Annotated in this window: 53 protein-coding genes (2 of these 53 cut by a window edge); 52 read left to right on the top strand and 1 reads right to left on the bottom strand. The window is 56.8% G+C overall.

The window, feature by feature from the left end:
* Positions 1–614, top strand: the end of a protein-coding gene (locus JWR17_RS13795) for a flagellar hook-basal body complex protein (protein ID WP_299832338.1). 1207 nt of this gene lie to the left of the window's left edge; 614 of the gene's 1821 nt are visible here — the last part of the coding sequence; the start codon falls outside the window, past its left edge; the stop codon is at positions 612–614.
* Positions 615–675: 61 nt separating this feature from the next.
* Here the strand turns inward: JWR17_RS13795 and JWR17_RS13790 are convergent, their stop codons facing one another.
* On the bottom strand, positions 676–864 hold the full coding sequence (locus JWR17_RS13790) for a hypothetical protein (RefSeq protein ID WP_299832336.1): 189 nt from the start codon (positions 862–864) through the stop codon (positions 676–678).
* A gap of 345 nt (positions 865–1209) precedes the next feature.
* On the opposite strand from JWR17_RS13790, the gene JWR17_RS13785 reads away from it, so the two are divergent.
* The 51 genes from JWR17_RS13785 to JWR17_RS13530 form a co-directional block, all read left to right on the top strand.
* Positions 1210–1947, top strand: coding sequence for a flagellar basal body rod protein FlgF (locus tag JWR17_RS13785; RefSeq protein WP_299832334.1), 738 nt, complete (start codon positions 1210–1212; stop codon positions 1945–1947).
* A gap of 46 nt (positions 1948–1993) precedes the next feature.
* The gene (gene flgG, locus JWR17_RS13780; RefSeq protein WP_299832332.1) at positions 1994–2782 is read left to right on the top strand and encodes a flagellar basal-body rod protein FlgG; all 789 of its coding nucleotides are present in this window, start codon (positions 1994–1996) and stop codon (positions 2780–2782) included.
* 94 nt (positions 2783–2876) lie between these two features.
* Entirely contained in the window at positions 2877–3602 is a 726-nt protein-coding gene (flgH, locus tag JWR17_RS13775; RefSeq protein ID WP_299832331.1) for a flagellar basal body L-ring protein FlgH, read from the top strand.
* A 13-nt stretch (positions 3603–3615) separates the two neighbouring features.
* Complete coding sequence (locus JWR17_RS13770) at positions 3616–4725, top strand: flagellar basal body P-ring protein FlgI (RefSeq protein ID WP_299832329.1); 1110 nt, start codon at positions 3616–3618, stop codon at positions 4723–4725.
* 10 nt (positions 4726–4735) lie between these two features.
* Positions 4736–6121, top strand: coding sequence for a flagellar assembly peptidoglycan hydrolase FlgJ (gene flgJ, locus JWR17_RS13765; protein ID WP_299832327.1), 1386 nt, complete (start codon positions 4736–4738; stop codon positions 6119–6121).
* Between the two features lie 10 nt (positions 6122–6131).
* The gene (flgK, locus tag JWR17_RS13760) at positions 6132–8186 is read left to right on the top strand and encodes a flagellar hook-associated protein FlgK (protein ID WP_299832325.1); all 2055 of its coding nucleotides are present in this window, start codon (positions 6132–6134) and stop codon (positions 8184–8186) included.
* A 12-nt stretch (positions 8187–8198) separates the two neighbouring features.
* Entirely contained in the window at positions 8199–9812 is a 1614-nt protein-coding gene (locus tag JWR17_RS13755; RefSeq protein ID WP_299832323.1) for a flagellar hook-associated protein 3, read from the top strand.
* A 108-nt stretch (positions 9813–9920) separates the two neighbouring features.
* A complete protein-coding gene (locus tag JWR17_RS13750) occupies positions 9921–13508 on the top strand; it encodes a glycosyltransferase (RefSeq protein ID WP_299832320.1) in 3588 nt (1195 codons plus the stop codon).
* Between the two features lie 202 nt (positions 13509–13710).
* Positions 13711–16641, top strand: a complete 2931-nt coding sequence (locus tag JWR17_RS13745) for a glycosyltransferase family 2 protein (protein WP_299832317.1) — start codon at positions 13711–13713, stop codon at positions 16639–16641.
* 28 nt (positions 16642–16669) lie between these two features.
* A complete protein-coding gene (pseB, locus tag JWR17_RS13740) occupies positions 16670–17695 on the top strand; it encodes a UDP-N-acetylglucosamine 4,6-dehydratase (inverting) (RefSeq protein WP_299832315.1) in 1026 nt (341 codons plus the stop codon).
* On the top strand, positions 17692–18861 hold the full coding sequence (pseC, locus tag JWR17_RS13735) for a UDP-4-amino-4,6-dideoxy-N-acetyl-beta-L-altrosamine transaminase (protein ID WP_299832314.1): 1170 nt from the start codon (positions 17692–17694) through the stop codon (positions 18859–18861). The genes pseB and pseC overlap by 4 nt, the downstream gene beginning before the upstream one ends.
* Before the next feature lie 35 nt (positions 18862–18896).
* Positions 18897–19517, top strand: a complete 621-nt coding sequence (locus tag JWR17_RS13730) for a pseudaminic acid biosynthesis-associated methylase (protein WP_299832312.1) — start codon at positions 18897–18899, stop codon at positions 19515–19517.
* The gene (pseF, locus tag JWR17_RS13725) at positions 19514–20224 is read left to right on the top strand and encodes a pseudaminic acid cytidylyltransferase (RefSeq protein WP_299832310.1); all 711 of its coding nucleotides are present in this window, start codon (positions 19514–19516) and stop codon (positions 20222–20224) included. Before JWR17_RS13730 ends, pseF begins: the two co-directional genes overlap by 4 nt.
* The gene (pseG, locus tag JWR17_RS13720; protein ID WP_299832308.1) at positions 20221–21753 is read left to right on the top strand and encodes a UDP-2,4-diacetamido-2,4,6-trideoxy-beta-L-altropyranose hydrolase; all 1533 of its coding nucleotides are present in this window, start codon (positions 20221–20223) and stop codon (positions 21751–21753) included. Before pseF ends, pseG begins: the two co-directional genes overlap by 4 nt.
* On the top strand, positions 21746–22798 hold the full coding sequence (pseI, locus tag JWR17_RS13715) for a pseudaminic acid synthase (protein WP_299832306.1): 1053 nt from the start codon (positions 21746–21748) through the stop codon (positions 22796–22798). The genes pseG and pseI overlap by 8 nt, the downstream gene beginning before the upstream one ends.
* 229 nt (positions 22799–23027) lie before the next feature.
* On the top strand, positions 23028–23954 hold the full coding sequence (locus JWR17_RS13710) for a ketoacyl-ACP synthase III (protein WP_299832304.1): 927 nt from the start codon (positions 23028–23030) through the stop codon (positions 23952–23954).
* Positions 23955–24047: 93 nt separating this feature from the next.
* On the top strand, positions 24048–25337 hold the full coding sequence (locus tag JWR17_RS13705; protein ID WP_299832302.1) for a 6-hydroxymethylpterin diphosphokinase MptE-like protein: 1290 nt from the start codon (positions 24048–24050) through the stop codon (positions 25335–25337).
* Positions 25334–25597 carry a hypothetical protein gene (locus JWR17_RS13700; RefSeq protein ID WP_299832300.1) on the top strand — a complete coding sequence of 88 codons (264 nt, stop codon included), beginning with the start codon at positions 25334–25336 and terminating at the stop codon, positions 25595–25597. The genes JWR17_RS13705 and JWR17_RS13700 overlap by 4 nt, the downstream gene beginning before the upstream one ends.
* A gap of 392 nt (positions 25598–25989) precedes the next feature.
* Positions 25990–27177, top strand: coding sequence for a flagellin (locus JWR17_RS13695; protein ID WP_299832298.1), 1188 nt, complete (start codon positions 25990–25992; stop codon positions 27175–27177).
* 262 nt (positions 27178–27439) lie between these two features.
* Positions 27440–28474 carry a flagellin gene (locus JWR17_RS26345; RefSeq protein WP_366944154.1) on the top strand — a complete coding sequence of 345 codons (1035 nt, stop codon included), beginning with the start codon at positions 27440–27442 and terminating at the stop codon, positions 28472–28474.
* A 72-nt stretch (positions 28475–28546) separates the two neighbouring features.
* A complete protein-coding gene (locus JWR17_RS13680) occupies positions 28547–28915 on the top strand; it encodes a flagellar protein FlaG (protein ID WP_299832296.1) in 369 nt (122 codons plus the stop codon).
* Between the two features lie 81 nt (positions 28916–28996).
* Positions 28997–30427, top strand: coding sequence for a flagellar filament capping protein FliD (fliD, locus tag JWR17_RS13675; protein ID WP_299832294.1), 1431 nt, complete (start codon positions 28997–28999; stop codon positions 30425–30427).
* Between the two features lie 127 nt (positions 30428–30554).
* Complete coding sequence (gene fliS, locus JWR17_RS13670) at positions 30555–30956, top strand: flagellar export chaperone FliS (protein WP_299832292.1); 402 nt, start codon at positions 30555–30557, stop codon at positions 30954–30956.
* Between the two features lie 23 nt (positions 30957–30979).
* On the top strand, positions 30980–31279 hold the full coding sequence (locus JWR17_RS13665) for a flagellar protein FliT (protein ID WP_299832290.1): 300 nt from the start codon (positions 30980–30982) through the stop codon (positions 31277–31279).
* Positions 31280–31442: 163 nt separating this feature from the next.
* Positions 31443–32918: a sigma-54 dependent transcriptional regulator gene (locus JWR17_RS13660; protein ID WP_299832289.1), complete on the top strand. Its 1476-nt coding sequence runs from the start codon at positions 31443–31445 to the stop codon at positions 32916–32918.
* Between the two features lie 121 nt (positions 32919–33039).
* A complete protein-coding gene (locus JWR17_RS13655) occupies positions 33040–34254 on the top strand; it encodes an ATP-binding protein (RefSeq protein ID WP_299832376.1) in 1215 nt (404 codons plus the stop codon).
* Positions 34254–35681, top strand: coding sequence for a sigma-54 dependent transcriptional regulator (locus JWR17_RS13650; RefSeq protein ID WP_299832287.1), 1428 nt, complete (start codon positions 34254–34256; stop codon positions 35679–35681). The genes JWR17_RS13655 and JWR17_RS13650 overlap by 1 nt, the downstream gene beginning before the upstream one ends.
* A gap of 258 nt (positions 35682–35939) precedes the next feature.
* Positions 35940–36269: a flagellar hook-basal body complex protein FliE gene (gene fliE / locus JWR17_RS13645; RefSeq protein ID WP_299832285.1), complete on the top strand. Its 330-nt coding sequence runs from the start codon at positions 35940–35942 to the stop codon at positions 36267–36269.
* A gap of 14 nt (positions 36270–36283) precedes the next feature.
* Positions 36284–38071, top strand: a complete 1788-nt coding sequence (fliF, locus tag JWR17_RS13640) for a flagellar basal-body MS-ring/collar protein FliF (protein WP_299832283.1) — start codon at positions 36284–36286, stop codon at positions 38069–38071.
* Positions 38064–39083: a flagellar motor switch protein FliG gene (gene fliG / locus JWR17_RS13635; protein WP_299832280.1), complete on the top strand. Its 1020-nt coding sequence runs from the start codon at positions 38064–38066 to the stop codon at positions 39081–39083. Before fliF ends, fliG begins: the two co-directional genes overlap by 8 nt.
* Before the next feature lie 10 nt (positions 39084–39093).
* Positions 39094–39912, top strand: coding sequence for a flagellar assembly protein FliH (fliH, locus tag JWR17_RS13630; protein ID WP_299832278.1), 819 nt, complete (start codon positions 39094–39096; stop codon positions 39910–39912).
* Positions 39902–41263 (top strand): flagellar protein export ATPase FliI, encoded by a 1362-nt coding sequence (gene fliI / locus JWR17_RS13625; protein WP_299832276.1) that lies wholly within the window; start codon positions 39902–39904, stop codon positions 41261–41263. The genes fliH and fliI overlap by 11 nt, the downstream gene beginning before the upstream one ends.
* 2 nt (positions 41264–41265) lie before the next feature.
* Positions 41266–41715 carry a flagellar export protein FliJ gene (fliJ, locus tag JWR17_RS13620; protein ID WP_299832273.1) on the top strand — a complete coding sequence of 150 codons (450 nt, stop codon included), beginning with the start codon at positions 41266–41268 and terminating at the stop codon, positions 41713–41715.
* 122 nt (positions 41716–41837) lie between these two features.
* Complete coding sequence (locus tag JWR17_RS13615; RefSeq protein ID WP_299832271.1) at positions 41838–42143, top strand: STAS domain-containing protein; 306 nt, start codon at positions 41838–41840, stop codon at positions 42141–42143.
* 3 nt (positions 42144–42146) lie between these two features.
* A complete protein-coding gene (locus tag JWR17_RS13610) occupies positions 42147–43853 on the top strand; it encodes a fused response regulator/phosphatase (RefSeq protein WP_299832268.1) in 1707 nt (568 codons plus the stop codon).
* An 81-nt stretch (positions 43854–43934) separates the two neighbouring features.
* Positions 43935–44243, top strand: a complete 309-nt coding sequence (locus tag JWR17_RS13605; protein WP_299832374.1) for an Hpt domain-containing protein — start codon at positions 43935–43937, stop codon at positions 44241–44243.
* 89 nt (positions 44244–44332) lie between these two features.
* Positions 44333–45730 (top strand): flagellar hook-length control protein FliK, encoded by a 1398-nt coding sequence (locus JWR17_RS13600; protein WP_299832267.1) that lies wholly within the window; start codon positions 44333–44335, stop codon positions 45728–45730.
* Between the two features lie 285 nt (positions 45731–46015).
* A complete protein-coding gene (fliL, locus tag JWR17_RS13595; protein ID WP_299832265.1) occupies positions 46016–46510 on the top strand; it encodes a flagellar basal body-associated protein FliL in 495 nt (164 codons plus the stop codon).
* A 9-nt stretch (positions 46511–46519) separates the two neighbouring features.
* On the top strand, positions 46520–47488 hold the full coding sequence (gene fliM, locus JWR17_RS13590; protein ID WP_299832263.1) for a flagellar motor switch protein FliM: 969 nt from the start codon (positions 46520–46522) through the stop codon (positions 47486–47488).
* Positions 47489–47547: 59 nt separating this feature from the next.
* The gene (fliN, locus tag JWR17_RS13585; protein WP_299832261.1) at positions 47548–48003 is read left to right on the top strand and encodes a flagellar motor switch protein FliN; all 456 of its coding nucleotides are present in this window, start codon (positions 47548–47550) and stop codon (positions 48001–48003) included.
* Positions 48004–48462, top strand: coding sequence for a flagellar biosynthetic protein FliO (gene fliO / locus JWR17_RS13580; protein ID WP_299832259.1), 459 nt, complete (start codon positions 48004–48006; stop codon positions 48460–48462).
* Positions 48462–49220, top strand: coding sequence for a flagellar type III secretion system pore protein FliP (gene fliP / locus JWR17_RS13575; protein ID WP_299832257.1), 759 nt, complete (start codon positions 48462–48464; stop codon positions 49218–49220). The genes fliO and fliP overlap by 1 nt, the downstream gene beginning before the upstream one ends.
* Positions 49221–49236: 16 nt before the next feature.
* Positions 49237–49506, top strand: a complete 270-nt coding sequence (gene fliQ / locus JWR17_RS13570; protein WP_299832255.1) for a flagellar biosynthesis protein FliQ — start codon at positions 49237–49239, stop codon at positions 49504–49506.
* Between the two features lie 4 nt (positions 49507–49510).
* Positions 49511–50296 carry a flagellar biosynthetic protein FliR gene (fliR, locus tag JWR17_RS13565; protein ID WP_299832253.1) on the top strand — a complete coding sequence of 262 codons (786 nt, stop codon included), beginning with the start codon at positions 49511–49513 and terminating at the stop codon, positions 50294–50296.
* Between the two features lies 1 nt (position 50297).
* Positions 50298–51434 (top strand): flagellar biosynthesis protein FlhB, encoded by a 1137-nt coding sequence (flhB, locus tag JWR17_RS13560; RefSeq protein ID WP_299832251.1) that lies wholly within the window; start codon positions 50298–50300, stop codon positions 51432–51434.
* Positions 51435–51585: 151 nt separating this feature from the next.
* Positions 51586–53715 carry a flagellar biosynthesis protein FlhA gene (gene flhA / locus JWR17_RS13555; protein ID WP_299832249.1) on the top strand — a complete coding sequence of 710 codons (2130 nt, stop codon included), beginning with the start codon at positions 51586–51588 and terminating at the stop codon, positions 53713–53715.
* A gap of 11 nt (positions 53716–53726) precedes the next feature.
* On the top strand, positions 53727–55055 hold the full coding sequence (flhF, locus tag JWR17_RS13550; RefSeq protein ID WP_299832247.1) for a flagellar biosynthesis protein FlhF: 1329 nt from the start codon (positions 53727–53729) through the stop codon (positions 55053–55055).
* Positions 55056–55167: 112 nt separating this feature from the next.
* Positions 55168–56001, top strand: coding sequence for a flagellar synthesis regulator FleN (gene fleN, locus JWR17_RS13545; RefSeq protein ID WP_297845779.1), 834 nt, complete (start codon positions 55168–55170; stop codon positions 55999–56001).
* On the top strand, positions 55998–56738 hold the full coding sequence (gene fliA / locus JWR17_RS13540) for an RNA polymerase sigma factor FliA (RefSeq protein ID WP_297845777.1): 741 nt from the start codon (positions 55998–56000) through the stop codon (positions 56736–56738). The genes fleN and fliA overlap by 4 nt, the downstream gene beginning before the upstream one ends.
* Before the next feature lie 259 nt (positions 56739–56997).
* Positions 56998–57372 carry a chemotaxis response regulator CheY gene (locus JWR17_RS13535; protein ID WP_299832243.1) on the top strand — a complete coding sequence of 125 codons (375 nt, stop codon included), beginning with the start codon at positions 56998–57000 and terminating at the stop codon, positions 57370–57372.
* Positions 57373–57391: 19 nt separating this feature from the next.
* A protein-coding gene (locus tag JWR17_RS13530) for a protein phosphatase CheZ (RefSeq protein ID WP_299832241.1) crosses the window boundary here: on the top strand, positions 57392–57671 show its 5' end (the start). 509 nt of this gene lie beyond the right edge of the window; 280 of the gene's 789 nt are visible here — the first part of the coding sequence; its start codon is at positions 57392–57394; its stop codon lies beyond the right edge, outside the window.

Here is a 57671-nt window from a genome sequence, read left to right as displayed (position 1 = left end):
CGTCGGCCAGCCTTACATTCAATTCCGATGGCAGTATTCGATCCATCACCGGGGGCGAGGGCTTGAGCGTGGAAAACAACAGCGTTACGGTGACCGGCTGGGTCCCGGCCAGGGCCGTCGATGCGAGCAAAAATAGCAAGAAATGGTTGTCCAACGGAGCTCGGGGCAGCACTGCGGGCATCGCTATCGACATGAATAAATTGACGCAATACAACGCCGCCACCCATCGTACCTCGGCACAGCAGGACGGCCATGCCGCAGGGCAACTCACCGCTGTCAGCATCGGCGTCGATGGCATCATACGAGCGGGTTTCAGCAATGGAAAAAACAAAAATATCGGGCAACTGATGCTCGCCACATTTGCCAATGAGCAAGGGTTGGCCGTCGATAACAATACCCGCTGGAGGGAGACCGGCGCTTCCGGGATCGCCAACATGGATGCGCCGAAAGTGGGAAGCCTCGGTGGGGTTGTTTCGGGGTCACTGGAAGGCTCGAACGTCAAGCTGACCGATGAGTTGGTGGCGCTGATACAAGCGCAAACCGCCTATCAAGCCAACTCCAAAGCGCTTTCGACAGAGGCAACGTTGATGCAGACGTTAATACAAGCCATTTAAGCGCGACACGCTGTGCTTGAGCCTCGATCCGTCGGGGCTTTTAATTGGGTGCAGGTTCAGGTCATAGGCTGCAGTCGGATTTTTTGTACGGTCCTCTCAGGCGTATCCATCCGGGACCAGGGCTGTTTTGCGCGCACACGGTTCGGGTAGCACCTTGCCAGGTGTACCACGGCGCGCTGGCCGCCAAGGCGCTGGAACTCACTAACACGCTGGCGACAAGCGCAATGATCATTCGGATGGGGTAGGGCATAAGGGCCTCGAGACAATGCGCCGATGGTAACGCGCTACGCCGCGGAACTGAATGAGTCAAAGGTGAATCAGTGCAGCGATCCAGTGGGAGCGAACGTGTTCGCGAACAAACTGACTCGGTGCCCAGCCGTAAACGAGGTTTTTTTGGCGCTGTATTTTCAGGCGTTGATCAAATGTGGCAGTCCGCCGCCGCCTTCGCTAAATCCGCGATCCCTCATCATAAGCCTTCGCCTGTTAACGCTGACGAATCAACGCTTTGTATCAGTTTCGATAAGTTGGATCGAATATTGCTTCAGCGAGATCAGAACAGCTACAGACGGCAAGCGTCTGGCAGAGGAGGATGACTGTGGACAAGTTGCTATTCGTCGCCATGAGCGGTGCATCGGAAAACGCGATAGCGCAGAAGGCGCACGCCAACAACCTGGCGAACATCAGCACCACGGGCTTTCAGCGGGACCTTGAACAGGCGCGCTCGATGCCAGTGTATGGCGAGGTCATGCCTTCACGAGCGTATGCCATGAGTGAGCGTCCGGGAACTGATCTTTCCGAAGGTCCGATGATGGAAACCGGCCGTGACCTGGACGTTGCTGTAAAAGGCGGCGGCTGGATCGCCGTGCAAACTGCCGACGGTGGCGAAGCGTACACCAGCACCGCCAGCATGAATATTGACGCCCTTGGCGTGTTGCGCACTGGCAATGGTTTGCCGGTCTTGGGCAACGGCGGGCCGATTGCCGTTCCGCCGCAACAACAGATCGAGATTGGCGCTGACGGCACCATCAGCATTCGCTCGCTGGGCGAAGGCCCACAAGTGATGGCGCAAGTCGACCGCATCAAGCTGGTCAAGCCGGACTTGAGCAACATGGAAAAAGGCCCCGACGGCCTGCTTCACACCAAGGACGGCAAGCCAGCGGCCGCTGATGCTGACGTTCAGGTCGAATCCGGATTCCTCCACGCGAGCAACGTGAATTCGGTCGAAGAAATGACCCAAGTGTTGGCGCTGTCTCGCCAATTCGAATTGCACATCAAGATGATGAAAACCGCCGAAACCAACGATGAGTCGGTGGCGCGAGTCTTGCAGAGCTAACCATTGATAGCTTGCGCCGAATACCAGGCGCTCGAGGAGAGAAATAATGCTTCCGGCACTTTACGTCAGCAAAACCGGTCTTTCCGCTCAGGACACCAACCTGACGACCATTTCCAACAACCTGGCAAACGTATCCACCACCGGTTTCAAACGTGACCGTGCTGAGTTTCAAGACTTGCTCTATCAGATCAAGCGTCAGCCAGGCGCCCAGTCGACCCAGGACAGCGAACTGCCGTCCGGTCTGCAACTGGGTACCGGTGTGCGCATTGTCGGTACGCAAAAGAACTTCACGGCCGGTAGCTTGCAAACCACCGACCAGCCCCTCGACATGGCTATCAACGGTCGCGGCTTTTTTCAGATCCGCCAGCCTGACGGCACCGTTGCGTATTCCCGTGACGGTACGTTCCATCTGGACACCAACGGCCAGATCGTGACGGCCAACGGTTACGCTCTGGAGCCTGCGATTGTCGTGCCCCAGCAGGCCCAGACGTTTACCGTCGGCCAGGACGGCACGGTGTCGATCACGCTGGCGGGCGCCACTGCAACCTCTCAGATCATCGGCAACCTGCAAACGGCTGACTTCATAAACCCGGCCGGTCTGCAAGCAGTAGGTAGCAACCTGTTCCTGGAAACCGCATCAAGCGGCGCGCCGCAAGTCGGCACGCCTGGCCTGAACGGTTTCGGCACCACCCAGCAGAACACTCTGGAAGCGTCCAACGTCAGCACGGTTGAGGAAATGGTCAACATGATCACCACTCAGCGCGCTTACGAAATGAACTCCAAAGTGATCTCTACGGCTGACCAAATGCTGCAATACGTCACGCAGAATCTGTAAAAACCCTGATGGGCCGATTGGGCCTGTCACGTCACCTGATCAACTTGATGGGGTACCTGATAAGTACCTGCTACACCGCGAGGTTTTAAGTGTCATGAAACGGCTTCCTGTTGTGCGGCTTGTCCGACTGATTGCTCTGTTGGTAGCCCCGTTTTGCGGACTCGCATTACTGGCTGGCTGTGTCGCGCCTGTAGCGAAGCCCAATGACCCTTTTTACGCGCCGGTGTTGCCGCGAACGCCACTGCCATCCGCTGCCAATAACGGCTCGATTTATCAGGCCGGTTTTGAGCAAAACCTTTACGACGACCGCAAGGCTTACCGGGTAGGCGACATCATCACCATCACCCTGTCCGAGAGGACCGATGCCAGTAAAGCGGCGAGTAACGGCATCACTAAAAACAGCAGCAACAGCATTGGTTTGACCTCGTTGTTCGGTGCCGGTGTGAGCACTAACAACCCGGTGGGCAGCGGCGACCTGAGCTTGAACGTCGGTTACAACGGCGCGCGTACCACCAAAGGCGACGGCAAGGCGGCACAGAGCAATAGCCTCACGGGTTCGGTCACGGTGACCGTTGCCGACGTGTTGCCCAACGGCATTCTCGCGGTGCGCGGTGAAAAGTGGATGACCCTCAACACCGGCGATGAGCTGGTGCGGATCGCCGGTCTGATCCGTTCCGATGACATCGCCACCGACAACACCGTGTCGTCAACACGGGTTGCAGATGCACGTATCACGTATTCGGGGACCGGTTCGTTTGCCGATTCCAGCCAACCGGGGTGGTTCGATCGTTTCTTCCTCAGCCCGTTGTTCCCTTTCTGATAGCGGGATAGACATGATCAAGTTCAAACAACTGATGGTGGCGGTACTGCTCTCATCCACCGCCTTCGGTGTCCAGGCCGAGCGGTTGAAGGATATCGCCAGTATTTCCGGGGTTCGTACCAACCAATTGATCGGCTATGGGCTGGTGGTGGGTCTCAACGGTACCGGCGACCAGACCACGCAGACACCCTTCACCCTGCAGACCTTTAACAACATGCTGGCCCAGTTCGGCATCAAGGTCCCGACCGGTTCGGGCACGGTGCAATTGAAGAACGTTGCGGCAGTGGCGGTGTATGCCGATTTGCCCGCTTTCTCCAAGCCCGGTCAAATGATCGACATTACCGTGTCGTCTATTGGTAACTCCAAAAGCCTGCGCGGCGGTAGCTTGCTGCTGACTCCAATGAAAGGTGTCGACGGCAACGTCTACGCCATCGCCCAAGGTAACCTGGTGGTGGGCGGTTTCGATGCTGAAGGCCGTGACGGTTCAAAGATTACCGTCAACGTTCCGTCTTCAGGTCGCATTCCGGGCGGTGCTTCGGTGGAGCGCTCAGTTCCGAGCGGCTTCAACCAAGGCAACAGCCTGACGTTCAACCTCAACCGCTCTGACTTCACCACGGCTAAACGTGTAGTGGACAAGATCAACGACATGCTTGGCCCTGGGGTTGCACAAGCCCTTGATGGCGGTTCGGTACGGGTGACAGCACCCATGGACCCAAGCCAGCGGGTCGACTATTTGTCAATGCTGGAAAACCTGGAAATCGATCCGGGTCAGGCGTCGGCCAAAGTGATTATCAACTCACGTACCGGCACCATTGTGATCGGCCAGAACGTTCGGGTTTCCCCGGCAGCCGTCACTCATGGCAGCTTGACCGTCACCATCACCGAAGACCCGATCGTCAGCCAGCCCGGCGCATTGTCCGGCGGCCAGACGGCGGTGGTTCCACGCTCCCGCCTGAACGCGGCGCAAGAGTTGCACCCGATGTTCAAATTCGGCCCAGGCACCACGCTGGACGAGATCGTGCGAGCGGTTAACCAGGTCGGTGCTGCACCGGGAGACTTGATGGCCATCCTCGAAGCATTGAAACAGGCCGGCGCGCTGCAAGCCGACCTGATCGTGATCTAAGGAGCTGCCCATGGACATGCCTATCAGCGGCGGCGGAGTACCAACCGCCAGCGACTCGGGTGCATATTCTGACCTGAATCGACTGAATGCCCTGAAAACTGGCGATCGCGACAGCACCGGCAACTTGAAAAAGGTGGCTCAGGAATTCGAGTCGCTGTTCGTCAGCCAGATGCTCAAGTCCATGCGCTCTGCCAACGAAGTGCTGGCCAAAGATAATCCGATGAACACCTCGGAAATGCGCCAATACCAGGAAATGTACGACCAGCAACTGTCCGTGACCATGTCTCGGCAGGGCGGTGGTATTGGTCTGCAGGACGTGTTGATGCGGCAACTGTCAAAAATCAAAGGCTCAGAAACGGCGCCTGGCAGCACCAGCGGCAACCTGACCGCGTTGGCCGGTAAGAATACCGACTTGAAACGTTCGAACCCGGTCAATCCGGCGCCAAACGAGGTGGCTGATTCCAGCAGTCCAGATACGGACGGCGCGGTGATCAAGCAAACCGGTCTGGCCCTGCAAATCGCCCAACGCCCGTTGTGGGCGACGCGCTCTGTGGCGGTCGATCATCGACTTGCCGCTGTGTCAGCCTCCATCAACGGCAGCGTGCATAACGATGTCGCCAAGCTAAACGCGCGGCGCTTGTCATTGCCCACCAGCCTCACCGACCGCTTGCTGGCCGGCATCGTCCCACCGACCGCCACGACACTTAGCCAGGCAGCCGGAGAGGCGGGCGCTCGCAGCAGTATTACCGGTACGGCCCAGGCGGCTGTTCGCAGCGGCGCCACCTATGCCGGAAATGGCGACTGGACGCAAAACCCATCGCTGAAAGCGTCCACAGGTTCGATGCAGATTCTGGGTCGGGCCATGGCCCAGATACCCTTGGCGCCGAGCGGCAAAACCTTCGCCAGCCAGGATGCGTTTGTCGCAACCATGCTGCCTCTGGCCAAGGACGCGGCGGCCCGTATCGGCGTCGACCCAACGGTACTGGTGGCACAGGCTGCGCTGGAAACCGGGTGGGGCAAATCGATCATGCGTCAGCAAGACGGCAGCAACAGCCACAACCTGTTCGGCATCAAGGCTCAGGGCGGCTGGAAAGGTCCTGAGGCCCGGGCGATCACCAGCGAGTTCCGCGATGGGCAGATGGTCAAGGAGACGGCGGACTTCCGTTCCTACGACTCCTACGCCGACAGTTTCCATGACCTGGTTACTGTGTTGCAGAGCAATAATCGCTATCAAGGTGTGCTGAAATCAGCCGATAACCCGGAACAGTTTGTGAAAGAGCTGCAGAAGGCCGGCTACGCCACGGACCCGGATTACGCCAGCAAGATTTCGCAAATCGCCAAGCAGATGAAGAGTTACCAAAACTACGCCACAGCGGGCTCTTCCACGACTTTATAAGGCTTGAACCATGTCTCTGATTTCAATTGGGCTTTCGGGGCTGACTGCAAGTTCTGCAGCGCTTAACACCATCAGTAACAACATGGCCAACGTCGATACCGCAGGGTATTCGCGTCAGCAGGTTATTACCGGTGCGTCGGCACAGCAGAACATCGGGGTCGGCTACGTCGGCACCGGTACGACGTTGATGGATGTGCGTCGGATCTACAACAGCTACCTCGACAGTCAATTGCAAACCAGTACCGCCCTCGACTCCGACACTGCGGCCTATCTGGGGCAAGTGGGTGCAACCGATACGTTGCTATCGGATGCCAGCACCGGCATCGCGAGTGTATTGAAGACCTTTTTCACCCAGTTGCAGGCAGTGTCGACCACTGCAACGGATCCGGGCAGCCGCGCGCAGCTGTTGACCACTGCCAACGCATTGAGCAGCCGCTTCAACTCGATCTCTGCGCAGCTGACCAGCCAGAACACCGACATCAACGGCCAACTGACCACCCTCGCCGGGCAAGTCAACACGCTGGCGGCGTCGATTGCCCAATTGAACAAGCAGATTAACCAGGCCTCGGCCGGTGGCACGACCCCCAACACCCTGCTTGATTCGCGTAACGAGGCAGTGCGTCAACTGAATATGCTGGTGAGCGCCAAGGTTGTCGACAATAACGGCAGCTACGACATCACCATTGGTACTGGCCAAACCCTGGTCAGTGGCACCACGGTCAATACGTTGTCTGCCGTGCCAAGCTCGACTGACCCCACCCAATACAACTTGTCGTTGAGCTATGGGTCAAGCAAATCGGACGTGACTTCTGTCGTTACCGGGGGCAGCATTGGTGGCTTGTTGCGTTATCGCAGCGACGTATTGGCGCCCGCTGTCAATGAATTGGGGCGTGTCGCGCTGACTGTCTCCGACCAGATCAACAGCCAGTTAAACCAAGGCGTGGACCTTAACGGTGCCTTCGGCTCCAACCTGTTCAGCAGCATCAACAGCGCCGCTCAGATCAGCCAACGCAGTATCGCCAAGCTCGGTAACAGCACCGGTTCGGGCAACCTCGATGTCACCATTGCCGACACTAGCAAGCTCACCACCAACGATTACCAGGTCACCTTCACCAGCGCCACGGCGTATAGCGTCCAGCGCCTGCCTGACGGCACGAGCATGGGCAGCTTCGATCTGACCACTCAGCCGCCACCGGTCATCGACGGGTTTTCCATGGCGCAAAACGGCGGGAATTTCAGCGCAGGCGACAGCTTCAAGGTCACGCCGACGCGCAACGCTGCGTCGACCATCAGCACCACCATGACCGACCCCAACGCCCTCGCAGCCGCGGCGCCGTTGTCTGCATCAGCCGGGTCGAGCAACAAGGGCACCACCTCGATTTCCCAGCAACCGACACTGGTCACGCAGCTGGACATCTATGATGCGGCTGGCAGTGCAGACTTGCGCACCGGCATTGCCAATTCGACACCGGTCAAGCTGGTGTTCGGCGCCGTCACGACTGGCGCGCAGAGTTACACCATGTTCGACGCCAAGGGCAACTCGATCGGTACCGGTTCGATCGTTCCCGGGCAATCCAACACCTTGAACCTGACGGTGCCAATGGTCGATGGCAGCGGCAATCCGATCATGGACACCGCCACGCCGCCCGCGCAAAAGTCATTCACCTTCCAGATGACTATTTCCGGCACGCCGGCAGCGAACGACAGCTATAGCGTCTCGATGACCGCCGCAGGGTCGTCGGATAACCGTAACTCCGCCGCCACCGTCGGGTTACAGACCAAGCAAACCGTAGGTGTCAACAGTACCGGCACCGGCATGAGCTTGTCTGATGCCTACGGCAAGCTGGTGGAAACGGTAGGCGCCCAGGCGGCCCAGGCCAAGAGCGACAGCGCGGCGACCACTGCCATCGTCACCCAGGCCACCAGCGCCAGGGATTCGGTTTCCGGTGTCAACCTCGACGAAGAAACCGCCAACCTGGTCAAGTATCAGCAGTACTACACCGCCTCGTCGCAGATCATAAAGACTGCACAAGACATGTTTACCACTTTGATCAACGCTCTCTAAGGGGTCGCAATCATGCGTATTTCTACCAGTCAGTTTTTCGACGCGAGTGCGGCTAACTACCAACGCATTTATACCAACACGCTGACCACCGGCCAGGAAGTCAGCAGTGGCACCAAGGTCAATACTGCCGCTGATGATCCTGCAGGTGCAGCGCGCTTGCTCCAGCTTGGGCAGCAGAGCTCGATGCTTGGTCAGTACGCCGCCAATATCAACTCGGCCAACTCGACGATGACCCAGGCACAATCGGCGATGGACGGTATTACAACCGCGCTACAGCGGGCGAAAGAGTTGATAATCAGTGGCGCCAACGGCACCAACACCGATGCCAACCGTCAGGCTAACGCTGCTGAGTTGACCCAGATACAGGGCCAGGTGCTGTCGCTGATGAACAGTCAGGACGCCAACGGTCAATATATTTTTGCAGGCTCCAAGTCTTCAGTACCGCCGTACTCGCAAAATGCGGACGGCACTTATAGCTATAACGGTGACCAGAGTTCCAACAGCGTCCCGGTAGGCAACAACTTGTCCATCGCAACCAACACCACGGGTTGGGATGCGTTCGAGCAAGCGACCAATACCACGCGTACGTCCACCAGCATGACCTCTCCGGCGGTGGATGATGGTCGGGTAACCTTGTCTGGCGGCCAAGTCTCGAACAGCGCGACCTTTAATGCCTCGTTCGCCAGCGGCCAACCGTACACGGTTAAGTTTCTCAGTAGCACTCAGTACCAGATCACCGATGCCTCGGGCAACGATGTCACCTCTGAAGCCGGTCAGAACGGCACCTTCAGTTCTGCCAATGCGGCGACTCAGACCATTGGTTTTCGCGGTCTCTCGCTTAACCTGAACACCAACCTGAGTGCGGCGGATAAGGCCACCACGGCTACGGCAGACGCCGCAATGGCGGGACACAGTTTCCAACTGACCGCCACGCCCGATACGTTTGCGACTTCGCGCAGCCCAGGCAATCCGTCTACCACGGTCATCACCAGCTCCAGCGAGACCAATGCCGCGGCCTACAACAGCAGCTTCCCGCCAGGCGGCGCGGTACTCAAATTTACCAGCGCCACTGCGTTTGATCTTTATGCAGCACCCATTACCGCTAACAGTAAGCCTGTTTCCAGCGGCAACGTGAGCGTCACCACCGATACCTCGGTACCGCCAGTGACCACCACCACGGCCACGGCTGCCGGGATTACTTTCACATTGAGCGGCGCGCCGCAGGATAAGGACACCTTCACGGTTCAAGCAAACACGCACCAGTCCCAGAACATTCTGAACACCTTGGGAGCGGCAGTGAACGCGTTGAACTCGCCAGTTGATGGTGATCCAATTGCCCTGCAAAAATTCAACTCTGCCATGGACTCTGCGCTTGGCAACATATCCCAGGGCGAATTGCAGGTTGCCTCTGCTATCAGTAACTCGGGTACTCGACAAGCAGTCCTGATCAACCAGAGCGCCACCAACGACACCCTGACCAATGGCAACACCGTCAACCAAGGCGCGATTCGCGATGCGGACCCGGTTGCGTCCTACACCGCATTGACGTTGCAGACCACCATGTTGTCGGCAGCGCAGTTGGCGTTCAGCAAAATCTCCCAGTTGGGGTTGTTTAACAAGATCTAACGTCCGGCTTCGGCCCCCGCGACCTGCCGCCCGTGCAGGTCGCATTATTTATTAGTTCAGGGCGCTCGTTGGTCGAGCGCAGCGCCCGCCGCTTGTGAGCTTATCGCCGTGAAACCATTACCTCTCGTCAGCATCGTCATCCCAGCCTACAACCCACGGTTTTTTCAGCGAACGCTGCACAGTGCGCTGAATCAGACCTACACGAACTACGAGATTGTAATTTGCGACGATTGCCGCACTGAAGAGATCAAGGAGGTTGTCGACTCTTTTGCCGGTCTTAGCATCCTGCCAATTCGATACATCAAGAATCCGCAGCGCTTGGGCTTCGTTGCTAACCTCCTTAAATGCCTGGGAGAAGCCAGAGGCGAATTCATTAAGTTTTTATGTGACGATGACCAGTTGTTGCCGGTGTGTATTGAGACGCAAGTGGATGGATTCACCACGTACGACAATATCGCGCTGGTTCTCGGTCAACGTTACTTTTGGGATGCCGATGATGTTCAGCTCCCAGATCGCATTGAAAACATACCGCTCTCTTACAGCAGTAGCGTTTTCAAAGGCGAGGACATGCTCGGAATCATCCAAGACTTCCCCTACAATTTTTTGGGTGGTTTAAGCAGTGCCCTGATGCGTCGCTCTTCGGTTCAGGAATACTTGCCGGCCTTATCAGAAGGCAGTCTGGGTTTTGTCGCATTGCTCGATTTGATGCTGTTCAGTTGCCTGATGCGCCGCGGTAACTTGCTGGCACTCAACAACGTTCTAATCATTGAGCGCCTTCATTCCGACCGTCTGAGCCGACAGCAGGTAATGATCGATGCGATGTGCGACGAAGTTCCCCTGGCGATTGAACTGCTTGAGGCACGAAGCGGTGAGCCCGCGCCAGCCAAAGGATGGGTTCGCTATGTGCCGTTGGTGTCGGCCCGGGATTTTCCACTTCAGTGGAAAGAGCATGGCCTGTCGCGCGCGCTCGTCACTCTTCAGTCGCGTTTGTGGTCAAATGTCGGCCTCGCCAGCCAAAGCTTTTCAGAGTTCTACGCCCAATGGTTGGGATGCAAAACGATATCCGCAGGGCAGCGTCGGCTACTGCCAATCGCTTTGTCGCATTGGTCACGACACCCGAAAATCGTACCCATCATTATTGATGAACTTAATGCCAGTGCAAGCATGTCCATCACCTTGCAGAGTATTGCCGGGCAGCTTTATCCGCCAGAACTGGTCATAGTGCTATCAAAAAGCTGCACCGAGACAACGCTGGAAGACAATGTGTTTACGCTGCCGCTGCAAGGGGACGTGTTCTCACAAATCAACCAATTGTTGTCGCAGCTTGATGGCGCCCAATGGTTCTATCTGCTGCGGGCGGGTGACCGGTTGGTCGAGTCGGCGCTGTTGATGTTGGCCGAGCGCGCAGTGAAGTTCGATGAAGTACGGTGCATCTATGGTGACGAGGGTGCCCTACGCGACGGCGAATCCACTGAGCCGGTATTTAAACCTGATTTCAACCTCGATTTTCTGCGCAGTTACCCCTACGTCGGGCGCAACCTGGCGTTCCATCGTGAAAGTTGTCTGGCTCTGGGTGGATTCGATTCGTGCTACGGCGAACTCGCGCCCCATGACTTACTGTGGCGCCTGTTTGAAAGCCAAGGCGAACGCGCTGTTCTGCATATTGCAGATGTGATGGTGGAGTCGCAGCTAACGTATTCTCAATGGCTTTCGCTGCCAGAAGTCGTCGAGCAGAACCCTCAAGTGGTTGGCGCGCATTTAGACCGTCTGGGTATCACTCACGCTATCCAGCCGGGCATACAGCTCAAGGTCAATCAGATCACGTATGTGCATTCTGAGCGCCCGCTCGTGTCGATTATTATCACCCATAAGGATCAATTGGCCGCGCTGCAACGTTGTACTGAATCACTGCTGGAGAAGACAGCCTACAATCATTTCGAAGTGATAGTTGTCGATAACGGTAGTGTCAGCGCTGAGGCCCGCGAGTGGTTAAGTGGTATGGCTGAGCTGTCCATCGACCGATTGCGCATTCTGCATCACCCCGCGGCAGCCGGTATGGCGACATTGCGCAACGTCGGTGCCGCACACGCACGCGGTACTTACCTGCTGATGCTCAGCCCTTACACGGTTGTTACGCATTCAGATTGGTTGGATAAGTTGCTTAACCATGCACAGCGTCCTGAAGTCGGTGTGGTTGGCGCCAAGGTGTTCAATGCCCAAGGCCTGATATTGCACGCCGGTGTGATTCTGGGCATGGAGGGCACCGCAGGCTTTCCGTTCTACGGCGAGAACATGAACGCAGCCGGCTACATGCATCGATTGCAGGTGGCCCAGGATTTAAGCGCGGTAGCCGGCGATTGCATGCTGGTGCGCAGAGAGTTGTTCGAGGCCATCAGTGGATTTGATGACATCGTCTTCAGCCAGGCATTTGATGAAGTGGATTTCTGTCTTCGGGTGCGCCAGGCAGGCTATCTTGTCGTGTGGGCGCCCGACGCCAAAATAGCTATCGGCGAAAAGCGAGCCACGCATCAGGATGAGTCCCAGAGGCAGCGACAAGCTGTCGAGCAAGATATTCTTTTTGATCGTTGGCTTCCGATGCTTGCGTGTGACCCGGCTTATAACAAAAACCTCGCGCTTAACGGCTGCAGTTATCGCTTGGAACCTGGCCTGCTTACGGGATGGAGTCCCTACTCCAGTGAACATCTACCGAAGATGCTGATATTGCCGATCAATTCTTCAGCAGTTGGCCATTACCGAATGACTCAGCCTTTCCTTGAGTTAGAAGCAGTCGCCAGGGTGGTCGGGCAAATAAACTATGGATGGCCCACGGTCATTGAAGTTGAACGCCAATCTCCGGACATCGTGGTTTTTCAAGGGCGATATTTCGAAGGCGGCGTCAACCAGATCGCGCTTGCAAAAAAACATTCCAATGCGCGGCGCATTTACGAACTGGACGATAACGTTATCGAAGTTCCCGTCAAAAACGGGCATATGCGCAACGCCCCCGCCCACCACCACATGGTCGATTTGCTGAAGCGCGGTATTTCCAACTGCGACCGGGTTGTGGTTTCAACCGAGTCCTTGGGTAATGTCCTGGCGCCGATGCACACTGACATTCGGGTAGTGCCCAATATGCTGGCACCGCATTTGTGGCAGCACTTACGCAGTCAGCGCCGGACGTCAAAAAAACCGCGAATTGGTTGGGGAGGGGGAACCAGTCATACCGGCGATTTGGAAGTTATCGCGGACGTTGTGCGGGAATTGGCCCATGAGGTCGAATGGGTGTTTTTTGGCATGTGCCCGAAAGCTCTGCGCCCCTATTTACATGAGTTCCATCCGGTAATTGACCTGGATGCATACCCTGCAAAGCTGGCAAGTCTGAATCTGGATCTGGCACTCGCGCCATTGGAATTTCATATTTTCAATGACTGTAAGAGCAACCTGCGTTTATTAGAGTACGGCGCTTGCGGCTTTCCAGTCATTTGTACAAATACCGAGGCCTATCAAGGCTACATGCCTTGCACCCGAGTCATGACCAACACCGCTGATGAATGGCTGCAGGCGATTCGCATGCATTTGGCGGATCCCGATGCGAGCTACCGTATGGGGGACGAACTGCGTGAGGTGGTCATGCGTGATTACATGTTGCGCGGCGATAATCTTCAGCACTGGGTTACTGGCTGGCTTGCAGACTGACGCGTCAGGTCGATAAATACCCACCAGCTCGGGCAATCCGAGCTGGCACGCTTCCTGCTCAACCCCCTCTATATCGCCAAAAAAAAATCGTTTATTTCTGGCGCGAGCAACCGACCCTGGTTGTCCACTTCAAGCGAAATATTCGTGTGCGTTAAATCGCAATGTCACTCATCATTTTTGATACGCAGGTTGTGGGGAAATTATGCAAAGCAAGCAAAATCCTGATCGTTCCATGCCGTTAACCGAGCGGCTTACGCTGGTGCTGATAACTCACAATCGCCCGGCTTTCTTACAGCGAGCCTTGCAGTATTACAGTGATTTTCCTTGTACCGTGCTGGTGCTCGACTCGTCATCAGTTGCCGATAAAGCAATTGAAGAACGTTTTCCCCGGGTGAAGTACCACCACCTTCCACAGTTTGCCTATACGGGGCTGAGCGCAAAGCTGGCTCATGGTCTGTCCCTGGTCACCACTGCCTATATGCTGTTCGCGGCCGATGATGATTTCATCTTGCATGGCGCCATCACTGAGTCTGTGGAGTTCCTCGAAAAAACTCCGGATTACGGCGTGTGTTACGGCTACAGTTTGATGTATCAAGTCAGCGACAACAGCGTGCAATATTACCGCCGTGATAAAAAAGGACAGGAGGATTTTTCATCTGACCGTCCCGAGCAGCGTGTGCACGATTTTTTCAGCCACTACATCCCTCCGTTCTATTCGGTTACGCGCACAGAGCTACTTCGCAAATGGTTTGACGTTGCGCCCAAAGACATCAATTTTGAATGGAGCGAGATTGGCCACGCCTACTATCTATTTATCTCAGCCAAGGCGCGGATTCTTCCCATTCCGTATAGCGTGCGCGAAAAAAATTACCAGGTGTCCCAGCGCAACAGTGACGTGCGCTGGGTGCTGAATCCTACTGACGTCAAGAGAAAGGCAGAACGTGAACATTACGCCGAGTTCTTTGCAGGTTTGTCCACGACCATAACCGGTTTGGATTTGGAGCAGATCAAGCAAGGGGTATTGGAAAGTTTCGACGTTATGCTCGACAGTTTATTAAAAGGCAATGCACTGGCGGTAGAGCCTATCTTCAAGTCTGATTGGACCAGTCCGCTCAGTGGGCCGCAACGGCGATTCGGTCCTTCACAGTACGTTGAGATGCCTTTCTATAATCAAGTTTTCTTTGATCAATTGACCGACATCGAGTTTCTTCTGCATGCGATGCCAGCGGGCCGTCTGCAGCTGGAATTGCTCGAAGGCGTGTGGGTCCGACAGGAGCAGGCGTTACTGACCCACGACACGGACAGTACCAAAACAATCACCGGGAGACTGTGGCCTGCGATGGACCGTAGTCCTTTCAACAAGGAAGTCGTTAACCGTCTGGCGCATAACCTGAAGCTTTTGGATGAGCGAGAAGAGTCCAAAGCATTGTTCGATTGGGAGCGCCGTCTGGAGGCGGTGTCGGTTGAAAACAGGGGCGTCCAGCTAGGGCAGATGCCTTCCGGTCGTCTACTTGGCTGGTTGCAAGCACGTTCGCCAAGCGCTGACGAAGCGGGTGTGATTGCGGAGCATCTGGCAGCGCACGCCGACGGGCCCCAGTTTTGCCTCCTGCTGTTGAACCTGGACAACGACAACAACAAACTGCAGATAACCCTCGACAGTCTGATGGAAAGCTCGTTTAGAGCGTTCAAGATAGTGGTATTCACTACCGGTACACCCGCAACGAATACGTCTGCCCAGGACATGTTGCATTTTATCAAAGTGTCCCCGGACAACTACGTTGATAAGCTCAATCAAGTCGCTCGACAAACCCCTTGCGATTGGTTGCTCCTGGCCAACGGCGGTGATGAATTCACTGCGAGCGGTTTATTGCTGGCGAGCCTGGAATTGTTGGCTGCGCCCGAATGTCGGGCGGTGTTTGCCGACGAGATTCAACGCACGCCTAATGGTGCGCTGGTTGATGTGTTTCGCCCCGGTTTCAACCTTGATCTACTGCAAGGTCTGCCCGCATTGATGTCACGGCATTGGTTAATCCGTAAAGACGTGTTTGTCGGAGTAGGTGGGTATTCTCCTGACTTTAGCAAGGCGCTGGAGTTTGATTTGCTGCTACGGATTATTGAACGCGGCGGCATGGCGTGGTTGGCCCATTTGGATGAGCCGTTACTGATCTGCGAAGAGACCGCGATAGAAGAAAATAACCAAGAGCGTATGGCGTTGAGCCGCCATCTGACGAGCCGCGGTTATAAGGGGCATGTTAATGCGATGCTGCCCGGGGCCTATCAAATTGACTACCGTCACGTAGCGCGCCCTTCGGTATCAATTGTCGTACGCAGCCACAATAATCTTGATTCACTAAAGCGTTGTGTGGCCAGCGTCTTGTTGAAGACCCGCTACAGGCACTATGACGTGCTTGTCGTTGATGACCAGAGCACCGATACCGAGACAGTCACGTGGTTGGCGCTTCAGGAATATCAAGGCAGCCGTACGCGTGTGGTACGCAATACACAGGGTCTCAATGCGTCAGCCCTGCTCAATCAGGCTTGCCGCCAGGCCAAGGGCGAATACCTTCTGCTGTTGGCAGATGACAGCGAAATTGTGAGCCCGAACTGGGTCGAACTATTGCTGAACCAGGCCCAACGTCCAGAAGTCGGCGTGGTCGGCGCCAAGCTAATGGCAAGTGATGGAACCATCACCCAGGCCGGATTGATCCTCGGCTTGAACGGCGGCGTCGGCTCGGCGTTTGTTGGTGAGAAGAAAGACGCCAAGGGCTACATGCATCGCCTGGTGCTGGAGCAAAACTATTCCGCCGTGTCGGCGGCCTGCCTGATGGTCCGCAAAGAATTGTTCGACGCGGTCGGTGGCCTGGACGAAATTGATTTCACCGAGGCTTACAGCGACGTTGATCTGTGCCTGAAAATCGGACAGAACGGTTACATGACAGTTTGGACGCCGCAGGTGGAGATCATTCACCCAGGCAGCATGCCGCACTCTGACGCTGCGCTTGAGACGCTGCGCACGAAGTGGAGTGCTCAGTTTGCTCACGACCCAGCCTACAACAGCAACCTGTCCCTGACAGGCAAGGGGTTTACCTTAGGCACCCCGTCCAGTGTGAACTGGTCGGCGCTGGTCGGCTAAGTCAGGCTCAGGCACAAGGACCCACGGCATGTTCAACGGCAAATCGATTTTCATTTCAGGCGGCACCGGCTCGTTCGGGCGTAATTTTATCCGCCGCTTGCTTGAGCAGTATCAGCCCAAGCGCGTCGTGGTGTTTTCACGGGACGAGCTCAAGCAATATGAAATGCAGCAGACGTTTAACGCGCCGTGCATGCGTTATTTTCTCGGCGATGTGCGTGATGCCGAGCGTTTGCGGGTGGCGATGCGTGGAATCGATTACGTGGTGCATGCCGCAGCCCTGAAGCAGGTGCCAGCGGCGGAATACAACCCGACGGAGTTCATTCGGACCAACGTCAATGGCGCGGAGAATATTATTGCCGCCGCCATCGACAACGGTGTGAAGAAGGTGATCGCCTTGTCCACCGACAAGGCCGCCAGCCCGATCAATCTGTACGGCGCAACCAAGCTGCTGTCGGACAAATTGTTCGTCGCGGCCAATAATATTGCCGGCGATCAATCCACGCGTTTCTCGGTGGTTCGCTACGGCAACGTGGCGGGTTCCCGTGGGTCGGTGGTGCCGTTTTTCAGCAAGCTCATCAGCGAAGGTGCCCGGGAATTACCCATCACTGACGTACGCATGACGCGCTTCTGGATCACCCTCGATCATGGTGTGCAGTTTGTGCTCGACAGCTTTGCCCGGATGCACGGCGGCGAAGTGTTCGTGCCCAAAATTCCGTCAATCCGCATTGTTGACTTGGCCAAAGGCATGGCGGCGCATTTACCGCACAAACACGTCGGAATTCGGCCGGGGGAAAAACTCCATGAGTTGATGGTTCCCCTGGACGACGCGCGCATGACCATCGAATTCAAGGACCACTACACCATTCAACCATCGATTCGCTTCACCAGCGTGGACGTCGACTTCGCCGTTGACGGCTTGGGTGAGCGTGGCGAGGCGGTGGACGAGAATTTTGAATACCGCTCTGACAATAACCCCGAATTTTTAACCATGGGCCAGATCTCGGCGTTGCATGACGAGCCGCAGGCCAGACAATCGGTCGAGCTGCTGGTATGACTCCGTTTTCGATTCCTTATGGGCGACAGAACATCGACCAAACGGACATCGACGCGGTAGTGGCGATTCTCAAATCGCCATGGCTGACCCAGGGTCCGACCATCGAGCGCTTTGAAGCGGCGCTGGCTGAGCGTTGCGAAGCCGATTTTGCGGTTGCGGTGTGCAACGCCACGGCGGCGTTGCACATCGCCTGTCTGGCTGCGGGGCTGGGGGCGGGTGATTGGTTATGGACCACGCCAAACACCTTCGTCGCGTCAGCTAATTGCGGACGCTATTGTGGGGCTGAGGTCGATTTCGTCGACATCAATCCGCTGACCTGGAACCTTGATGCCGGTGCGCTGGCTACAAAGCTGGAGGTCGCGCAGGCTGTTGGACGCCTGCCGAAAGTGCTGGTAGCGGTGGCGTTCTCCGGTCAAAGTTGCGACCTGCAAGCGATCGCTGCGTTGTCTGAGCGTTACGGGTTTACGGTGATTGAAGACGCCTCTCACGCGGTGGGCGCGAGTTATCTGGGTCGTCCAGTGGGCTGCGGCAGCCATGCGGCGATGACGGTGTTCAGCTTTCACCCGGTGAAGATTATTACTTCGGGCGAAGGCGGTATGGTATTGACCAATCAGCCGGAGCTTGCCGAGCGTTTACGTCGTTTGCGCAGCCATGGCATCACCAGCGATCCGGCGCAGATGTCGGTGCCCGATGAGGGGCTCTGGTACTACCAGCAACTGGAGCTGGGCTTCAATTATCGAATGACTGATCTGCACGCCGCTTTAGGGCTGTCGCAAATCGCCAGGCTTGACGGCTTTATCGCACGGCGGCGTCAGTTGGCCGCTCGGTATGAGCAGCTGTTGGCGGAGCTTCCGCTGCAGTTGCCCAGCGTCCAGGATGGCGCAACATCGGCGTGGCATTTGTACGTGGTCAGGGTGCATTTCGGTCAGCTCAAGCTAAGTCAGCGCGAGCTGTTCGACGGGCTGCGGGCAGCCGGAATTGGCGTGAATCTGCATTATATTCCGGTGCACCTGCAGCCGTATTATCGCGAGTATGGGTTTACCAAGGGTGATTACCCTGAAGCCGAGCGTTACTTTAGCGAGGCGGTGACCTTGCCGTTGTTTCCGGATCTCACGGATGAGCAGCAAGATTATGTGGTCGAACAACTGCGCAGGTTGATCGGCTAAGCGCTTAGCGGCGACCCATTGATTGAGAGTCATGTATGCGTGAATTAAGCGAGCAGGAGCAGTTCTGGCAGGGTGATTTCGGTAACCAATACGCGGGGCGGAATCAGGGCCAGCCGCTGATCGCTGCCAACCTGGCGTTCTTTGCTAAAGCCTTGGCGCGTACCTCACGGCTCGACAGCGTGCTGGAGCTGGGCACCAACACCGGTAATAACCTGCGGGCGCTACGTCAATTGTTGCCCGGCTGTGCTCTGCACGGTGTCGAAATCAATGCTCAAGCACAGGCTTATGTGCAAGCGCTTGAGATCGCCGAAGTCTGGCACGGCTCGCTGTTCGATTACCCGCAGCAACGGACCTTCGATTTAACATTGAGCAAGGGTGTGCTGATTCATTTGGCCCCTGAGTTACTGCCGGCGGCTTATGCGCAACTCTATGCCCTGAGCCAGCGCTATATCTTGATTTGCGAGTACTACAATCCGACACCGGTAGAGGTGTCTTATCGCGGTAACCTCGGTAAATTATCCAAGCGCGATTTCGCCGGGGAGATGCTGGATCGCTACAGCGATTTACAACTGCTGGACTACGGCTTCAGCTACCACCGCGATCACCTGTTTCCAGTGGACGACATCAATTGGTTTTTGCTGGAAAAACGTCCGTGACAGCGGTCGCGATTATTCCGGCCCGGGGCGGCAGCAAGCGAATTGCACGCAAGAACCTCAAGCTGTTCAACGGCGAGCCGATGATTGCCTGGTCTATCCGCGCGGCGCTGAAGTGCGGACTGTTCGCTCAGGTGGTGGTCAGTACCGATGACGAAGAAATCGCCTCGGTGGCCAAGGCGTATGGAGCTTTGGTCCCCTTCATGCGTCCGGCGCATCTGGCCGATGATTTCACTGGAACAGCAGCAGTGGTCGCTCATGCACTGACGACACTGCAAGAGCAAGGTCAGCGCTTCGACTACGCGTGCTGTATCTATGCCACCGCACCGCTGCTACAAATTCGATACCTGCACGAAGGGCTGAGCCTCCTTGAACAGCATGCCGAGAAGTCTTTCGCCTTTTCAGTGTGCACATTTGCCTTTGCCGTGCAGCGGGCCTTGGTTCTGAGTGAGCAGGGCGCTTTGCAACCGATGTATCCGCAGTACCGTGAAAGCCGCTCCCAGGATCTGCCGGTTGCCTACCAGGATGCCGGACAGTTTTATTGGGGCCACAGCGAGGCATGGTTACGGGGGGATGCGTTGTTCTCCCGGCAGAGTATGCCGGTCATCCTGCCGCGGTATCTGGTTCAGGACATCGACAACCAGGACGACTGGACTCGTGCCGAGTATTTGTATGCCGCACTGCAAGCTGGCGGAGAACTGGAGCCGTGAACGTTCTGATCCGGGCTGACGCGTCCCACGCCATTGGCAGTGGGCATGTAACCCGCTGCCTGACGCTGGCTAATGTATTGCGTGACAGTGCCGTGGAGGTCAGCTTTGCCTGTCGCTTATTGCCGGGGCATTTGCTTGAGCGTCTAAACGCCCAGGGTTGGACGACCTATACCTTACCCGCCGTTTATGCTGAGCAAAGCGATCTCGGGCAGGACATACACGCCGCCTTGCCGTGGCAGGCCGACATCACCGCTCTGCAAGCAGTGTTACCGCAAGATCGGGTTTTCGACTGGATCATCGTTGATCACTACGGCCTTGATCAGCATTGGCAGACCGCCGCAAGACAGTGGGCCTCAAAGATTGCCGCCATCGACGACCTGGCCAACCGTCCCCATGCCGTCGATCTGCTGCTTGATCAGAATTTTAGCGGCACACCCGAGGCCTACGCGCCGTGGGTGAACCCCGACTGCCGCACCTTGTTTGGCCCGCGCTTTGCGATGATTCGTGACGAATTCAAGCGCGATCCACTGGGCGGCTCACTTCGCTGCCAGTTGCCCGGGCAGGCCCAAGTGCGCAGGGTGTTGGTGAACTTTGGCGGCTTTGATGCAGCGGGGGAAACCTGGAAAGCCATGTTGGCGCTGGACGCGTTTGCCGAGCTTGAAGTCGATTTCGTCGCGGGCACCGGCAATCCGTACTGGGCACAGTTGCAAGCCATGGCCAGCGGTCGCCCCAAGTGGCGCGTGCAGGCTCACACTGAACACTTTGCCGAATTGATGGCGCAGGCCGACTTGTTTATCGGGGCGGGCGGCGGCACCAGTTGGGAGCGCGCAGCACTAGGCTTGCCGACGATATGTATCGCAGTGGCCGCCAATCAGCAGGCCAACGCCGAAACCCTGGCCGCGATTGGCGCGCATTTGTATTTGGGGCCACGGGAAAGCGTCTCCATCGCGATGATGCAGCAGGCCATCGCTGTGCTGGTGGCGAACCAGGGGTTGCGGCAAAGCTTTGCCGAGCACTCGCATCGCTTGGTCGATGGACTGGGCGCCAAGCGGGTCGCCGCAGCGTTGCAAGGCGAGTACCTGCGGCTGCGTCTGGCGACTTTGGCCGATGCTCGCTTGCTGTTCGACGGGCGCAACGCACAGGCTGTGCGCCGTGTGTCCGTGCAGTCTCAGCCTATCGGCTGGGCTGATCATTTGACCTGGCTGGCCGTTACGCTTGCTGATGACCAGCGCCTATTGTTGATTGCTGAAGCGGGTGATGGTCCCGTAGGTGTTTTGCGTTATGACCTGTCTGGTAGCCGGGCCGATGTGTCGCTCTATTTGCTCGAAGGACGATTCGGCTTGGGGTGGGGCAGGGCGCTGTTGCGTAAAGGCGAGCAATTCGTCAAAGCGTGCTGGCCACAGTTGTATGCATTGAACGCTATCGTGCTGCCTGATAATCAGGCCTCGATCAATTTGTTTCGAGAGGCGGGCTATGTTCAAGCCGATTGCCGCTTCGAGCGTGCGCTAAAGGATCATCCGGATGACTAGCTTCAAGATTGGCCAGCGCTCGATTGGCACCGGATCGGCGCCCTTTATCATTGCCGAGATGAGCGGCAACCATAACCAGTCGCTGGAGGTTGCGCTGCAGATCGTCGAGGCCGCAGCCAAGGCCGGCGCCCACGCGCTGAAATTGCAGACCTATACCGCCGATACCATGACCCTGGACTTAGATCATGGTGAGTTCTTTATCAAGGATCCTGACAGCCTGTGGACGGGTTCGTCGCTGTATGCGCTGTACGAAAAAGCCCATACGCCCTGGGAATGGCACGCGCCGATTTTTGCCCGGGCTAAAGCGCTGGGGATGCTGGCGTTCTCCACGCCATTTGATGAAAGCGCGGTGGATTTTCTGGAAAGTCTGGACGTGCCGGCCTACAAAATCGCCAGTTTCGAAAACACCGATTTACCTTTGATTCGTCTGGTGGCCGCTACCGGTAAGCCGATGATCATGTCCACCGGTATGGCCAGCGTCGCCGAACTGGACGACAGCGTTCGAGCAGCGCGGGCGGCAGGCTGTAAAAATCTGGTCCTGCTCAAGTGCACCAGCACCTATCCCGCGTCCCCTGTGAACAGCCACTTGCGGACCATTCCCCATCTGCGGGAGTTGTTCGGTTGTGAGGTGGGCCTGTCTGACCATTCCATGGGTGTGGGTGTTTCCGTGGCCGCCGTGGCGCTTGGGGCCACGGTCATTGAAAAGCATTTCACTCTGGACCGCTCTGCAGGGGGTGTAGATTCAAGTTTCTCCCTTGAGCCGGCTGAGCTGGCGAGCCTGGTCATTGAAACCGAGCGTGCCTGGCAGGCCCTGGGCCACGTGCACTACGGCGTGACGGACGCGGAGCGCAAATCGCTGGTTTATCGGCGGTCGCTGTACGTCACCAAAGATATGGCTGCGGGTGAGATTTTCAGTCCGGATAACATTCGGGCCATTCGCCCTGGCCTGGGATTGGCCCCAAAGCATATTGATGCGGTGACCGGCAGACATGCACGCGAGCCGTTGCAGCGTGGCACGCCATTGGGCTGGTCGATGGTCCAATAACCACTTCTGTCAATCATTCGGCAAAATAGCGTGACCTATGAGTCATAACGCGCATCTTCACTGTATTGTATTGACCGGGGATGACGGCGCCTGGCTCCTGTAAGGGTCCGGTGATAGCCTTTTACTCTCTCTCGTTGTCGCTCCGTATGGACGGCATAAAATCCCTGTGTGCAGGCACCCTCGCTTTTTGAGACGGTGTCGTGCAGCAACTCATGATTGGGAAGCCATAATGATTGGCATAAAAAGCATAGCGAGTTACGTGCCCTTGGCTGGCGTCGATAACTACGCACAAGGTGCCAGGTTCGACAAGAACGAAGATTTTATTCTCGGCAAGATCGGCTCTGCGTTTCTGCCGCGCAAAGGCGCTGAGCAGGAAACCTCGGACCTGTGCGTGGAAGCGGTGAATGCACTGTTCGCCAATAACCCGGACCTCAAGCGCGACTCCATTGATGTGCTGATCGTCGTGACACAAAACGGTGATGAAGAAGGCCTGCCACACACGGCGGCCATCGTTCAGGACAAGCTGGGCTTGCCTACCACCGTGGCGGCCTTTGATATTTCTCTGGGCTGCTCCGGGTACGTCTACGGCATTTATGCGATCAAGGGCTTCATGGAGGCCACCGGCCTGAAGAACGGCCTGTTGGTCACTGCTGACCCGTATTCGAAAATCGTCGACCCGGATGACCGCAACACCACCATGCTCTTTGGTGATGCCGCCACCGCCACCTGGATGGGCGAGGACGCGCCGTGGCAGTTGGGCAAAGCCAAATTCGGCACCGATGGCTCAGGTGCGCCGCACTTGAAAGTCACCGACGGCGTGTTCTTCATGAACGGTCGTCAGGTATTCAACTTTGCCTTGGTAAAGGTCCCGGCGCATTTGCACGAACTGCTGGATGACGCTGGTCTTAACGGCAGCGACATCGACGCCTACTGCATTCACCAGGGCAGCGCGGCGATTGTCGACGCCGTGGCGCGGCGCTTTGAGGGCGAGCCGGAAAAATTCATCAAGGACATGCTCGAGACGGGTAACACCGTATCGTCAAGCATTCCGCTGTTGCTGGAAAAACATGTACTGGGTTCGAGCTGGAAGCGCGTGGCAATAAGCGGTTTCGGGGTCGGCTTGTCGTGGGGATCGGCCATTCTTCATCGTCCGTAAGCACGAGACAGTCAATAGCGCTTGGGGTGAGCACACCTTAAGCGCTATTTTTTTGCGCAGCCTTAAGCGGGACACTATGAGCAGCGAGCCAGCATGAGCGAACCTTTTCAGCTAAATGCCGCAACCCTTCAGGGCCGCTGGCCAGTGCTTGTGTCACGATTGCTGGCTGAAGACAGCGACGCGTCACAGGTTGAGTGGGTGCAAGGGCTGAAATCGACCTTGAGCAGCGCGGGTATTCAACTGACCAGCCGTCATGATCGTGTAGCCGAGGCGCGTCTGCAGGCGGCCACTTTGCCGATTGAAAGCCCGGTTTTGCATGTGTACGGCGCAGGGTTGGGCGATTTGCAGCAGGTATTGCTTGAGCGTCCCGGCCTTCAGCATTTGCATGTTCATGTGCTCAATGGCGCGCTGTTCAAGCAAGTGCTGGAGCGGCTGGATCAGTCGGCGTGGCTGAAGGATCCACGTGTCGAGCTGTGCTACGCCGCAGACTGGGCAGACATTCAGTTTCCCTTCTTCGCACTGCCCGCCGAGCTTGAGTTAGCGGATGAGCTGAACGCCAAAATCCGCGATCGGCTAATCAGCGAAGTGCACCTGAGCTTCAATAATCTGCATTTTGATCCGCAGTCGCCGGAGATTCTTCAGCGGTTACAGGGCAATCTTGAGCGTGTCCGAGGCGATGCGGATATAGCTGAGTTGTTTGGTACGCAAGCGGGCCGGAGTGTTTATGTGATCGGCACCGGGCCGACCCTGGAGCAGCACTTCACACAATTATCGGCCATACGCGCGCAGTCACCACGGCCATTGTTTATCAGCGTCGATACGGCGTACCGGCCATTGCTGGAGCACGGCATCAAGCCGGATCTGGTGGTCACCGTTGATAAAAACATCAGCGTTCGGCACTTGCCGCTGACGGATTCCGACCTGCCGCTGGTGTACGTACCCATGAGCGACCCGACTGTGTTGGCTGGCTGGAGGGGTAAACGTTACGCCGCTTATTCGGCCAGCCCGATATACGCAGCGCTGCGTCAGCAAATCAGCAAGGCGCAACTCCATGTTGGCGGCAGTGTGATGCACCCGGCAGTGGATCTGGCGGTGAAAATGGGCGCCGCGCAGATCACGTTGTTCGGTGCCGATTTCGCTTTCCCCATGAATAAAACCCATGCGGGCTGGAACGACGGCGACCTGGGGCCCGGCGCCCAATTGGCCAGGCATTGGGTGCTTGACGGTCATGGGCAGCGGGTCAAGACACAGCTTAATTTCCGTGGCTATTTGACCGTGCTGGAGCGTTACATTGCCCAGCAGCCACAGGTGCGTTTTCTTAACAGCAGTCGAGCCGGCGCGATGATCGCCGGCACCGGCTATGACCCGGAGTTTTGCCAATGAACGCCGCGCCTGAACTCCTCCAGACGGCGCGCCACTGCGCGGGGCTGTTCCGGTTGGGACGAGACGTCGAAGCGGCGCTGCACATGGTGGAGTTGTTCACCGTGCTCATGCCGCTGTTCTTCGAAGAAACCCCTGAAGTGCAACAGCAATGGTTACGCCTGTTGACCTCGATGTTGACCTGTCAGGAGGGCCGCGATGTATTGGGTTTGGCGGATTATCTGGAGTATGAGTTGGTTGAGTTGATGCAAGCTCAAGCGTAAACCAACCACCTACAGAGTGAAATGGCGCCGGGCCCAGGCCCTGATGCTACCTGCCCGATACACCGCCTTCGTCAGCAAGCTGACTTCAATGGTTTATCCGGCTAGAAAAAACTCCTCGTTTACAAAACCGTCGACCAGTACATCTTTCCCGACTTTTTTCGGCATTTTTTTTCACTGATATTTAGCTGAAAAAAAGCCTTTAAATATCGACGCTTATAACTGAAATACCCTACATTTGTCGGATAAGTACTTTTCTTAATATCCAAATAATCTTAAAAACCCCGTTAAAGCCACTTGTTATTTTTCCGATAAACACTTTGTAGGTTTTCAGGGCATGCCGGATGCGACCCGTTTTTGAAAGCCAGCGGTCTTTATCTGTGAGGAATTTCACTATGGCTTTAACCATCAACACCAACACCGCTTCGCTGTCGGTTCAGAACAGCTTGAGCCTAGCCTCGGATGCGGTGAATACCACCATGTCGCGCTTGTCTTCCGGTCTACGTATTAACAGCGCCAAGGACGACGCGGCGGGGATGCAAATTGCCAGTCGGATGACGACTCAAATCAGGGGAATGACCGTCGCCATTAGAAACGCGGGCAATGCCGTCTCCATCGCGCAGACGGTAGAAGGCGCAATGGACAAATCAGCCAGCCAACTGCAAAGGATGCGCGAACTGACCATTCAAGCTCAAAACGGAAACAACGGCCCTAAAGAACGAGTCGCGCTGAATTCCGAATTTGCGCAAAACCTGGCGGAACTCACCCGTGCCTCAAAATCCGTGACCTTTGGCGCTGATTTGAACCTGATGGATGGCAGTGCGGGGACATTGACCTTTCAAGTGGGAGCGAACGCGGGCGAAAACGAAAAAATCAGTCTTTCACTAATGGACGATTTCTCCGCGGAAGCAATGTTCGCAGCGGCTAAAAATGTGGCGGGGGTGCCGGAAGACGCAACCACTACCGGGTCTAAAGCGATTACGGCGGGGGAGTACACTCCCTTCAAAATTGACGGCAGCGGAAGCCGCAAAACCACCGGCGATGAAGTGCTGGAGGCGGCAAAGAAAACCACGCAAGAAGCTTTGGATGTACTGAAGCAAGAGCTGGCCGCGCTGCCAATGCCCGCACCGCCTGTTGCAACGCCCCCGGGCGGCACCGCTCCACCCCCCGATCCAAATGCTGCCGCTTATGACGCAAAAAAGGCGGAAGTAGCGGTTGCTGAAGATGCCTATGACGTAGCGGACAAAGCCCTCAAAGCCGACCTGGCAACCAAGAAGCCGCTGATCGACAAAGCCATCAGTGACAATCTCGATTCAACCCTGCGGGCCATCGACGCTGCCCTGCAGAAAATCAACAGCGCCCGGGCAGATGTAGGTGCGAAGCAAAACCGCTTTATCAGTACCATTTCCAACCTGACTAACATGGTGCAAAACGCCAAAGCTGCTCGGGGTCAGATTCAGGACGTTGATTACGCGGCAGACACCGCCGAGCTCACCAAGCAGCAAATACTGCAGCAGGCCTCCACTGCTATTTTGGCCCAAGCCAACCAACTCCCGGCAGCGATTCTGAAACTGCTGCAATAACCGGCGTGCTTACAACCTGGCGTCCTTATCAGGATGTCAGGCCTCAAAGACTGGGAAAAGATGGCTTCAACCGGCAATGAACGACATGGAAAAACACCCTGGGGCCCCCGTCAACTGTAGGGATGTCAGAGTGGTGGCAATATTTTTTCAAAAAACCCTAAAGCTCCTTGCCATCACGACGATAACCATCATGAAGGTTCTCTAGGCCATTCCCGGCTGTTGCCAGGGCCGGAAGCCGCAATACCCAATCAATGAGGAATTCATCATGTTAGGCGTAAACACAAACGTTGCTTCCCTGGCCGTACAATCCAACCTGAACAAAGCGTCTGACGCACTGACGACTTCGATGACTCGCCTGTCTTCCGGCCTGAAAATCAACAGCGCTAAAGATGACGCTGCCGGCCTGCAGATCGCTACTCGTGAAACCAGCCAGATCCGTGGCCAGACTGTTGCGATCAAAAACGCAAACGACGGTATCTCGATGGCGCAAACCGCTGAAGGCGCGCTGCAAGAATCGACCAACATTCTGCAACGTATGCGTGAACTGTCGGTTCAATCGCGAAACGACAGTAACAGCAGCTCGGACCGTGTGGCTCTGAACGCTGAATTCGGTCAGATGTCTGACGAATTGACGCGTATCTCGCAAAGCACCAACTTGAACGGCAAAAACTTGCTCGACGGTTCGGCTGGCACCATGACCCTGCAGGTAGGCTCGAACACCGGTTCGGCCAACCACATCAGCCTGGTACTGAGCACCAAGTTCGACGCAACCTCATTGGCTGTTGCCAGCGGCACTGTGTCTGTTAGCGGTACTTCGGATACTCAAGCGGTTGCATCGGTTGCAGCTGTTGCTTCTGCTGCTTCGGCTGCTGCCACAACGGGTACTCCAGCGGGCGGCGGTTCAGGCGTAGGCGACCCTGCTTACTCGGCCGCTGTAGCCGCTACACCGAGCACGGCTGCTGTTGCTGCTGTAGCTTCGGTTGCTGCTGTAGCTTCTGCTGCCGGTACCGCTAGCACTAACGTTGACGCTGCGATCACCGCGATCGATGCTGCACTGGCTACCATCAACAGCACTCGTGCCAGCTTGGGTGCTTCGCAGAACCGTCTGACCAGCACCATCAACAACCTGCAAAACGTTAACCAGAACGCTACCGCTGCACTGGGTCGCATTCAGGATACCGACTTCGCAGCTGAAACAGCTAACCTGACCAAACAGCAGACTCTGCAACAGGCTTCCACCGCTGTTCTGGCTCAAGCTAACCAACTGCCTTCCGCTGTACTGAAACTGCTTCAGTAATTTCGGAATGAGTTTTGGCGGGGGAGTGCATCATGTGCTTCCTCGCTTTTTTAGTTTTAAGAGGTGATCGACATGGATATGAGCGCCAAGCTAAACGTGTCTTACCCGGCTCCCGTAGCGGCCAGCACGCCTGCCAGTAAGTCGGTGGCTACCTCAGCTGTCACGCCTGCGGCGAGTAACACGGCAGTGGCCGCGACGCCCGCCAGTAAAGAAGCTGATGCGAATAAACTGAAACTGGCTGTGCAGGAAATGGAAAAGTTTGTTCAGTCGGTCAAGCGCAATCTGGAATTTTCCATCGACGAATCTTCCGGCACTGTGGTGGTGAAAGTCATTGCCAGTGACACCGGCGAAATCGTCAGGCAGCTTCCTTCCGAAGAAGCGCTGAAACTGGCAGACAGTTTGAGCAGCGCAGGTGCGGTGCTTTTCAGCGGTAAAGCGTAAAGCTGGCATGAATCGTGTTGCATAGTTCCGTTGACTACCTAATGGTCAAAAGACAGTCGTAAAGAAAGGAGATGTACTTACATGGCAAGTCCTATTACCGCTAGCACAGGCCTGGGCTCAGGCCTCGATATCGGGTCGATCGTTTCTGCACTGGTCGCGTCTGACACCATTGCCGATACGACGCAAATCAAATCGCAAACCGCTGACGTTACCGCCAAACTCTCTGGCGTTGCTCAGTTAAACAGTGCAATGGCGACCTTCCAGACGGCCCTGGCTAATCTGGGCAACAAGGATACCCCATCGTTTGCCGGTTTTTCTGCAACCTCGTCGACGCCAGCAACCCTGACCACCACCTCTGATAACTCGGCTATTAGTGGTAGCTACAGTATTGCCGTGCAACAACTTGCCACCGGATCAAAAGTTGCCAGTGCTACGTTTTCTGGCGGTGCTTCCAGTGCCATTCCGACTGGGACATTGAACGTCAGTCAAAATGGCACTGTGTATAACGTCAATATTCCGGAAGGGTCAACGCTGCAGTCCACTCGGGATGCGATCAACACCGCCTTGAAAGGCAACGGCATCACCGCCAACATTGTGACTGACGCCAGCGGTTCGCGCCTGGTGTTGGGTTCAACCAATACCGGCGCAGGCACAGATATCAGCACCAGTGGCATTGCAGGCCTGGAAATTGACGGCAGTGCGCTAATGGATGGCACTCCCGGCAGTGCTGGCCACGTTGGGGCGGTTGCCCAGGATGCGAAGTTCACTGTCGATGGCTTGGCAGTGACCAGCGCAAGTAATGTGGTAACCCCTATCAGCGGCATCAGCATGACGCTGCTGGCGGGCGCAGGCGCCACCTCGACTGTGACGGTCGCGACCAACACGTCCGGGCTGCAAACATCACTGCAGACATTTGTAACCGCCTACAACGCGTTGACAAAGGTCCTTAATTCGCTGACTGCGCCAGGTGTCGTCGGGTCGGATGGTACGGTAGGCGATGGCGGGGCGATGGCTGGCGATCCGCTGCCGCGTTCGTTGATCTCGTCGATCCGCAGCGTACTGGTGACTCCGGGGCCGGGCAGTCAGCTGTCGGTGCTTTCCCAGCTGGGCATCCAGACCTCTCAGGTCGACGGAACCCTGACCTTTGACAGCACCAAGTTTACTTCGGCAATGAATGATAAAAACCTGGGTGGCCAAGTTCAGGATTTGTTCACCGGCACGCCCAACGCCGATGGCACGCCTAGCACCAACGGCATGTTGGCGCGTATGACCGCCGTCCTTACGCCCTATACCCAGACCGGGGGCATTCTGTCGACCCGCACCAGCAGCTTGACGTCCCAGCAAAGTGACCTGGCTGATCGACAGACTGCGTTGGACACGCGGACCGCCGATCTGACCACTCAGCTGACAGCAAAATACAACGCAATGGATTTGATTGTCGGCCAGCTGAAGGCGACCGCGACCAGTATTACCGCATTCTTCACATCGTTGAACGCGTCAAAATCAAGCTAGTCGTAGACCCCGAAAAAAGCCCGGCTGCGTTTATCTGCACGCCGGGTTTTTCGTTCCAGGTCTAAAGTTTTTTACCCGTACGTCGATAGCGTGTTATACGAACTTTTGAGATTTGATGAGGTACAACATGAACCCGATGTTAGCGCTACGGCAGTATCAGAAAATCGGCGCGCAAGCCCAGACTTCTGAAGCTAGCCCACACCGTCTGGTGCAAATGCTGATGGAAGGCGGTCTGGATCGTATTGCCCAGGCCAAAGGCGCCATGGAGCGAAAAGACATTCCTGGTAAAGGCACCTTGATCAGCAAGGCCATCGGTATCGTGGGTGGCTTGCGCGAAGGTCTGGACCTGCACAACCGTGCAGAGTTACTGGCTGACCAAGACAACTTGTACGTGTACATGATGGCCCGACTGGCCGAAGCCAACTTAAAGAATGACCCTGCAATCCTCGACGAAGTCAGCGATCTATTGCGTACGGTCAAAGAAGGCTGGGATGCCATCGCGGCTGTTGCGGCGGTCCCGGTCGAGTAGCTTGCTGTTTTGAGGAGAGCACCATGAGTCTTGCGTTGCAGCGTATCGAAGAAACCCGTGCAGCTTTGGTCGGTGCGTTAGCCGAACGTGACTGGGACGCTATCGGTCATTTAGACCTGGCGTGTCGAGCTTGCGTGGAAGACGTGATCAATGAGACCCCACTTCTCGACGAAACGGCGGTGCGCAGCAACCTTGAAGAGCTTCTCACCGTGTATCGCCAGCTATTGGAAGTCGCTACCGGAGAGCGTCAAGCAATAGTTGATGAGATGACGCAGATCCAGCATGCCAAAAATGCGACAAAGGTTTACCATCTGTTCGGCTAAAGCTGGGTGGATCGAAAACAAGTGCGCCATAAATTTGACAGTGTATGGTTTTTTGACTTAACTAGTGATGCCTGACATTTTCTGTCGTCTAATGTGTCGTACGGGCCATAGACGCCAAGCTGCCCCTCATGGGCATTGAGTTGACTAGGGAAGTTGCTATTGCATGTGGCGTGAAATCAAGATTCTTCTGATCGATGACGATAGCCAGCGCCGCCGTGACATGGCGGTTATCTTAAATTTTCTTGGCGAAGAAAATTTATCCTGTTCGAGCCAGGACTGGCAGCAGGTGGTTACTCCTTTGGCGTCAACCCGTGAAGTACTTTGCGTGCTTGTTGGCGCTGTGGCCGCGCCTAGCACCCTTCAAGGACTGCTTAAGACACTCGCTGCATGGGATGAGTTCCTTCCGGTCATGTTAATGGGTGAAAATTCTCCCGTTGACTTGCCCGATGACCTGCGGCGGCGTGTGCTTTCGTCACTGGAGATGCCGCCTAGCTACAGCAAGCTGCTGGATTCCTTGCACCGTGCTCAGGTCTATCGAGAAATGTACGATCAGGCTCGGGAGCGCGGCCGTCATCGTGAACCGAACCTGTTCCGCAGCCTGGTGGGTACCAGTCGCGCGATTCAACATGTTCGGCAAATGATGCAGCAGGTCGCAGACACCGACGCCAGCGTGCTGATTCTCGGCGAGTCCGGTACGGGCAAAGAAGTGGTAGCGCGCAACCTGCACTATCACTCCAAGCGCCGTGACGGACCCTTCGTACCCGTCAACTGTGGGGCAATTCCCGCCGAGCTGCTTGAAAGCGAATTGTTCGGGCATGAGAAGGGCGCGTTCACCGGGGCAATCACCAGCCGTGCCGGGCGCTTTGAGTTAGCCAATGGCGGCACGCTGTTCCTCGACGAAATTGGCGACATGCCGCTGCCCATGCAGGTGAAGCTGCTGCGCGTGTTGCAAGAGCGCACCTTCGAGCGAGTCGGCAGCAACAAGACTCAGAGCGTTGATGTGCGAATCATCGCTGCAACCCATAAGAATCTTGAGCACATGATCGAGATCGGCACGTTCCGTGAGGATCTTTATTACCGTCTCAATGTATTTCCAATCGAAATGGCTCCGCTGCGTGAACGCGTAGAAGACATTCCGTTGCTGATGAACGAATTGATTTCACGCATGGAACACGAAAAGCGTGGCTCGATTCGCTTTAATTCGGCGGCCATCATGTCGCTCTGCCGTCACGGTTGGCCGGGCAACGTTCGCGAATTGGCGAACCTGGTCGAGCGCATGGCGATCATGCATCCGTATGGCGTGATTGGCGTCGTCGAGCTGCCGAAGAAGTTTCGCTACGTCGACGATGAAGATGAGCAATTGGTCGATAGCCTGCGCAGTGATCTGGAAGAGCGTGTCGCTATCAATGGCCATACGCCGAATTTCGCCTCCAGCACGTTGTTGCCCCCTGAAGGCCTGGACCTCAAGGACTATTTGGGTGGGCTCGAGCAGGGCTTGATTCAGCAGGCGCTGGACGATGCCAATGGTATCGTCGCGCGCGCCGCCGAAAGGCTGCGTATTCGCCGCACTACGCTGGTTGAAAAAATGCGGAAGTACGGCATGACCCGTCGTGAGGGCGATGAGCAGGCAGATGATTGACGCCTGATTTTTCAGCCTTTAATTAAACCCCTGAATATTCAGGGGTTTTTTTTAGGCACGGGTATTGCTTTGTCTCTTGCAACATACCGTTTTATGACGGTTCGCCATGCGAGAGATCACTATGCCCCAGGCCGCCCAGTTGTCTTCTGTCGTTCCTGTTGGAGCGCAGCCGTCCTTAGAAGAAGAAAGTCGGGCCAGCCTTGAGCAAGCGTTTTCGCTGTTCAATCAAATGTCGAACCAGCTCAGTGATTCTTACAGTTTGCTTGAGGCCCGGGTCACCGAACTCAAGGGCGAACTGGCCGTGGTCAGCGCCCAGCGCATGCAGGAATTGGCCGAAAAAGAACTGCTGGCCAACCGTTTGCAAAACTTATTGGCGTTGTTGCCAGGCGGCGTGATTGTTATCGACGGTCACGGCCGGGTGCGTGAGGCCAATCCAGCGGCCTGTGATTTGTTGGGCGAGCCGTTGGCTGGCGAATTATGGTGGCATGTGATCGGTCGTTGCTTTGCCCCACGGGAAGACGACGGCCACGAAGTGTCACTTAAAGACGGGCGACGCCTGTCCATAGCCACTCGCTCACTGGACGCCGAGCCGGGGCAGTTAGTGTTGCTGACCGACCTCACCGAAACCCGCCACCTGCAAGATCAATTGGCCCGCCATGAACGTCTGTCGTCCCTTGGCCGAATGGTTGCTTCGTTGGCGCATCAGATTCGCACGCCGTTGTCAGCTGCGTTGATCTACGCCAGCCATTTAGCCGAGCAAGAACTACCTGTGGCCACACAGCAGCGTTTTGCTCACCGGCTGAAAGAACGGTTGCACGAGCTGGAGCATCAAGTGCGCGATATGTTGGTGTTCGCTCGCGGCGAGCTGCCAATGACTGATCGCCTGGCCCCGCAACAAGTGTTCTCGGCCCTGCGAGCATCGGCCGCGACCCAGCTCGGTGAAATGCCAGTGCGTTGGCAGTGTGATCCGGTTGAGGGCGAGTTACTCTGCAACCGCGACACCCTGGTCGGCGCGCTACTCAATCTGATTGAAAACGCGATTCAGGCCAGTGCCGGTAAGGCGCGTTTGAAAATCCACCTCTACAGTCGCGGCAACGTCGTTCGCCTGTGCATCAGTGATAACGGCAGCGGTATCGATGCCACTGCGCTGGCCCGGATCGGCGAACCCTTTTTCACCACCAAGGCTACCGGCACCGGCCTCGGACTGGCCGTGGTCAACGCCGTGACGCGCGCACATCAGGGCCAGCTGCAGTTTCGCTCGCGGCCAGGCCGTGGCACCTGCGCGATCATTTCCTTGCCATTGATTCCAGCTGCCAGCGGCACGGGGCTTAACTAATGGCAATCAAAGTGTTGCTGGTCGAAGATGACCCTTCGTTGCGCGAGGCGCTGGGTGAAACCCTGCTTCTGGCAGGCCACGATTTTCGTGCCGTCGGCTCAGCCGAGGACGCGTTGCAAGCGGCGGCCGAAGAGCTGTTCAGCCTGGTGGTCAGCGACGTGAACATGCCCGGCATGGATGGCCATCAATTATTAAACGCCTTGCGCAGCCGTCATCCGCAGCTGCCAGTGTTGTTGATGACCGCTCATGCGACCGTGGACCGTGCTGTGGATGCCATGCGCCAAGGTGCGGTTGATTATTTGGTCAAGCCGTTCGAGCCCAAAGCGTTGATGGAGTTGGTGGCGCGCCATGCACTGGGTCGTCCTGGGCCGATGGACGGCGATGGTCCGGTGGCTGCCGAACCTGCCAGCGCGCAATTGCTGGACTTGGCTGCGCGTGTGGCACGCAGTGATTCGACGGTGCTGATTTCTGGCGAGTCGGGCACCGGTAAAGAAGTGTTGGCACGTTTTATTCACCAGCAATCGACCCGGGCCAGCAAACCGTTCATTGCAATTAACTGTGCGGCGATTCCTGACAACATGCTCGAGGCGACGTTGTTCGGCCATGAAAAAGGCTCGTTCACCGGTGCCATCGCCGCGCAAGCGGGCAAATTCGAGCAGGCCGAAGGCGGGACTATTCTGCTGGACGAAATTTCTGAAATGCCCCTGGGCCTGCAGGCAAAATTGCTGCGGGTTCTACAGGAGCGGGAAGTTGAACGCGTCGGTGCGCGCAAGCCCATTGCCTTGGACATTCGTGTGCTCGCCACGACCAACCGTGATTTGGCGGGTGAAGTAGCGGCGGGGCGCTTCCGCGAGGATCTTTATTACCGTATTTCGGTGTTTCCTCTGGCATGGCGCCCGCTACGTGAGCGCACCGCCGACATTCTGCCGCTGGCTGAGCGTCTGTTATCGAAACACGTCAATAAAATGAAGCATGCCGCCGTTCGATTGTCGCCTGAGGCTCAGGCGTGCTTGATCAGCTATCCATGGCCGGGAAATGTACGTGAGTTGGATAATGCGATTCAACGCGCATTGATCTTGCAGCAAGGCGGCGTGATTCAGCCCCAAGACTTTTGTCTGGCTGGGCCGGTCTCGGCCACGCCATTGCCTGCATTGGGTATACCGACCCAGCCGAGATTGGTCGCGCCGGTACGAGCCCCGTCAGAAAACCCACCGTCAGAGGCTCAGACCGTTGAATCTGCGGGAGCCTTGGGCGATGACCTGCGCCGTCGTGAATTTCAAATGATTATTGACACCCTGCGCGCCGAACGCGGCCGCCGCAAAGAAGCGGCCGAACGACTGGGCATCAGCCCCCGTACCCTGCGCTATAAATTGGCGCAAATGCGTGACGCCGGGATGGATGTCGAGGCGTATCTGTTCGCAAGCTGAGCTTGAATCATTGATCCATCTGTAGGAAGTCGCCCTTCGTCCAGAAGCCTCGCTGTCGCGCAGCAAACACAAAACCTGTAGGCGCGAACGTGTTCGCGATCGGCTGCGCAGCGATCGTGATTCATGATTCCAGTCGACAATCCGGCACCAAAGTCGATCTTGGCTATATGCCATCATTCAGCTGGCACCCTTGTTGCAAAGTCTTAGCTAACCGCTCAACGAGTGTCAAAAATTTGCGGCCCTTTTGAGAGAGACGTCATGAGCCAAGGTGTTGAATTTAATCGCTTGATGTTGGACATGCGCTCCATGCAAATGGACGCGATGTCTATGCCAAAGGCTGCCGGCACCCCGGAAGTGGGCGGCACCAGTAGCTTTGCAGACATGCTCGGTCAGGCCGTCAATAAAGTGAATGATACCCAACAGGCGTCCAGCCAACTGGCCAGTGCGTTCGAAGTCGGCAAAAGCGGCGTGGACCTCACCGACGTGATGATTTCATCGCAAAAAGCCAGCGTTTCGTTCACCGCGTTGACCCAGGTTCGCAACAAACTGGTTCAGGCGTATCAAGACATCATGCAGATGCCGGTTTAAGGACTATTTAAGCCATGGCTGACGCAATCGGCGACAACCTGCCCGCCAAATCGGGTGCCCTTCCAGGCAAGCCGCCTTTGTTCGGTTTGGCCTTCCTGGAAAATCTTTCCGAGATGACCATGCTGCGCCAGGTCGGCCTCATGGTCGGTCTTGCGGCCAGCGTTGCCATCGGATTCGCCGTAGTGCTGTGGTCTCAACAGCCGGACTACAAGCCGCTCTATCCTAGCCTCGCCGGCATGGACACCAAGCAGGTCATGGACACCCTGGCCTCGGCGGACATCCCGTACACCATCGAGCCGAGCTCGGGCGCCTTGCTGGTCAAGTCGGAAGATTTACAACGCGCACGGATCAAGCTCGCAGGGGCGGGCGTTGCACCGACTGATGGCAACATCGGTTTCGAAATTCTCGACAAAGACCAGGGGCTTGGCACCAGCCAGTTTATGGAAGCCACGCGTTATCGCCGTGGCCTTGAAGGCGAACTGGCAAGGACAATTTCCAGCCTGAACAACGTCAAAGGCGCGCGGGTGCACCTGGCGATTCCGAAAAGCTCGGTGTTCGTCCGTGATGAACGCAAGCCAAGCGCCTCAGTATTGATCGAACTGTATGCCGGTCGCACGCTGGAGCCGGGCCAGGTATTGGCGATCATGAACCTGGTGGCCACCGCCGTTCCCGAATTGAGCAAGTCGCAAATCACTGTCGTCGATCAGAAGGGCACATTGCTGTCTGATCAAAACCAGAACTCCGAATTGAGCATGGCCGGCAAGCAGTTCGATTACAGCCGTCGCATGGAAAGCATGCTGACCCAGCGTGTGCAAAGCATTCTGCAACCGATTCTGGGCAATGACCGCTATAAGGCTGAAGTGTCGGCTGACGTGGATTTCAGTGCTGTCGAGTCCACCGCAGAAAGCTTCAACCCGGATCAGCCGGCCTTGCGCAGCGAGCAGTCGGTTAACGAAACACGTTCTTCCAGCTCTGGACCTTCAGGTGTTCCGGGCGCCCTGAGTAACCAACCACCCGGTCCGGCAACTGCGCCTCAGACAGCCGGTGCTGCGGGTGGCGCGTCGACTGCATCCATCCAGCCAGGTCAACCGTTGCTCGACGCCAATGGCCAGCAAATCATGGACCCGACCACGGGCCAGCCAATGCTCGCGCCGTACCCGGCCGACAAGCGTCAGCAATCGACCAAGAATTTCGAACTGGACCGCTCCATCAGCCATACCAAGCAGCAGCAAGGCCGCGTCAATCGCTTGTCTGTCGCCGTGGTGGTGGATGACAAAACCAAGGTGGATGCGAAAACCGGTGACGTGACCCACACGCCATGGAACGCCGATGAATTGGCGCGGTTCACCCGATTGGTGCAAGACGCAGTTGGTTTCAACGCCAGCCGTGGCGACAGCGTCAGCGTGGTCAACGTGCCATTCGCGCCTGATCGCGGTGAGGTAATCCCGGACATAGCCTTCTACTCACAGCCATGGTTCTGGGACATCGTTAAACAAGTGCTGGGTGTGTTGTTCATTCTGGTATTGGTGTTCGGTGTTCTACGCCCCGTGCTCAACAACATCACCAACGGCAAGAGCCGGCAATCGGGCGGTGGCTTGGGCGATGTTGAACTCGGTGGCATGGGCGGTCTGGATGGCGAACTGGCCAACGATCGTGTCAGCCTGGGCGGACCGCAGAGCATTCTGTTGCCTAGCCCAACCGAGGGTTATGACGCGCAATTGAATGCGATCAAGAGTCTAGTGGCTGAAGACCCGGGTCGCGTGGCTCAGGTCGTGAAAGAATGGATTAATGCTGATGAGTGAAGTTCGAGCGCTTACCGCGAAACTGACCCGAGTCGATAAAGCCGCCATTCTCCTGCTGTCTCTGGGGGAAACCGATGCCGCGCAAGTGCTGAGGCACATGGGGCCCAAAGAGGTTCAGCGGGTCGGCGTTGCCATGGCGCAAATGCGCAATGTGCACCGGGAAGAAGTCGAACAGGTCATGAGCGAGTTCGTCGAGATCGTCGGCGACCAGACCAGCCTTGGGGTTGGGGCCGATGGTTACATTCGCAAAATGCTCACCCAGGCACTGGGTGAAGACAAGGCTAACGGCCTTATCGACCGAATTCTGTTGGGCGGCAATACCAGCGGCCTGGACAGCCTTAAATGGATGGAACCACGTGCTGTTGCTGACGTGATCCGCTTTGAGCATCCGCAGATTCAAGCCATCGTGGTGGCGTATCTAGACCCGGATCAAGCGGGCGAAGTCTTGGGCCATTTCGATCAGAAAGTGCGTTTGGATATCATCCTGCGTGTTTCTTCGCTCAACACCGTGCAACCGGCGGCATTGAAAGAACTGAACCAGATTCTGGAGAAACAGTTCTCCGGTAATACCAGCGCGGCGCGCACCACGCTGGGCGGTATCAAGCGTGCAGCCGATATCATGAACTTCCTCGACAGTTCGGTGGAGGGTCAGTTGATGGACGCTATCCGCGAAGTCGATGGCGAATTGTCGACGCAGATCGAAGACTTGATGTTTGTCTTCAACAACCTGTCCGATGTCGACGACCGTGGTATCCAGGCGTTGTTGCGCGAAGTGTCTTCCGATGTGTTGGTGTTGGCCCTCAAAGGCTCCGACGAAGCCATCAAGGAAAAGATTTTCAAGAACATGTCCAAGCGTGCTGCCGAGTTGTTACGCGACGATCTGGAAGCCAAAGGCCCAGTACGCGTCAGCGATGTAGAAACTGCGCAGAAAGAAATCCTCACCATCGCTCGCCGTATGGCCGAAGCCGGAGAAATAGTTCTCGGTGGCAAGGGCGGCGAAGAAATGATCTGAGGATTCAAACATGTCTAGCCCGAGAAAAGAGACGCCCAGCGAACTGATTCGCGCCAAGGACGTTGGCGGTTTTGACGTATGGTCTCTGCCCAGTTTTGACCCGTACAAAGAGCCGCCGCCAGAACCTGAACCGGTTGTGGAAGCCCCGGCCGAAATGGAAGAAGTGCCGCTGGACGAAGTTCAGCCGCTGACCCTTGAAGAACTGGAAAGCATTCGTCAGGAAGCCTACAACGAAGGCTTTGCTACCGGCGAAAAAGAAGGGTTTCACAGCACTCAGCTCAAGGTCCGGCACGAGGCAGATATCGCCCTGACGGCTCGGCTGGGCAACCTTGAGCGGCTCATGGGGCAGTTGCTTGAGCCTATCGCCGATCAGGATTCACAGATTGAAAAATCCCTGATCGAGTTAGTCGGGCACGTCACCCGTCAAGTGATCCAGCGCGAGCTGACCATCGATTCCAGCGTGATCGGCAGGGTGTTGCGTGACGCGTTGAAGTTGCTGCCAATGGGCGCGCATAACATCCGTATATTCGTCAATCCTCAGGATTTCGAGCAGATCAAAGCACTGCGCGAACGACATGAGGAAAACTGGCGCATCCTTGAAGACGATGCGCTGGCGGCTGGCGGCTGCCGGGTCGAAACCGAGCACAGCCGAATCGACGCCACCATTGAAACCCGTATTTCCCAGGCGATGGCGAAAATGTTCGATCAGTTGCACGACCAGGCGCTGCACCCGGCAGCGGCTGACGTGAGCATCGACCTGGATGCTGTCCCGGCCGAAGCCTTGGCGGTTAAACCCGACGCAAGCCAAGAAGCCGCTGATGCTCCTTGAGCGGACCAGCTTCGGCAAGCGCCTGAGTTCCTATAAAGATGCCATTCAGTTGGCCGCCCAGCCGGTAGTGGAAGGGCGCCTGCTGCGCATGGTCGGCTTGACCCTCGAAGCCGATGGTTTGCGTGCAGCCATGGGCAGCCGCTGTGTAGTGATTAACGATGACAGCCATGATCCGGTGCAGGTCGAAGCCGAAGTCATGGGCTTTTCCGGGTCCAAGGTATTTCTGATGCCGGTGGGTAGCGTCGCGGGCATTGCGCCCGGCGCACGAGTGGTACCGCTGGCCGACACCGGTCGTTTGCCCATGGGCATGGGCATGCTCGGGCGTGTACTCGATGGAGCCGGGCGCGCGCTTGACGGCAAAGGCGGGATGAAAGCCGAAGACTGGGTGCCCATGGACGGCCCGACGATCAACCCACTCAAGCGCGACCCCATCAGCCAACCACTTGACGTGGGCATTCGCAGCATCAATGGATTATTGACGGTTGGCCGTGGCCAGCGTCTGGGCCTGTTCGCCGGTACGGGCGTGGGCAAAAGCGTTCTGCTGGGGATGATGACGCGCTTCACTGAGGCCGACATTATCGTCGTTGGCCTGATCGGCGAACGGGGTCGGGAGGTCAAGGAATTCATCGAACACATCCTCGGCGAAGAGGGCCTCAAGCGCTCGGTGGTGGTGGCTTCCCCCGCTGACGATGCGCCGTTGATGCGGATGCGCGCCGCTATGTATTGCACGCGTATCGCCGAATACTTTCGCGACAAGGGCAAGAATGTCCTGCTGTTGATGGATTCATTGACTCGATTCGCCCAGGCCCAGCGGGAAATCGCCTTGGCCATCGGTGAGCCGCCCGCCACCAAGGGCTATCCACCGTCGGTGTTTGCGAAGCTGCCGAAGCTGGTGGAGCGGGCCGGTAATGCCGAGGCCGGAGGCGGCTCGATTACCGCGTTCTATACCGTATTGTCCGAAGGCGACGATCAGCAAGACCCGATTGCTGATGCCGCACGGGGCGTCCTCGATGGACACATTGTGTTGTCTCGGCGTTTGGCTGAGGAAGGGCACTACCCGGCCATCGACATCGAAGCGTCCATTAGCCGGGTCATGCCCTCCGTGGTGACGCCTGAACACATGCAGCAGGCGCAGCATTTCAAACAACTGTGGTCTCGCTATCAGCAGAGCCGCGATTTGATCAGCGTTGGTGCTTACGTCGCAGGCGGTGATCGTGAGACGGACATGGCCATCTCACTGCAGCCGACACTGGTGCGGTATTTGCGCCAGGGACTCAACGACAACGAAAGTCTGCAAGAAAGCGGTGCGCGGCTGGCGGCGGTGTTTAACCCTATCGCTGGCGGCGGCTAGTCATGGCCCAGAGTCGAGCAGTACGCCTGGCGCCAGTGGTCGATATGGCAGAAAAGGCCGAGCGCGCGGCCGTGCAGCGCCTCGGGCATTTTCAGGGTCAGGTCAAGCTGGCAGAAACCAAGCTCGGCGATCTCGAGCGCTTTCGCACTGACTACCAAAAGCAGTGGCAGGAGAAAGGCGCCCACGGTGTTTCCGGACAGTGGTTGATGAACTATCAAAGCTTCCTCAATCAGCTGGAAACTGCGGTCTCTCAGCAGCGGCAGAGCCTGGCCTGGCATCAAACCAATCTTGATAAGGCCCGAGGTGCCTGGCAGCAATGCTACGCACGGGTCGAAGGCTTGCGAAAACTGGTGCAGCGCTACATCGACGAAGCGCGGCAGTTGGAAGACAAGCGTGAGCAAAAACTGCTGGACGAACTGTCCCAGCGGATTCCCCGGCATGATTATTTATAAATAACCGCGCTGTCCCTGAATAATCAGAATTCGATACGACCCAGGCAGGATTTGCCGCAACGGCTTTTGAATGCTAAAAGCCTTGCTGTACTTCGGCTTTCGCTGACTCAAGGAACTTACCCATGTCCGTTACCTCCGAGCTGTCCCATGACGGGCAAGAACTGACCATTACCATAAAGGGCCGCTTTGATTTTGCGGCCCACCAGGACTTTCGCACCGCTTACGAAGGCGCTGCGGGTGCCCCAAGGCGCTTTGTCGTTGACCTTAAAGGCACCAGCTACCTGGACAGCTCGGCGCTGGGCATGTTGTTGCTGTTGCGTGGTCATGCCGGCGGTGAAAATTCCGATATACGCCTGGTCAACAGCAACCAGGACGTAGAAACCATCCTGATCATTTCAAACTTTTCCAAACTGTTCAAAATAGGCTGATCGGTGCCCTCCGTCGCTGAAAACCTATGCATATTAATCGCTGACGACAACGCCAGCGATCGGCTGCTGCTGACCACTATCGTTCGACGCCAGGGCCACCGAGTGCTCAGCGTGAGCAATGGCCAGGAAGCGGTGGAGGTGTTTGAAAAAGAACGACCGCAGTTGGTGTTGATGGACGCCATGATGCCCGTCATGGACGGATTCGAAGCGGCGCGGCGGATCAAGCAAATGGCCGGCGAAACGTTGGTGCCGATTATTTTTCTGACCTCCCTGAGTGAAAGCGAAGCGTTAGTACGTTGCCTTGATGCCGGGGGCGACGACTTTGTAGCCAAGCCCTACAACCAGGTCATTCTGGCGGCAAAAATCAGCGCCATGGATCGTCTTCGACGTCTGCACGAAACCGTGTTGCAGCAGCGGGACCAGATTACTAAGCACCACGGTTATCTGCTCAATGAGCAGCGCGTAGCCAAAGCGGTCTTCGATCAGGTCGCGCATTCGGGTTGCCTGAGCGCGCCGAACATTCGTTACCTGCAATCGCCCTATGCTTTATTCAATGGCGATTTGCTGCTCGCTGCCTACACCCCGGCTGGAAATATGCACGTGCTGCTGGGTGATTTCACCGGCCATGGCTTGCCCGCCGCCGTAGGTGCAATGCCGCTGGCTGAGGTTTTTTACGGGATGACTGCCAAAGGCTACGGCCTGGCAGAAACCCTGCGAGAAATGAATGCCAAGCTCAAACGAATTTTGCCGGTGGACATGTTCTGCTGCGCGACCTTGTTAAGCGTTAACTTCAATGTCCACCAGGTCGAAGTGTGGAATGGCGGTTTGCCCAACGGTTACCTGCATCATGTTGCCACGGGTGAGCGTACGCCACTGGTCTCCCGGCACCTGCCGTTAGGTGTTCTGGAACCTGGCCGCTTCGACGATAAGACCGAGGTGCATCCGCTGTCATTGGGCGACCGGATTTTTCTGTTGTCAGACGGGGTGCTTGACACCAGTGACAGTGACGAGCAGTTATTTGGTACCGAGCGCTTGCATGCGGTATTCGCTGCCAACCGCCAACCAGACTCGCTGATTGATGAAATTCGCACTGCCTTGAACAATTTTCGCGGCGATGTTCGAGATGACGTGAGCATGGTCGAGATCACCTTGATCGACGCTGAACTGCTGGGCCCGCCGGTGGTGACCTATTCCGACAGCGGTGAATCAAGCCCGCTGGACTGGTCCGCCAGTTTTGAATACCGGGCCGCCACGCTGAAGCGTTTCAATCCGCTGCCGTATTTGTTGCAGTTGCTGTTGGAGGTGCACGGTTTGCGCAGCCAAAGCGGGGCGCTGTACAGCGTGCTGGCGGAGTTATATACCAACGCACTGGAACACGGCGTGCTCGGACTCGATTCCCGGCTCAAGCGCGACGCGTCGGGTTTCGCTCACTATTATCGCGAGCGTAACGCCCGTCTGGATGGCCTTGAGGACGGTTATGTGCGCCTGCATTTGCAGGTCGTGCCCCACGAATGTGGGGGCCGATTACTTATCCGGGTTGAAGACAGCGGCGCCGGGTTTGACGTCAACCGAGTCACGGCAGTGCCGTATGCAGCCCATCAGCTGTCGGGGCGGGGTCTGGACCTGATCCGCAAGTTAAGCCAGCATTGTCACTGGTCTGAAGATGGACGTACGGCGAGCGTGGAATTTACCTGGGGGGCTCAGGCATAATTCCCGGATTCTTGATCAAGGAGCGAACAAGTGACAGCGAATCATGTGGACTACGGTGTGTTGAGTAATTTGCAAGACGTCATGGAGGGTGAGTATCCGACCCTGATCGACACGTTCCTGAGCGACTCGGAGCAACGTCTGGAGCAATTGCACCACGCACTGTCAACCCAGGCCCCCAGTGTGGATGAGCTGACGATGGCGGCCCACAGCTTCAAGGGCAGCAGCGGCAATATGGGCGCCCTTCGGCTGGCAGAACTTTGTGGCCAACTTGAGGAGCGCACTCAACGTCGGGAGCTGGCCGACGCTGAGGAGTGGGTGCACAAGATCGAGCGTGAGTTTGCCGCAGTCCGTCATGTGTTTGATCTAGAACGACAGCGGTTCATCCAATAGCTACGGCCTCAACGATAATAAGTGCTGCAGGCAAAACTGGCCCGCCGTTTGCTATAAGTCTGTGTACTTGCACCCGTACGGAGACCACCATGGCCCTTGCCCCTAATCCTTTTCTGCAGGCTACTCCCGTAGCCCAGTCCAAACCTGCAATTGCCATTCCGCTGGCGAAAGCGGCTGAGACCAGCAAGGACAGCGCTTCCAGCTTCGCTCAGGTGTTCTCCAAGCAGGCTGATCCCAAGCCAGCCGTGGTCCATGAAACGCGGGAAACTACGGTTAAGGACAAGCCGACCGTGGCCAGCGACAAACACACAGCGGACGCTAAACCTGCCGCCTCCAAGCGCGACGTTGCCGATAGCGGCAAATCTTTGCCTGCTGACAAAGCGGTCAAGAAAAGCGACGCGGATGACGACAAGGATGATGCAGACGACAAGCCCATCGATCCGGTGGCGACCGATGCCGCCCCTGTCACGCCGGTGCCTGATCCAGCGTTGATTGCTGTGGTTGCATTGCCCGCCCCCGATCCTGTTCCTGTGGTCGTCGTTGCGCCGCCTGTCATTGAAATTCCTGCGGCCATGATCGCGGCGGTGATCCCCCAAGCTGCACCCGCTGTCGACCCTAAAGCGTTCGACCCGGCGACGGACCCGTTGGAAGGGTTGGCGGCAGTACAGGTGGCCTTGCAGCAAAATGGCAAAGGCGCCGCGGTTTCTCCGACGGCAACTGACGCCTTGGCCGCTGGTGGTGACAAGAAAACGTCAAGCACTCAAACCAACTCAGACTCCCTGCTGACCGTCGCCAATAACCTGGCAGTGCCCGTGGATCAGCAAGCAACCGGCGGCGCTGGCGCCGACGCTGGCGACAAAGCGTTTAACGGCCTGATCGAAGATGGCCTGAAAGATACCAAGAGTGCGGCTTCCGACACGCGGGTCGATGACTTTGCCAATCGCCTGGCTGCGCTGAGCCAGGCAGTGCAACCCAAAGCCGCTGCCGTTGCCACTGCCGTCGCGTCGCCGCTCACCCAGCCGCTGGCCATGCACCAAAGTGGCTGGAGCGAAGCCGTGGTGGATCGGGTCATGTACTTATCCAGCCAGAATCTGAAATCCGCCGATATCCAGTTGGCGCCGGCTGAACTGGGTCGTTTGGATATCCGCGTCAATATGGCTGCGGACCAGCAAACCCAGATCACTTTCATGAGCGCCCACGTGGGTGTGCGTGAGGCACTGGAAGGGCAAATGTCCAAACTGCGTGACTCGTTCGCTCAACAGGGCTTGGGGCAGGTCGACGTCAACGTCTCCGACCAGTCGCGGGGCTCGCAAGGTCAGGGCCAAGGCCAGCAAGACGCCAATCAGAGCTCACGCAGCGGCGGGCTGGCAGGCAGCGGTTCCGATCGCAGTGACAGCAGCAACGACAGCGCAATCAATGAAGTGGCTACCGCCGCCAGCCAACCGATGACCGTGATCGGCAGCAGCCAGGTGGATTATTACGCCTGACCGCTTATGGTAGGAGGGACCGCCACGTCTTCGACGCCGCGCTGCCGCGCAGCAAACCCAAATCTATAGGAGCGAACGTGTTCGCGATCGGCTGCGCAGCAGTCGTGATTCAGCTCCCGCACAGTCTGCACAGGGTGTCGGTACGCCGCTGGATATAAGGCGTACGACGATCCCGGTGGGAGCAAACGTGTTCGCCTGATGCGACTCCCGCGCATATCTGGCATAACACTTGCTCTTCCTCTGTCACGTATTAAGAACTCCCCCGAATAGTGACGGATTATTGGCATGGCGAAGAGCGACGAAGTTAAAGACCCTGCCGCGAAAGGCAAACTCAAGCTCATTCTCTTGGTGGTACTAGGGGTATTGCTGGCCGTGGGTGTTTCCGTGGGTGCCACCTGGTTTGTCATGCACAAGCCACAGTCCAAACCCAATGAAGCAGCGCAAGCTGCAGACACCAAGCTCCCCTCGATCTTCGAACCCATGGCGCCGGCCTTCGTGGTTAACTTCAACCAGAACGGCAAGCAGCGCTACATGCAGGTCAGCATTACCCTGTTAGGGCGCAATCAAGCTGATCTCGACGCGCTGAAAGTCCACATGCCGGTGATCCGCAACAACCTCGTGATGCTGTTCTCCGCACAGCCGTTCGACTCACTTACGCAACCAATCGGGCAAGAGCTGCTCCGTCAGAAAGCATTCGCCAGCGTGCAAGAAGTGGCGCAAAAAGAGGTCGGCAAAGTAGTAGTCGAACAATTGCTTTTCACTAATTTCGTATTGCAGTAGGACCACGACATGGCCGTGCAAGACCTGCTGTCCCAGGAAGAAATCGATGCGCTGTTGCACGGCGTGGACGATGGTCTGGTCCAGACCGAAACCGCCGCCGAACCTGGCAGCGTCAAAAGTTACGACCTGACCAGCCAGGATAGGATCGTCCGTGGACGGATGCCGACCCTGGAAATGATCAACGAGCGTTTTGCCCGTTACACCCGTATCAGCATGTTCAACATGCTGCGCCGCTCCGCTGACGTGGCGGTGGGCGGGGTTCAGGTCATGAAGTTCGGTGAGTACGTGCATTCGCTGTACGTACCGACCAGCCTCAACCTGGTCAAGATCAAACCGTTGCGCGGCACTGCGTTGTTCATTTTGGACGCCAAGCTGGTGTTCAAACTGGTGGACAATTTCTTCGGTGGTGATGGCCGACACGCGAAAATCGAAGGCCGCGAGTTCACACCGACTGAATTACGTGTTGTGCGAATGGTGCTTGAACAGGCGTTCATCGACCTGAAAGAAGCCTGGCAAGCCATCATGGAGGTGAGCTTCGAGTACATAAACTCTGAAGTAAACCCGGCTATGGCCAACATCGTCGGTCCGAGCGAAGCGGTCGTAGTGTCTACTTTTCATATCGAACTCGATGGCGGCGGCGGCGACCTGCACGTGACCATGCCGTATTCGATGATCGAACCCGTACGTGAAATGCTCGACGCCGGCTTCCAGTCGGACCTGGACGACCAGGATGAACGTTGGGTCAACGCCTTGAAAGAGGACGTGCTCGATGTCGCTGTGCCCTTGAGTGCGGTGGTCGCCCGTCGTCAAATACTACTGCGGGACATTTTGCACATGCAGCCGGGTGATGTCATTCCGGTGGATCTGCCAGACCATATGATCATGCGTGCCAATGGCGTGCCTGCATTCAAGGTCAAGCTGGGGTCGCACAAAGGGCACCTGGCGTTACAAGTGATCGAACCGATCGAACGCCGCTGACACACATTTTCAGCAGCACACTGTGCTGTTAACGAATCAATGCTCGCCGAGGACAACTGATGGCCAATGAAAACGAAACAACTTCCGCCGAAGACCAGGCATTGGCCGATGAATGGGCGGCTGCACTGGGGGAATCCGGTGATGCCAGCCAGGACGATATCGACTCCTTGCTCGCTGCCGATGCCGGCTCCAGTCGTTTGCAGATGGAAGAGTTTGGCAGTGTGCCGAAGAACAATGCAGCGGTGACACTGGACGGGCCGAACCTGGATGTGATTCTGGATATTCCGGTTTCGATCTCCATGGAAGTCGGCAGCACCGACATCAACATTCGTAACCTTCTGCAGCTTAACCAAGGCTCAGTGATTGAGCTGGATCGTCTGGCCGGTGAGCCGCTGGATGTGTTGGTCAACGGCACATTGATCGCCCACGGTGAAGTGGTCGTGGTCAACGAGAAATTCGGCATACGCCTGACGGATGTCATCAGCCCAAGCGAACGCATCAAGAAGTTGCGCTGAGTGAAGAAACTTTCTGGTGTGATCCTTAGCCTGCTGCTGGGCGCGATAACGTTCGGTGCGCTTGCGGCCGAGCCGGTCATGCCAGCAGTTGCGGCACCCGCCAGCCCATTGATGAGCGGCGGCGTCGGCGGACAATTGACGCAACTGGTCCTTGGCCTGTTGCTGGTGGTTGGTCTGATCTTTGGGCTCGCCTGGTTGCTGCGTCGGGTTCAGGGTGCGAGTCCGCGTAATGGTCAACTGATTCAATTGTTGGGTTCGCGGGCGCTCGGTCCACGCGATCGGCTGTTGCTGGTTCAGGTGGGCAACGAACAAATACTGCTGGGTATTACCCCCGGTCGAATTACCCCGTTGCACGTGCTCAAAGAGCCAGTGCAGGTCCCGGATAGTCAAAATGCCACGCCAGAGTTCGCCCAGCGTCTGATGGAGCTGCTGGGCAAGGACCATAAGGATAAGAAGTAATGACCGCGTTGCGCATCGCATTGACGCTGCTGCTGGTACTGGCTGCGCCTATGGTCTTCGCTGCAGATCCGTTAACGATCCCGGCGATCAGCATGTCCACCGGTGCCAACGGCGCGCAGGAGTATTCGGTCAACCTGCAGATTTTGCTGATAATGACCGCGCTGAGTTTCATCCCGGCATTCGTCATGCTGATGACCAGCTTCACTCGGATCATCATTGTCTTCTCGATATTGCGTCAGGCCTTGGGTCTGCAGCAGACGCCGTCGAACCAGATTTTGACCGGCATGGCGCTGTTTTTGACGCTGTTTATCATGGCCCCGGTGTTTGATCGGGTGAACACCGATGCGCTGCAGCCTTATCTGGCCGAAAAACTCACGGCTCAAGAGGCGGTGATCAAAGCCCAGGTGCCGGTCAAAGGCTTTATGTTGGCGCAGACCCGTCAGAGCGACCTTGACCTGTTCATGCGCCTGTCAAAACGTACCGATATCGCCAGTCCGGACGAAGCGCCGTTGACCATTTTGGTTCCGGCTTTTGTGACGTCCGAACTTAAAACCGCGTTCCAGATCGGCTTCATGATCTTTATTCCATTCCTGATCATCGACCTTGTGGTCGCCAGCGTGCTGATGGCAATGGGCATGATGATGCTCTCGCCGCTGATCATTTCGCTGCCATTCAAAATCATGCTGTTCGTATTGGTGGATGGCTGGGCCTTGATCATTGGCACGCTTGCCAGCAGTTTCGGCGGGGTATCGCCATGAACGAGGAGGGCATGCAATGACCCCGGAAGTTGCCGTCGATCTTTTTCGCGATGCGTTATGGCTGACCACCATGATGGTGTCGGTGCTGGTGATACCGAGCCTGGTTGTCGGGCTGCTGGTGGCGATGTTCCAGGCCGCGACTCAGATTAACGAACAGACGCTGAGCTTCCTCCCGCGACTGTTGGTGATGTTGATCACACTGATCGTTGCAGGCCCATGGTTGATGCGGGTGTTCATGGAATATATCCAGGGACTCTACGGCAGTATTCCGACGGTCATCGGTTGACGTTATGCCCTCCCTACTTGCCCTGACTGACGTGCAGATCGGGACCTGGGTGGCGAGCTTTATGCTGCCACTGTTCAGGGTCGCCGCAGTGCTCATGACCATGCCGATCTTTGGCACGACCCTGGTGCCAACGCGAGTACGGTTGTATTTCTCCCTGGCGATCACCGTGGTGATTGCCCCCAGCCTGCCGCCTATGCCGCAAGTGCATGCGCTGGACCTCAGTGCCTTGCTGTTGATTGCCGAGCAGATAATCATCGGCGCCATGTTAGGCATGTCTCTTCAGCTGTTTTTCCAGGCTTTTGTCATCGCCGGGCAAATCGTTTCGATCCAGATGGGCATGGGCTTTGCCTCGATGGTCGACCCCACCAACGGGGTGTCGGTTGCCGTTATCGGACAATTTTTCACCATGTTGGTGACCCTTTTATTCCTTGCCATGAACGGCCATTTGGTGGTGTTCGAAGTGCTAGTGGAGAGCTTCACCACGCTGCCGGTGGGTAGTGGCGTCGACGTTGGGCAATTGTGGGAGCTGGCCGGCCGATTCGGTTGGGTGCTGGGTGCCGGGTTGCTATTGGTGTTGCCAGCAATCACCGCGCTGTTGGTGGTCAGTGTGGCGTTTGGCGTCATGACCCGGGCAGCACCACAACTGAACATGTTCTCCATCGGCATTCCGCTGACGCTGGTGCTGGGTATGGTGATTTTATGGATGACCCTTGGCGACATGCTCAATCAATTCCCTCCGCTGGCTGCCGAAGCGTTGCAGTTGATGCGGCGTATGGTCAGGGCGCACTGACATGGCCGAGAACGAGAATGGCCAGGATAAGACAGAAGAGCCCACAGACAAACGGGTCAGGGACTCACGGGAAAAGGGCGAGACAGCCCGCTCCAAAGAACTGAATACGTTAATCGTGACCCTGGCGGGTGCGGGCGGTCTGTTGATGTTTGGTGGTCAGATCGCACAAATGATGCTTGATCTGATGCGCACCAATTTCAGCCTGCCACGGGAGGTGATCATGGATGATCGCTACATGGGCCTGTATTTCCTCAACGCCGGTAAAGCGGCGTTGGTCGCCATTCAGCCGCTGATGCTGCTGATGGTGTTGGCTGCGGTCGTCGGTCCGATCATGTTGGGCGGCTGGATATTTTCCACCGGTTCCCTGGCGCCCAAGTTCAGTCGGATGAACCCGTTGTCCGGGCTCAAGCGCATGGTGTCGACCCATGCGTTGGTTGAGCTGCTGAAGTCCATCGCAAAGTTCGCCATCACCCTGATGGTGGCGCTGTTAGTGCTGCAAAAGGATAAAAACGACCTGATCTCCATTGCCCATGAGCCTTTGGAATCCGCCATTATCCATAGCATTCAACTGCTGGGGTGGAGTGCGTTATGGATGGCTTGCGGGTTGATTATCATTGCGGCGGTGGACGTTCCGTTTCAGATCTACGAAGCCCACAAAAAGCTGTTGATGACCAAGCAGGAAGTACGCGACGAGCACAAGGACAGCGATGGGCGTCCTGAGGTTAAGCAGCGAATTCGCCAACTGCAGCGCGAGATGTCCCAGCGGCGCATGTTGTCGTCGGTCCCCAAGGCCGATGTCATTATTACTAACCCGACGCACTTTGCCGTGGCGCTGCAATACGATCCCGAGAAGGGCGGGGCGCCGATGTTGCTGGCTAAAGGGACCGATTTCATGGCGCTGAAAATTCGCGAAATCGCCGATGAGCACAGCATCCTGATATTGGAGTCGCCCGCCCTGGCGCGTTCCATCTACTACTCCACCGAACTGGATCAGGAAATCCCTGCCGGGTTGTACTTGGCCGTGGCGCAGGTGTTGGCGTACGTCTACCAGATTCGCCAACACCGCGCCGGCCGAGGCAAGCGCCCCGACCCCCTCGGCGACCTGCCGATCCCCAGCGATTTGCAGCGCGATCCTTAAGGGCTGCACCCGCCGCCCTGCAGGGGTCAATCGCGTTCATCAAAAACACTATGTTCACCCCAATCCCAATAGTTGGAAAGCTTCTTGCAATGCCGCTGATATGGCGCAGTTTGGCGTCAATAGTTTGATTTGGCGGGCAGGAAAAGAATTGGTGGATCGCTCTCAATTAATCAACACCGCGCGCAACAATCTGGTTGGCATCAGTCGTGGCAACCTGGGTGTGCCGCTGCTGTTGCTGGTCATGTTGGCAATGATGATGTTGCCGATGCCGCCCTTCTTGCTGGACGTGTTCTTCACGTTCAACATCGCGCTGTCGATCGTGGTCCTGCTGGTCTGCGTGTACGCTCTGCGGCCGCTGGACTTCTCGGTGTTCCCGACCATTCTGCTGGTGGCAACCCTGCTCCGGTTGGCGCTGAACGTCGCCTCCACTCGGGTAGTGATGCTCCACGGTCAAGACGGCCATGCCGCTGCCGGTAAGGTTATTCAAGCCTTCGGTGAAGTCGTGATCGGCGGTAACTACGTGGTCGGTATCGTGGTGTTTGCGATTCTGATGATCATCAACTTCGTCGTGGTGACCAAGGGTGCCGGGCGGATTTCTGAAGTAAGTGCGCGTTTCACCCTCGATGCAATGCCTGGCAAACAAATGGCCATCGACGCCGACCTTAACGCCGGCCTGATCGACCAACCCCAAGCCAAGCACCGCCGTCTCGAAGTCGCCCAGGAAGCGGAGTTTTACGGCTCCATGGACGGTGCCAGTAAATTCGTGCGTGGTGACGCCATCGCCGGTCTGTTGATTCTGTTCATCAACCTGATTGGCGGCGTGGCAGTGGGTATATTCCAGCACAACATGTCGTTCGCCGATGCCGGCAAGGTCTACGCGCTGCTGACCATCGGTGACGGTTTGGTGGCACAACTGCCATCACTGTTATTGTCCACCGCTGCCGCGATCATGGTGACCCGTGCTTCCGGTTCGGAAGAGATGGGCAAACTCATCAACCGGCAGATGTTTGCCTCGCCCAAGGCGCTCGGCGTTGCGGCAGCCCTGATAATTATCATGGGCCTGGTGCCAGGCATGCCGCACATGTCTTTCATCAGCCTGGGTCTCGTTGCCGCAGGTGCTGCTTATCTGGTCTGGAAGAAACAAGGCATGGCCAAGACCAACGCCTTGATGGAGGTGAAGCGCCAGCAGGAACTGTTGCCTTCGCCAACACGTGCACAAGACTCCAAAGAGTTAGGTTGGGATGACGTCACGCCCATCGACATGATCGGCCTGGAAGTCGGCTATCGCTTGATCCCGCTGGTGGATCGCAACCAGGGCGGCCAGTTGCTGGCGCGAATCAAGGGCGTACGCAAGAAGCTTTCCCAGGAATTGGGCTTCTTGATGCCGACCGTGCACATTCGTGACAACCTTGACCTGGCGCCCAGCGCCTACCGCTTGACGCTGATGGGCGTGACGTTGGCCGAAGCCGAGATTTACCCGGACCGCGAGCTGGCGATCAACCCGGGCCAAGTGTTCGGAACGTTGAACGGCATCACCGCCAAAGACCCGGCCTTTGGCCTGGACGCGGTGTGGATCGAAATCAGTCAGCGCAGCCAGGCACAATCATTGGGGTACACCGTGGTGGACGCCAGCACGGTCGTTGCCACCCACCTCAACCAAATTCTGCATAAGCATTCCCACGAACTGATCGGCCACGAGGAAGTGCAGCAATTAATGCAATTGTTGGCCAAGGGCTCGCCTAAACTGGCTGAAGAGTTGGTGCCGGGAATTCTATCGTTGTCCGCGTTGCTCAAAGTATTGCAAGCCTTGCTCGCAGAACAGGTTCCCGTCAGGGATATCCGTAGCATCGCTGAAGCGATCGCCAACGCGGCCCCTCGGAGTCAAGATACTGCCGCGCTGGTGGCCGCTGTGCGCATTGCTTTGTGCCGCGCAATCGTCCAAAGCATTGTAGGTATTGAGCCGGAGCTGCCTGTTATCACCCTTGAGCCAAGGTTGGAACAGATATTGCTCAATAGTTTACAAAAGGCCGGTCAGGGTCAGGAAGAGGGCGTTTTGCTGGAGCCAAGCATGGCTGAAAAGCTCCAGCGTTCGTTGATTGATGCGGCACAGCGTCAGGAAATGCAGGGTCTACCGGTGATTTTATTGGTCGCAGGTCCGGTTCGCGCCATGCTGTCACGGTTTGGACGGCTGGCTGTACCGAATATGCATGTATTGGCGTACCAGGAAATTCCTGACAATAAACAAGTCACGATTGTCGCAACTGTCGGGCCAAACGGCTGAGGTAGTGAGTCATGCAAGTTAAGCGTTTTTTCGCCGCCGATATGCGTCAAGCCATGAAGCTGGTCCGTGATGAGCTGGGCGCTGACGCCGCCATCATTGGTAATCGCCGAATCGCTGGCGGCGTTGAGCTGACTGCTGCCCTGGATTACAAGCTTTCCGCGTTGGCGCCGCGTGTGCCGAACATCGAGCTTGAAGACGAGCTGCGCAAGACTCAATCGCGCATTGTCTCCGCACAGGCTGAATTGGGTACACGTGGCGACAACGACACGACAATCAATCGGCAGTTGTTTTCAGGCTCGTCTCTGGATGCTGCCGAGACGCACATCGAGCCTACTTTCGAAGAACCGAGGCGTCCGTTGCCCCAGGCGGCCGCCGCGTCTGCCGAGCCGACCATTGGCCTGCGCGCTTACGAGTCGATGCGCTCGGAACTCAACGGTCTGCGTGAGTTGTTGGAAGTGCAACTGGGTTCGCTGGCCTGGAACCAGTTGCAAGGCAGCCGCCCGCAACAGGCCAACCTGTGGCGACGTCTGCAACGCATAGGCTTGTCCGGTCCGTTGTCCCGAGACTTGCTGGCGATGACCACCGAAATTGAAGAGCCTCGTCAGGCCTGGCGCATGCTGTTGGCGCACCTGGCAAGGATGATTGTTACCCCTGACGTCGAGCCCCTGGAGGAAGGCGGTGTAATCGCCATGGTGGGCCCGGCTGGCATGGGCAAGACCACGACGCTGGCGAAACTGGCCGCGCGCTATGTCTTGAAATACGGTCCGCAAAACATTGCCCTGGTGAGCATGGACAGTTACCGGATTGGGGCTCAGGAACAGCTCAAAACCCTGGGCCGGATTCTCAATGTGTCTGTCACTCACATTGATCCGGGCCAGTCGTTGGGTCAGGCACTTGAACCTTTACTGAAAAAACGCGTGGTGTTGATTGACACCGCTGGCCTGCAAGCCAGCGATCCAGCCCTGCGTATGCAGCTGGAAAGCCTTGCGGGTCGCGGTATCAAGGCCCGTAATTATCTGGTGTTGGCAACAACCAGCCAGAAGCAGGTTCTAACCGCCGCCTACCATAGCTATAAACGCTGCGGGCTGGCGGGTTGCATTCTTACCAAACTGGACGAAACAGCCAGCTTGGGGGAGGTGTTGAGTTTGGCAATCAGTCACGAATTGCCGGTGGCTTATCTCACGGATGGGCCGCGTATTCCGGATGATTTGCATCTGCCGCGTCGGCACCAATTGGTCAGTCGAGCAGTCAGTGTGCAAATGCAGGAAGAGCCGAGCGAGGAAGCTATGGCAGACATGTTCGCGGATCTTTATCACAGCCCGAACAAGCGGGTTGGGTAAGGCAAGACATTGGAATGTACCTGCATCAGAGGTAGCGCCGACGTTGCTCATGCAACGCACGCGCAACCAGTGATGTGGCCTCGGTCTAAGCAAGTCAAGGTAAAGAACTAAAATGGGTAGCATGCATCCCGTACAGGTCATCGCAGTAACTGGCGGCAAGGGTGGCGTCGGTAAGACAAACGTGTCAGTGAACTTATCACTGGCACTGGCAGAGCTTGGCCGACGGGTCATGTTGCTTGACGCTGACTTGGGTCTGGCAAACGTTGACGTCCTGCTTGGCCTTACGCCAAAACGCACCCTGGCAGACGTTATCGAAGGGCGCTGTGAACTGCGCGACGTGCTGCTTCAAGGGCCTGGTGGAATTCGTATCGTGCCAGCGGCCTCGGGCACTCAGAGCATGGTTCACCTGACACCTGCGCAACACGCCGGGCTGATTCAGGCGTTCAGCGACATCGGCGACAATCTCGATGTGTTGGTCATCGACACCGCTGCCGGTATCGGCGAATCGGTGGTCAGTTTCGTACGCGCGGCTCAAGAAGTGCTGCTGGTGGTGTGCGATGAACCGACGTCGATTACTGACGCTTACGCGCTGATCAAATTGCTCAACCGTGATTACGGCATGAATCGCTTCCGGGTCCTCGCCAATATGGCGCAAAGCCCGCAAGAAGGCCGCAATCTGTTCGCCAAGTTGACCAAGGTCACTGATCGCTTTCTGGACGTAGCCTTACAATACGTCGGCGCGGTGCCTTACGACGAATGCGTGCGCAAGGCGGTGCAGAAGCAGCGCGCTGTCTACGAAGCGTTTCCCCGTTCCAAATGCGCTCTGGCCTTCAAAGCCATCGCTCAGAAAGTTGACACGTGGCCATTGCCAGCCAACCCCCGTGGACACCTTGAATTTTTCGTTGAGCGGCTCGTACATCAGACGAGTGCAGGACCAGTGCTATGACAGCCAGCGGCTATCGCATGTACAGCAAGGCGTCTAAAGACTCCCAGTACGAGCTGATCGAGCGCTATGCGCCGCTGGTGAAACGCATCGCCTACCATTTGCTGGCGCGTTTGCCGGCCAGTGTCCAGGTCGAGGACCTGATCCAGGCCGGAATGATCGGCCTGCTCGAGGTGTCGACCAAATATGACGCCACCAAAGGCGCCAGTTTTGAGACGTACGCAGGCATTCGGATTCGTGGCGCCATGCTTGATGAAGTGCGTAAGGGTGATTGGGCCCCGCGTTCAGTGCACCGCAATACACGCATGGTCAGCGACGCAATTCGATCAATTGAAGCTAAAACAGGTCGTGACGCTAAAGATCACGAGGTTGCGGCCGAACTCCAATTGAGCCTTGATGATTATTACGGGATTTTAAACGACACCCTGGGCAGCCGGTTGTTCAGTTTCGACGATCTTTTACAGGACGGCGAACATGAAGGGCTGCACGAGGATGGCGCAAGCGCTCAGCTTGAGCCGTCGCGCGATCTGGAAGATGAACGCTTCCAGACGGCGCTAGCGGATGCGATAGCCAATTTGCCAGAGCGTGAGCGGCTGGTGTTGGCGCTGTACTACGACGAAGAACTGAACCTCAAGGAAATCGGTGAAGTATTGGGCGTCAGCGAATCTCGGGTCAGCCAGTTACACAGCCAGTGCGCAGCTCGTTTGCGAGGGCGTTTGGGGGAATGGCGAGCGCGTTGATGGACAGGGCGTGACCTTGGTGGTTGCGAGTTGTCCGTAAGCCGGCTGTGCAAAGCGTTGCGTGCGAAGCAGATAAGACTAGGCGGGAGCCGGTCAGTCAGGCCCTTCGGGACCTTCTGTGCCCATTCCGACCTGTTGAGTTACCAAGCCCGTCGTCGTTTTTAGTGCAGCCAACGAGTGCTGTACCGGTATTGATTGAACAGCGTATTCAGGTGCTGAGTGCGTTAAAGACTGCTTGGAGGTCGAATTGGACAAGAACATGAAAATCCTCATCGTTGATGACTTCTCAACGATGCGGCGGATCATTAAAAACCTGTTGCGTGACCTTGGGTTCACCAACACAGCAGAAGCAGACGACGGAAATACCGCGTTGCCGATGCTGCAAAGCGGTAGCTTCGACTTTCTAGTGACTGACTGGAACATGCCTGGCATGTCCGGTATCGATTTGTTGCGCCAAGTACGTGCCGATGAGCGTCTCAGGCACTTGCCGGTGTTGATGGTAACGGCCGAAGCCAAACGTGAACAAATCATCGAAGCCGCTCAGGCGGGTGTGAACGGTTACGTGGTCAAGCCCTTTACGGCCCAAGTGCTGAAAGAAAAGATCGAAAAGATCTTCGAGCGCGTCAATAGCTGATGTTCGCCGCGGGGGCTCTATGGAGCACACAGATTCAACCCAGGGCGACTTTGAGTCGACCCTGAAGAAGCACGCGCACCAGTTGGTCGAAAGCCTTGAAAAAGGCAGGTTCGGCGATGCGGTACAACTGATCCATGAACTGAACCAGACCCGCGACCGCGGCCTGTATCAGGAAGTCGGCAAACTCACCCGTGAGCTGCACAGTGCGATCGTCAATTTTCAAATTGACCCGAACATGCCGCAGGCCGAGGAAGTTTCGCAGATCACCGATGCGACTGAGCGGCTGTCCTATGTGGTGA

This window comes from Pseudomonas sp., from assembly GCF_028293835.1.
Lineage (GTDB): Bacteria > Pseudomonadota > Gammaproteobacteria > Pseudomonadales > Pseudomonadaceae > Aquipseudomonas.
Note: the sequence above shows the minus strand (reverse complement) of the source record. Positions and strands in the feature narration are given on the sequence as shown.

Coding starts and splice junctions, on each gene's coding strand:
- JWR17_RS13790 (WP_299832336.1), bottom strand. CDS start 864: ATGCCCTACCCCATCCGAATGATCATTGCGCTTGTCGCCAGCGTGTTA.
- flgG (WP_299832332.1), top strand. CDS start 1,994: ATGCTTCCGGCACTTTACGTCAGCAAAACCGGTCTTTCCGCTCAGGAC.
- flgH (WP_299832331.1), top strand. CDS start 2,877: ATGAAACGGCTTCCTGTTGTGCGGCTTGTCCGACTGATTGCTCTGTTG.
- JWR17_RS13770 (WP_299832329.1), top strand. CDS start 3,616: ATGATCAAGTTCAAACAACTGATGGTGGCGGTACTGCTCTCATCCACC.
- flgJ (WP_299832327.1), top strand. CDS start 4,736: ATGGACATGCCTATCAGCGGCGGCGGAGTACCAACCGCCAGCGACTCG.
- flgK (WP_299832325.1), top strand. CDS start 6,132: ATGTCTCTGATTTCAATTGGGCTTTCGGGGCTGACTGCAAGTTCTGCA.
- JWR17_RS13755 (WP_299832323.1), top strand. CDS start 8,199: ATGCGTATTTCTACCAGTCAGTTTTTCGACGCGAGTGCGGCTAACTAC.
- JWR17_RS13745 (WP_299832317.1), top strand. CDS start 13,711: ATGCAAAGCAAGCAAAATCCTGATCGTTCCATGCCGTTAACCGAGCGG.
- pseB (WP_299832315.1), top strand. CDS start 16,670: ATGTTCAACGGCAAATCGATTTTCATTTCAGGCGGCACCGGCTCGTTC.
- pseC (WP_299832314.1), top strand. CDS start 17,692: ATGACTCCGTTTTCGATTCCTTATGGGCGACAGAACATCGACCAAACG.
- JWR17_RS13730 (WP_299832312.1), top strand. CDS start 18,897: ATGCGTGAATTAAGCGAGCAGGAGCAGTTCTGGCAGGGTGATTTCGGT.
- pseI (WP_299832306.1), top strand. CDS start 21,746: ATGACTAGCTTCAAGATTGGCCAGCGCTCGATTGGCACCGGATCGGCG.
- JWR17_RS13710 (WP_299832304.1), top strand. CDS start 23,028: ATGATTGGCATAAAAAGCATAGCGAGTTACGTGCCCTTGGCTGGCGTC.
- JWR17_RS13705 (WP_299832302.1), top strand. CDS start 24,048: ATGAGCGAACCTTTTCAGCTAAATGCCGCAACCCTTCAGGGCCGCTGG.
- JWR17_RS13700 (WP_299832300.1), top strand. CDS start 25,334: ATGAACGCCGCGCCTGAACTCCTCCAGACGGCGCGCCACTGCGCGGGG.
- JWR17_RS13695 (WP_299832298.1), top strand. CDS start 25,990: ATGGCTTTAACCATCAACACCAACACCGCTTCGCTGTCGGTTCAGAAC.
- JWR17_RS13680 (WP_299832296.1), top strand. CDS start 28,547: ATGGATATGAGCGCCAAGCTAAACGTGTCTTACCCGGCTCCCGTAGCG.
- fliD (WP_299832294.1), top strand. CDS start 28,997: ATGGCAAGTCCTATTACCGCTAGCACAGGCCTGGGCTCAGGCCTCGAT.
- fliS (WP_299832292.1), top strand. CDS start 30,555: ATGAACCCGATGTTAGCGCTACGGCAGTATCAGAAAATCGGCGCGCAA.
- JWR17_RS13665 (WP_299832290.1), top strand. CDS start 30,980: ATGAGTCTTGCGTTGCAGCGTATCGAAGAAACCCGTGCAGCTTTGGTC.
- JWR17_RS13660 (WP_299832289.1), top strand. CDS start 31,443: ATGTGGCGTGAAATCAAGATTCTTCTGATCGATGACGATAGCCAGCGC.
- JWR17_RS13655 (WP_299832376.1), top strand. CDS start 33,040: ATGCCCCAGGCCGCCCAGTTGTCTTCTGTCGTTCCTGTTGGAGCGCAG.
- JWR17_RS13650 (WP_299832287.1), top strand. CDS start 34,254: ATGGCAATCAAAGTGTTGCTGGTCGAAGATGACCCTTCGTTGCGCGAG.
- fliE (WP_299832285.1), top strand. CDS start 35,940: ATGAGCCAAGGTGTTGAATTTAATCGCTTGATGTTGGACATGCGCTCC.
- fliF (WP_299832283.1), top strand. CDS start 36,284: ATGGCTGACGCAATCGGCGACAACCTGCCCGCCAAATCGGGTGCCCTT.
- fliG (WP_299832280.1), top strand. CDS start 38,064: ATGAGTGAAGTTCGAGCGCTTACCGCGAAACTGACCCGAGTCGATAAA.
- fliH (WP_299832278.1), top strand. CDS start 39,094: ATGTCTAGCCCGAGAAAAGAGACGCCCAGCGAACTGATTCGCGCCAAG.
- fliI (WP_299832276.1), top strand. CDS start 39,902: ATGCTCCTTGAGCGGACCAGCTTCGGCAAGCGCCTGAGTTCCTATAAA.
- fliJ (WP_299832273.1), top strand. CDS start 41,266: ATGGCCCAGAGTCGAGCAGTACGCCTGGCGCCAGTGGTCGATATGGCA.
- JWR17_RS13615 (WP_299832271.1), top strand. CDS start 41,838: ATGTCCGTTACCTCCGAGCTGTCCCATGACGGGCAAGAACTGACCATT.
- JWR17_RS13605 (WP_299832374.1), top strand. CDS start 43,935: ATGGAGGGTGAGTATCCGACCCTGATCGACACGTTCCTGAGCGACTCG.
- JWR17_RS13600 (WP_299832267.1), top strand. CDS start 44,333: ATGGCCCTTGCCCCTAATCCTTTTCTGCAGGCTACTCCCGTAGCCCAG.
- fliL (WP_299832265.1), top strand. CDS start 46,016: ATGGCGAAGAGCGACGAAGTTAAAGACCCTGCCGCGAAAGGCAAACTC.
- fliM (WP_299832263.1), top strand. CDS start 46,520: ATGGCCGTGCAAGACCTGCTGTCCCAGGAAGAAATCGATGCGCTGTTG.
- fliN (WP_299832261.1), top strand. CDS start 47,548: ATGGCCAATGAAAACGAAACAACTTCCGCCGAAGACCAGGCATTGGCC.
- fliP (WP_299832257.1), top strand. CDS start 48,462: ATGACCGCGTTGCGCATCGCATTGACGCTGCTGCTGGTACTGGCTGCG.
- fliQ (WP_299832255.1), top strand. CDS start 49,237: ATGACCCCGGAAGTTGCCGTCGATCTTTTTCGCGATGCGTTATGGCTG.
- fliR (WP_299832253.1), top strand. CDS start 49,511: ATGCCCTCCCTACTTGCCCTGACTGACGTGCAGATCGGGACCTGGGTG.
- flhB (WP_299832251.1), top strand. CDS start 50,298: ATGGCCGAGAACGAGAATGGCCAGGATAAGACAGAAGAGCCCACAGAC.
- flhF (WP_299832247.1), top strand. CDS start 53,727: ATGCAAGTTAAGCGTTTTTTCGCCGCCGATATGCGTCAAGCCATGAAG.
- fleN (WP_297845779.1), top strand. CDS start 55,168: ATGGGTAGCATGCATCCCGTACAGGTCATCGCAGTAACTGGCGGCAAG.
- fliA (WP_297845777.1), top strand. CDS start 55,998: ATGACAGCCAGCGGCTATCGCATGTACAGCAAGGCGTCTAAAGACTCC.
- JWR17_RS13535 (WP_299832243.1), top strand. CDS start 56,998: ATGAAAATCCTCATCGTTGATGACTTCTCAACGATGCGGCGGATCATT.